Consider the following 41381-nt stretch of genomic DNA (forward strand, 5'->3'; position numbering starts at 1 on the left):
CCGGGCTTCGACTTGGCGCGGGCGGCTCAGGAGGCGGGGCATGCGGTGACCGCGGCGCCCGGCGCCTCGGCCGCGGTCACCGCGCTGACCCTCTCGGGCCTGCCGGCGGAGCGCTTCTTCTTCGCCGGTTTCCTGCCCAATGCCCGGGGCCAACGCGCCAGCGCGCTGTCCGAGCTGGCCGCGATCCCGGCGACGCTGATCTTCTACGAATCGCCCCGACGGCTGGCGGCGATGCTGGCCGCTGCGGCCGAGGCGCTGGGCCCCGAGCGCCCGGCGGCGGTCTGCCGCGAGCTCACCAAGCGTTTCGAGGAGGTGCGCCGCGGCAGCCTCGCCGAGCTCGCCGCGCAGTACGAGAGCGCCGCGCCCAAGGGCGAGATCGTGGTGCTGATCGGCCGCGGCCGTTCAGAGGATGTTAGCGAAGACGTGCTCGAATCGGCCCTGCGCGCGGCGCTAGCCGAAATGTCGGTGCGCGACGCCGCAGATCACGTGTCGCGCAGCTTCGGGGTGGCGCGGCGCCCGGTCTACCAGATGGCGATGCGGGTCAGGGACGATGCTGAGGGCTGAACGGGTCGAGGCCGGCGGCCGCGCCGAGCTTTCCGGCCGGGCCGCCGAGGCAGCGGTGGCGGCGGAATATGCCCGCCGCGGCCACCCGGTCGCGGCGCGGCGCTGGCGCGGCGCCGGCGGCGAGATCGACCTCGTGGTAAGCGACGGCGACGGGCTGATCTTCGTCGAGGTCAAGCGCGCCGCCAGTTTCGCCCGCGCCGCCGAGCGGCTGAGCGACCGGCAGATGCGCCGGCTCGGCGCCGCGGCGGCGGAATACCTCGCCGGAATGCCCCGCGGCGCGCTGACCCCGGCGCGCTTCGACGCCGCGCTGGTGGACGGGCAGGGCGCGGTCCGGCTGGTGGAGAACGCCTTCGGCCTCTGAGGCGTGCGGCTGCCGCGGCGGGAACCGACGCCGGCCGGCGGCGGTGCCGGCCGGCGCGCGCCGCGCGCCGTGCCGCGGCCCCGTGAGAGGCCGCCCGCGCGGGCGGAGACTGCGGCCCGTGACAGGCCGCCCGCACGAGCGGAGACCGGCGCCGATAGATAGCGGAGCCCTGGGCGCGGCGCGCCGGTGCAACCCCGTGCCCGAGCTGGTGCGCGAGGCGACCGACGAGCGGATCCCCGGGCGCGGCGCGCCGGTGCAACCGGGATCCCGAAGAACCGCCCCCGCGCGGGCGGAAACCCGTCGCGCCGGCCCGGCGGCCGGGGGCGCGTCGCCGCCCGCGCTGGGCCGCCCGGCGACGCCGTCCGCCGCCCGCCACTCGCCGCCCGGCCCGCAGGTTGCGGCGGTTGCCGCGGCGTGGCCCAGGGGTTGGGGACGGTCGCGCCGCCTCCGCCCGCGCCCCCGCCAGGCGCGCGGCCATTGCCTCGGCCGCCGGCATGCGCCATCTGTCCGGCAAGGACAGATGCGGAGACCGCCATGAAGATCGCCTTTCAGATGGACCCGATCGGGCCCATCGACATCGACGCCGACAGCACCTTCCGGATCGCCGAGGAGGCGCAGGCGCGCGGCCACGAGCTGTTCTACTACACCCCCGATCGCCTCGCCTTCGAGGAGGGCCGGATCACCGCGCGCGGCCAGGATCTGCGGGTCGCCCGCCAGCGCGGCGCCCATGCCGAGCTGGGCGAGATGCGCGCCGTCGACCTCGCCGAGTTCGACGTCGTCTGGCTGCGCCAGGACCCGCCCTTCGACATGCACTACATCACGACGACGCATCTGCTGGAGCGGCTGGGCCCGCACACGCTGGTGGTCAACGACCCGTTCTGGGTGCGCAACTCGCCCGAGAAGCTCCTGGTCCTGAACTTCCCCGAGCTCACCCCGCCGACCACCATCGCCCGCGACCTGGCGACGCTGAAGGCGTTCCGCGCGCGCCACGGCGACATCATCCTGAAGCCGCTCTACGGCAATGGCGGGGCGGGCATCTTCAAGCTGCATGCCGAGGACCGCAACCTGTCGTCCCTGCACGAGATGTTCACCGGCTTCTCGCGCGAGCCGCTGATCGCGCAGAAGTTCATCCCGGCGGTGACCAAGGGCGACAAGCGCATCATCCTGGTCGACGGCGAGCCGGTCGGCGCCATCAACCGGGTCCCGGCCGAGGGCGAGGTGCGCTCCAACATGCATGTCGGCGGCCGCCCGGAGAAGGTCGGCCTGACCGAGCGCGACCGCGAGATCTGCGCCACGATCGGCCCGATCCTCAAGGAGAAGGGCCAGATCTTCGTCGGCATCGACGTGATCGGCGACTGGCTGACCGAGATCAACGTGACCTCGCCCACCGGCATCCAGGAGCTCGAGCGCTTCGACGGCATCAACGTCGCGGCGCGGATCTGGGAGGCGATCGAGGCGCGGCGGCCGTGACCGGCGCGGCGCGGGCGCGGCGGTGAGCTGGCAGGCGCGGCTCCTGGCCTGGCCGATGCGGCTGCTGGTCAAGCCGCTGCTGGCGCGGATCACGCGGCCCGACGCCTTCGCCGCCGACGCCCACATGGCGACGCATCTGCTGCGCCGGCCGCCCTTCCTGCGCCGCAGCCGCGGCCGCGACGGGCTGTCCTGGATCGCCGCGGGAGAGACCCGGCCGCGCGCCGCGATCCTGTATTTCCACGGCGGCGGCTATGTCGCCGGCAGCGCCGCGGGCTACGAGGGGCCCTTGGGCCGGCTGTCGCTGCTCGCGGAGCTCGAGATCTGCGCGCCCGATTACCGGCTGGCCCCGGCGCATCCCTTTCCCGCCGCCTTCGATGACGCGGTGGCGGCCTGGCGGACGCTGCGCCGGCTCGGCTACCGCCCGCACGACATCATCCTGGGCGGGGATTCGGCCGGCGGCGGGTTGGCGCTGGCGCTCTTGGCGCATCTCTGCGGGCGCGGCACGCCGCCGCGCGCCGCCTTCGCCTTCTCGCCGTGGACCGATCTGGCGATGACCGGCGCCAGCCTGACCGAGAACCGCGCCCGCGACGCGCTGCTGCCGGCGGGGCGCATGGCCGAGGTGGTGGCGCTCTATCTCGGCGAGGCGGCGCGCGACGATCCCCGCGCCTCGCCGCTCTATGCCGAGTTTCCCGGCTGCCCGCCGGTGCTGCTGCAATACGGCGAGGCGGAGATCCTGCGCGACGATTCCCGCCGCATGGCCGAGCGCCTGCGCGGCTTCGGCGCCCGGGTGACCGAGGAGGCGCTGCCCGACGTGCCGCATGTCTGGCACCTGCTCGACGGCATGCTGCCCGAGGCCCGCGCCAGCCTCGAACGCGCCGCCGCCTTCTGTCAGGCCTCCTTCGCCGAGAACAGCCGGTAGCTCAGCGCCTCGGCCAGGTGCGGCCGGGTCACCGGGCCGCTGGCGTCGAGATCGGCGATGGTGCGGGCGACCCGCATGACCCGGTGATAGCCGCGCGCCGAGAGCCCGAACCGCTCCGCGGCGCGGCGCAGCAGCGTCCGCGCCTCGGCGTCGAGCGCCGCCACCGCGTCGAGCAGCGAGCCCTCGGCATCGGCATTGGTGCGCACGCCGTCGCGGTCGGCATAGCGCTCGCCCTGGCGCGCGCGCGCCGCCGCCACCCGCGCCGCCACCGCGGCGCTGGCATCGCCGGTGGCCGGCGCGTCGAGACCGGCATAGGCCACCGGCGGCACCTCGATGCGCAGGTCGAAGCGGTCCATCAGCGGCCCCGAGACCCGGCCGAGATATTCCTCGCCGCAGGCCGGGGCACGCGGGCAGGCACGGGCGGCGTCGGGCAGCTGGCCGCAGCGGCAGGGATTGGCCGCCGCCACCAGCTGGAAGCGGCAGGGATAGCGGCTGTGGGCATGGGCGCGGGCCACCATGACCGTGCCGGTCTCGACCGGCTGGCGCAGCGTGTCGAGCACGCCGCGCGGGAATTCCGGCAGCTCGTCGAGAAACAGCACGCCGTTATGGGCCAGGCTGATCTCGCCCGGGCGGGCATTGCGCCCGCCGCCGATGATCGCCGCCGGGCTGGCGGTGTGGTGCGGATCGCGGAACGGGCGCCGGCGCGAGATGCCGCCGGCATCGAGCAGCCCGGCCAGCGAATGGATCATCGAGGTCTCCAGCGCCTCGGCCGGCGAGAGCGGCGGCAGGATGCCCGGCATGCGCGCCGCCAGCATCGACTTGCCCGATCCCGGCGTGCCCACGAAAAGCAGGTGGTGGCGCCCGGCCGCGGCGATCTCGAGCGCCCGCTTGGCGCGTTCCTGGCCGCGCACATCGGCCAGGTCCGGTCCGAATTCCGGCGCCGTGACCTCGCCGGGGCGGCAGGGGGCGAGCACGCTCTGGCCGCTGAAATGGCGCACCACCTCGAGCAGCGAGGCGGCGCCGATCACCGCGCAGGCCTCGACCCAGGCGGCCTCGGCTCCGGAGGCGCGGGCGCACAGCAGGCTGCGCTCGGTCTCTGCCGCCGCGAGCGCTGCGGGCAGGGCGCCGGGCACCGGGCGCAGCGTGCCGTCGAGCGCCAACTCGCCCAGGGCCACCACGCCCTCGGCGGCGTCGGCGGGGAGGATCTCCAGCGCGGTCAGCAGGCCGAGCGCGATCGGCAGGTCGAAATGCGACCCCTCCTTGGGCAGGTCGGCGGGCGACAGGTTGATGGTGATGCGCTTCGAGGGCAGGGCGATCGACAGCCCGGCCAGCGCCGTGCGCACCCGGTCGCGCGCCTCCGACACCGCCTTGTCCGGCAAGCCAACTATGGAGAAGGCCGGCAGGCCCGGCAGGACCGCGCATTGCACCTCGACGAGCCGCGCCTCGACGCCCACGAATGCGACCGTGTAGGTCCGTGCGACCATCGCCCCGCTCCACTTCGACCGGGGATGGTGGGCGCCCGGGGTTACCGTCCGGTTAACGCTTCACCGACGGCCGCTAAGCCCGCCATGCGCGGCGGATTTCCATTGCCGAGCAGCGGTCCGCACTATGGCATATCGAAAGAAAGTCGAGGTTTCGCGCAACTTTTTTGCAACCAAGCGTCCGCTCGTCGCGTTTGCGCTTCATACGAGGTGCGACGGGCCGACCCTTCCGGGCACCCCGCGGACCTGACCCTGGGGAGCGACGATGGCATTGGATTCCTTTAACGATCAGACCCTTTCCCGCCGCGCCATGAAGGCCGAATTGCTGGATGCGGAAACCGAATTGCGGCTCGCCTATGCCTGGCGCGACGAACGCGACGAAGCCGCGCTGCACCGTCTCATCACCGCCTATATGCGCCTCGCCATCTCCATGGCCGCCAAGTTCAAGCGCTACGGCGCTCCCATGAACGATCTGATTCAGGAGGCCGGGCTGGGTCTGATGAAGGCCGCCGACAAGTTCGATCCGGACCGCGGTGTCCGCTTCTCGACCTATGCCGTGTGGTGGATCAAGGCGTCGATCCAGGATTACGTGATGCGCAACTGGTCGATGGTGCGCACCGGGTCAACGTCGTCCCAGAAGTCCCTGTTCTTCAACATGCGCCGCGTCCAAGCCCGGCTCGAGCGGGAGGCCGCGGCGAGCGGCGAGACGCTGGACCGGCACCAGCTGCGGCAGCTCATCTCGACCGAGATCGGCGTGCCGCTGCACGATGTCGAGATGATGGAGGGCCGGCTTTCGGGCTCTGACTATTCCCTCAACGCCACCCAGTCGGTAGACGAGGAAGGGCGCGAATGGATCGATGCGCTGGAGGACGACGCCGCGCAAGCCGCGGAGCTGGTCGAGAACAGCCACGACACCGAACGCCTGCGGGCCTGGCTGCTGAACGCGCTGAACAACCTCAACGACCGCGAGCGCTTCATCGTCCGGGAGCGCAAGCTCCGCGACGACGCCCGCACGCTGGAGAGCCTCGGCAACGAGCTGGGTCTGTCCAAGGAGCGGGTGCGCCAGCTCGAGGCCGCGGCCTTTGCCAAGATGCGCAAGGCGCTGGAGGCCCAGTCCCGCGAGGTGCACGCCTTCCTGTCGTGACGCTCCGCCCCCTCATCGCCGCCGGCCTGCTGATGGCCGGCGTTGCCGCGCAGGCCCCCGCCGCAGAATGGTCGGGGGCCGATATCGTGTTTTTGGGCGAGATCCACGACAATCCCGGCCATCACGCCCGCCAGGCCGAGATCGTGCGGGAGCTGAACCCGCGGGCCGTGATCTACGAAATGCTGACCCCGGAACAGGCCGAGCGGATCACCCAGGGTCTGGTCTACGACCCGGTGGCGATGGCCGAGGCGCTCGAATGGGAGGAGTCCGGATGGCCGGATTTCTCCATGTATCACGATATCTTCATCGCCGCTTCTCAGGCAGAGCATGAGGGCGCCGGGGTGCCGCGCGAGGCGGCGCGGGCAGCGCTCGAGCGCGGCGTCGCCGCGGCCTTCGGTACCGCGGAAGAGGCCGCGGCCTACGGGCTCGACGCGCCGCTGCCCGCAGCGGAGCAGGCCGCGCGCGAGGCCGAGCAGGACGCCGCGCATTGCGGCGCTCTGCCCGAAACTGCGCTGCCCGGCATGGTGGCGGTGCAGCGCCTGCGCGACGCGGTGATCGCGCGCGCCGCGCTCGAGGCCTTTCGCCGCCATGGCGGGCCGGTGGCGGTGATCACCGGCAGCGGCCATGCCCGGACGGATCGCGGCGCGCCGGCCTACATCGCGCGGGTCGCCCCCGAGGTCCGGGTCTTCGCGCTGGGCCAGGGCGAGGCCGGCGGCGGCGCCCCCGCGGGCGGCTTCGACCGGGTGGAAACCGCGGCGCCGGTGGCGCGCGGCGATCCCTGCGACGCCTTCCGCTGAGCGCAGCCGGCCCGCGCCGCCTTGTCCTCCCCGGGCGCTGCGCCTAGGCTCCGCGCGATTTGATGCGGGGGTGGGAACGTCATGCTGGCGGGCAAGCGGATCCTTCTGATCATCGGCGGCGGCATCGCCGCCTACAAGGTGCTGGACCTGATCCGGCGGCTGCGCGAGGCCGGCGCCGCGGTGAGCCCGGTGATGACCCGCGCGGCGGAGGAATTCGTGACCCCGCTCTCGGTCTCGGCGCTGGCCGGGGAGGCGGTGCATCGCGACCTCTTCGACCTGACCGCCGAGGCCGAGATGGGGCACATCCAGCTCAGCCGCGCCGCCGACCTCGTCGTGGTGGCGCCGGCCACCGCCGACCTGATGGCGCGGATGGCGCAGGGCCGGGCCGACGACCTTGCCTCGACGCTGCTGCTGGCGACCGACACGCCGGTGCTGCTGGCCCCGGCGATGAACGTGCGGATGTGGACCCACGCCGCGACCCGCCGCAACCGCGCGGTGCTGGAGGGCGACGGGATCGGCTTCGTCGGCCCCGAGGACGGCAGCATGGCCTGCGGCGAGTTCGGCCCCGGCCGGCTGGCCGAGCCGGAGACCATCCTGCGGGCGATCCGCGGGGCGCTGGGCGCTGGCACCCTGACGGGGCGCCGCATCGTCATAACCTCGGGGCCCACGCATGAGCCCATCGACCCGGTGCGCTACATCGCCAACCGCTCCTCGGGCGCGCAGGGCAGCGCCATCGGCGCGGCGCTGGCGGCGCGCGGCGCCGAGGTGGTCTTCGTCACCGGTCCGGCCAAGGTGCCGCCGCCGGCCGGCGTGCAGGTGGTGGCGGTGGAGACCGCCGAGGAGATGCGCGCCGCGGTGCTCGAGGCGCTGCCCGCCGATGCCGCGATCTTCGCCGCCGCGGTGGCCGATTGGCGCGTCGAGGGCCGCTCCGCCTCGAAGCTCAAGAAGACCGCCGGCGGCGCCCTGCCGGATCTGTCCTTCGCCGAGAATCCCGACATTCTCGCCGAGGTGTCGCGCCTTGCCGAGGGCCGTCCGCGCCTCGTCGTGGGCTTCGCGGCCGAGACCGATGACGTGATCCGCCACGCCACCGAGAAGCGCGCCCGCAAGGGCTGCGACTGGATCCTCGCCAACGACGTGCGCCCCGCCACCGGCATCATGGGCGGCAGCGAGAACGCCGTGACCCTGATCTCCCAGGATGGGGCCGAGGACTGGCCGCGCGCCGGCAAGGACGCGGTGGCGGCCCGGCTCGCCGACCGGGTGGCCGAGGCGCTGGCCGCTGCAGACCGGGAGGCGGGCGCATGAGCGGTGTCGAGGTGAGCTTCGTCTGGGAGGACGGTGCCGACCGCAGCTTCGGGCCGCCCAGCTACGAGACCGCGGGGGCGGCGGGCGCCGATCTGCGCGCCAACCTGCCCGATCGCGGCAGCCTGACGCTCGCGCCCGGCGGCCGCGCGCTGGTCCCGACCGGGCTGCGGCTGGCGCTGCCCGCGGGCTTCGAGGCGCAGATCCGCCCGCGCTCGGGCCTCGCGCTCAAGCACGGCCTGACCCTGCCCAACGCCCCCGGCACGATCGACGCCGATTACCGCGGCCCGCTCGGGGTGATCGTGCTGAATGCCGGCGCCGAGCCCTACACGATCGGCCATGGCGACCGCATCGCGCAGCTCGTCGTGGCACCGGTGGTGCAGGCCCGCTTCGCGAGCGTCGAGACGCTGGACGCGACGCCGCGCGGCGCCGGCGGGTTCGGCTCCACCGGGGCGGCCTAAGGTGGCGCTGGTTCTGGCCCTGGCTGCGCTCCTCTGGGGGCTTGGCGCCGTCCTGAAGGTGCCGCGCGCTGCCCGCGGCTACATGCTGGGCCTGCTCTTCCTGGCGGTGCTGGCGCTGCACCTGGTCCTGCCCGCCGGCCATCCCCTGCGCGCGGCCACCGGGGGCGCGGCGGCGCCCTGGCTGATCCTCGCGGGTGCGGTGGCGCTGGTGCTGGCCTACCGCGCCGGGCTGCGCCGGCTGCGCCGGCAGGCCGAGGCCCGCGAGGCCCGCGACGCGCCGGCGCCCGCGCGGCCCGGCGCCTTCGGCGCGGCCGAGCTTGACCGCTATGCCCGCCACATCGTGCTGCGCGAGATCGGAGGCCCCGGCCAGAAGGCGCTGCGCAAGGCCCGGGTGCTGGTGATCGGGGCCGGGGGGCTGGGGGCGCCGGCTTTGCAATACCTCGCCGCGGCGGGGATCGGCACCATCGGGGTGATCGACGACGATGCCGTCGAGAATGCCAACCTGCAGCGCCAGGTGATCCACCGCGACGCCGATATCGGCATGCCCAAGGTGTTCTCGGCCGAGCAGGCGATGCTGGCGCAGAACCCGCATGTTGCGGTGCGCCCCTATCACCGAAGGCTGACCGAGGAGATCGCCGATGCGCTCTTCGCCGAGTACGACCTGATCCTCGACGGCACCGACAATTTCGCCACGCGCTACCTCGCCAATGCCACCGCGGTGGCCCAGGGCAAGCCGCTGATCTCGGGCGCGCTCAGCCAGTGGGAGGGGCAGATCTCGGTCTTCGATCCGGCCCGCGGCGCGCCCTGCTACCGCTGCATCTTCCCCGAGGCGCCGGCCCCGGGCTTGGCGCCGTCCTGCGCCGAGGCCGGGGTGCTGGGACCGCTGCCCGGGGTGATCGGCGCGATGATGGCGGTGGAGGCGGTGAAACTCGTGACCGGCGCTGGCCAGCCGCTGCGCGGCGAGATGCTGATCTACGACGCGCTCTGGGGCGAGACCCGCAAGATCGCGCTGCGGCCGCGCGCCGATTGCCCGACCTGCGGCGGGGCGGCGCGCGTCGCCTCCGGCGGAACCTGAAAGATCAGGCCGCCGGCAGGCGCCCGGTCGCAACCTCGGTGAGGCGCCCGAGGATCCCCGTCCGGGCCGCCATGGCGCGCCGCGCAAAGGCCAGGATCTCGGCTGTCGCGTCGATGCCGCTGGCGCTCTCCCCGGCGCCGCCGAACCAGTGATGCGCGCCGGCCTCGGCGCGGACCAGCCGGCATCCGGCCCCGGCGCCGGGATCGCGGCCGATCTCCTCGGCGATGCGGGCGGCATTGTCGGCGTGCACCACGTCGTCGGCGCCGCCCTGCAGCACGAGGACCGGCGGCGGGACCGGGCGGATCGGCGGCAGGGCGGGCAGCGGCGCGTCGAACTGGCCGCGCATGGCGCGCCGGGCCGCGGGACCGTCGGCGGCGGTGCCGGTGGCGACGCCGGAATGCACCGCGATGCCGGCGAACAGCTCGGGATAGGTGCGGCGCAGCACCATCGCCATGGCGGCGCCGGCGGAGAAGCCGGCCAGCGCGATGCGGCCGTCGGGCAGGCCCAGTTCATACGCCGTGACGGCGATCATCTCGGCCAGGATGGCCGGCTCGCCGGTGCCGCGCATCTGGTGGCGCGGCCGGAACCAGTTCCAGCAGCGCAGCAGGTTGGCGCGGTCGTCCTGCTCGGGATAGAGCACGGCCAGGCCATGCGCCCCGGCGCGCTCGGACATCCCGGTCAGCGCGGCGAAGCCCTCGGCGGTCTGGGTGCAGCCGTGCAGCATCACCATCAGGCCGCGCACCGAGCGCCCCCGGGGCAGGTGCAGCCGGTAGGCCCGGGTTCCCGCCTCGCAGGCAAAGAGCGTGCCGGCGGCGGAGCGGGGGCCGCGCTGCGGCAGGCCGCGCAGCGCGATCACGGGGTCCCCCGCGGGGCCGGGGTCTGGACGGGCAACGGTGTCATGGGCGCGGAACTCCAGGGCCCGCCCGGGGCGGGACGTTTCTGCAAGCGCACAATCGGCGGCGCCGAATTGCTGCATTGCAGAAACGCGGTTTCCCGGCGGCTGTTCCCGCCGCCATGCCTTCCGCCGCGGCAGGCCCGAGGACCGGCCCGCAGGATCAGCAGGTGTAGTTCAGGCCGAGCCGGCCGCCATCGGCGTAGATCGTCTCTCCGGTGATGTAGCTGGCATCGTCGCCGGCCAGGAAGGCCACGATGCGGCCGATCTCCTCGGCCCGGCCGACGCGGCCCAGCGGGGTGCGGGACAGCACCCGCGCCATGGCCGCGGGATCGGCGTTCACCCCGGCCATCATCTCGGTGTCGATCGAACCGGGGCCCACGGCGTTGACGCGGATGCCGTGCGGCGCCAGCGCCAGCGCCGCCGCCTTGGTCAGCTGCCGCAGCCCGCCCTTGGAGGCGCAGTAGGAGGCGATGGCGGGGATCGCCACTTCGGCATTGATCGAGGACATGTTGACGATGGCGCCGGCGATGCCGTGGGCCACCATCGTGCGCGCGGCGCGCTGGGTGGCCACGAAGGGCCCGACGAGGTTGACGTCGAGCACCTGCCGGAACGCCTCCACCGGCATCTCGAGAAAGTCGGCCGGACGGGCGATCCCGGCATTGTTGACGAGGATGGAGACCGGTCCGACCTGCTCCTCCACCCGGTCGAAGAGCGCCGCGATGGCGGCCGGGTCGCCCATGTCGCAGACCTCCGCCACGGCATCGCCGCCCAGATCCCGCGCCGCTTGCCGCACCCCTTCGGCATCGATGTCGACCAGCACCAGGCGGGCGCCGCCCTGGGCCAGGGCGCGCGCGCAGGCCAGCCCGATTCCCCGTGCGGCCCCGGTGACGAGGGCGATCTTTCGGTCGGTCATGGGCGGTCTCCTTCGCTGCGTGGGGATGATCGGCCCGGCCGTGATGCCCGAACCGGGCCGGCGCGGCAATGTTTCGTCCGGGTCCGGTCCCGGGTTCGAATCTTTCAACCCTCAAGGGAATTTCGCAAGCCCGGCCCTGCGGAATTTACGCGGCGTCCGGTTTGCATCGGTTATGCTGGCAGGTGCAGACTCCGCGCCACCCGGCGCCGGCAGAAGACCAATGATCGGCGCCGCGAAAAGTCACATGGGAGGTCCAGTCACATGGCCAATCACCGTCTCGCGTTCGCCGTCTCGGCTGCCGCGATGCTTCTGGGCGGCGCCGTTTCGGCGCAGACGCTCGTCTATTGCTCGGAAGGCTCGCCCGAGGGCTTCGACCCGGCGCTCTACACCTCCGGCACGACCTTCGACGCCTCGTCGAAGAACGTCTACAACCGCCTCGTCGAGTTCGAGCGCGGCACCACCGAGACCGTTCCCGGCCTGGCCGAGAGCTGGGAGGTCAGCGAAGACGGCACGACCGTCACCTTCAAGCTGCGCGAGGGCGTGAAGTGGCAGGAGACCGACTTCTTCAGCCCGACCCGCGACTTCAACGCCGATGACGTGATCTTCACCTTCGAGCGCCAGCGCGATGCCGAGCATCCCTACCATTCCGTCTCGGGCGGGACCTGGGAATACTTCAACGCCATGTCGATGCCCGACCTGATCGAGAGCATCGAGAAGGTCGACGACTACACGGTGCGCTTCAACCTGACCCGGCCGGAAGCGCCGTTCATCGCCAACATGGCGATGGATTTCGCCTCCATCCTGTCGAAGGAATACGCCGACCAGATGATGGAAGCCGGCACGCCGGAGATGCTGAACCAGCAGCCGGTGGGCACCGGCCCGTTCGAGTTCGTGGGCTACCAGAAGGACGCGGTGATCCGCTTTGCCGCGCATGAGGACTACTTCCGCGGCGCCGCGCCGATCCAGAACCTGGTCTTCGCGATCACCCCGGATGCCAGCGTGCGCTACCAGAAGCTGCAGGCCGGCGAATGCCATGTCATGCCCTATCCCAACCCGGCCGATCTCGAAGCCATGCGCGGCGACGAGAATGTCGAGCTGATGGAGCAGGAGGGCCTGAACGTCGGTTATCTCGGCTACAACACCAAGATGGAGCCGTTCGACGATCCCAAGGTGCGCAAGGCGCTCAACATGGCGATCGACAAGCAGGCGATCATCGACGTGGTGTTCCAGGGCGCCGGCAAGGCGGCGACCAACCCGATCCCGCCGACCATGTGGTCCTACAACGACTCCGTCGAGGACGATCCCTACGATCCGGAAGCCGCCAAGCAGATGCTCGAGGAGGCCGGGGTCACCGACCTGTCGATGAAGATCTGGGCGATGCCGGTGCAGCGGCCCTACAACCCCAATGCCCGCCGCATGGCCGAGCTGATCCAGGAGGATTTCGCCCAGGTCGGCGTCGAGGCCGAGATCGTCTCCTACGAGTGGGGCGAGTATCTCGAGCGCTCGAAGGCCGAGGACCGCGACGGCGCGGTGCTGCTCGGCTGGACCGGCGACAACGGCGATCCGGACAACTTCCTCGCCGTGCTTCTGGGCTGCGACGCGGTCGGCGGCTCGAACCGGGCCCAGTGGTGCCACGAGCCCTTCGACGAACTGGTCCAGAAGGCCAAGGTGACCTCCGACCAGGAGGAGCGCACCAAGCTCTACGAAGAGGCGCAGGTCATCTTCAAGGAGCAGGCGCCCTGGGCCACGATCGCCCATTCGGTGGTCTTCAAGCCGGTCCGCCCGGAAGTGAAGAACTTCAAGATCGACCCGTTCGGCGGTCACATCTTCTACGGTGTCGAACTGGCCGAATGACCTGACGGGAGGCCGGCGCCTGCGGGGCGCCGGCCGCTGGGGGGGGGGGGGGGGGCGCCGCGTTCCCTGACCGCCCCCTCCCGCCCTTCCGATTACTTTCATGCAGACGCATCGCGGCTGACGGGGCAGAGTGTCCCGGCGATGCCATGCGTGCGCACCGCGATCCGAGGAGTTCCGGCCGATGCTACGCTTCGTGCTGTCACGCCTGGCGACCTTCGTGCCCACCTTTCTGGGCGTCACCATCGTGTCCTTCATGTTCATCCGCCTGCTGCCCGGCGACCCGATCGCGCTGCTTGCGGGCGAACGCGGCGTGAGCGCCGAACGCTACGACGAGCTGGCGGCGCAGTTCGGCTTCGACCAGCCGCTTTGGAAGCAGTATCTCGACTACCTCGCGGGCGTCTTCCAGGGCGATCTCGGCACCTCGTTCGTGACCAAGCGCCCGGTGCTCGACGAATTCATGGCGCTGTTCCCGGCGACGCTGGAACTGGCGGTCTGCGCCATCCTGCTGGCGGTGCTGCTGGGCATCCCGGCCGGCGTCATCGCCGCGGTGAACCGCGGCAAGTTCTTCGACCAGGCGCTGATGACCACGGCGCTGGTAGGCTATTCGATGCCGATCTTCTGGTGGGCGCTGCTGCTGATCATCGTGTTCTCCTCGGGGCTCGGCTGGACGCCGGTCTCGGGCCGCATCTCGCTGATGTACTTCTTCGACACGCCGACCGGCTTCATGCTGATCGACAGCCTGATCTCGGGCGAGAAGGGGGCCTTCCGCTCCGCCGTGTCGCACCTGATCCTGCCGACCATCGTGCTGGCGACGATCCCGCTCGCGGTGATCGCCCGGCAGACCCGCTCCGCCATGCTCGAGGTCCTGGGCGAGGATTACGTCCGCACCGCCCGCGCCAAGGGCCTGGCGCCGCTCCGGGTCAACGGGTTGCACGCGCTGAGGAACGCGATGATCCCGGTGGTCACGGTGATCGGCCTGTCGGTCGGCACGCTGCTGGCCGGCGCCATCCTGACCGAGACGATCTTTTCCTGGCCCGGCATCGGCAAGTGGATGGTCGATTCGATCTTCCGCCGCGACTACCAGGCGGTGCAGGGCGGTCTTCTCCTGATCGCCGTCATCGTGATGGTGGTGAACCTGACGGTCGATGTCCTCTACGGCCTGATCAACCCGAAAATCCGCAAGGGCTGACCGATGTCCGACGCAAGCTCCGCCTCCGCCCGCCGCCTCGTCCAGACGCCGCCCAGCCGGCTGCACGATTTCTGGCACTCCTTCGCCGAGAACCGCGGCGCGGTGTTCGGCCTGGTGATCTTTCTGGCCTTCCTGCTGGTCGCGATCTTCGCGCCGCTGCTGGCGCCCTACGCTCCCAACGCGCAGTTCCGCGACCACCTGCTGCAGCCCCCGGTCTGGGAGGCCGGCGGCTCCTGGGAATTTCCCCTCGGCACCGATCCGCTGGGCCGGGACATGCTGTCGCGGCTGATCCACGGCGCCCGCTTCTCGTTCTTCATCGGCGTCGTGGTGGTCGGCATCGCGTCGTTCTTCGGCGTCATCGTCGGGGTGATTTCGGGCTTCGCGCCGAAATGGGCCGACACGCTGATCATGCGGGTCATGGACATCGTGCTGTCCTTCCCGTCGCTGCTGCTCGCGCTGGTGCTGGTGGCGATCCTCGGGCCGTCGCTGATCAACGCGATGATCGCCATCGCCGTCGTTCTGCAGCCGCATTTCGTCCGCCTGACCCGTGCCGCGGTGCTCTCCGAGCGGACCCGCGACTACGTCACCGCGGCCCGCGTCGCCGGGGCCGGGCGGCTGCGGATCATGTTCAAGACGGTGCTGCCCAATTGCCTCGCGCCGATCATCGTGCAGGCCGCGCTGTCCTTCTCGACGGCGGTGCTCGACGCCGCGGCTTTGGGCTTCCTCGGCATGGGGGCGCAGCCGCCGACCCCCGAATGGGGCACCATGCTGGCCGAGGCGCGCGAATTCATCCTGCGCGCCTGGTGGGTGGTGACCTTCCCGGGCCTCTGCATCCTCGCCACGGTGCTGGCGATCAATCTCATGGGCGACGGTCTGCGCGACGCGCTCGATCCCAAGCTGAAGCGGAGCTGATCCATGGCGCTCCTCGAAATCCGCAACCTCTCGGTGGACTTCGCCACCTCCTCGGGGCCGTTCCGCGCCGTCGACGGCATCGACCTGAGCGTCGAGCCCGGCGACCTGATGGCGATCGTCGGCGAATCGGGCTCCGGCAAGTCGGTCTCGATGCTGGCGGTGATGGGGCTTCTGCCCTGGACCGCGACGGTGACCGCCGATGCCATGCGCTTCGACGGCCACGACCTGCGCAACATGAGCGCGCGGGCCCGGCGCAAGATCATCGGGCGCGACATCTCGATGATCTTCCAGGAGCCGATGTCGTCGCTCAACCCGTGCTTCACCGTGGGCTTCCAGATCCGCGAGAGCCTGAAGAAGCACACCGATCTCGACCGCAAGGGCCGCCAGGAGCGCGCCGTCGAGCTGATGCGGCTGGTGGGCATCCCGGCGCCGGAAAAGCGGCTCTCGGCCTTCCCGCACCAGCTGTCGGGCGGCATGAGCCAGCGCGCGATGATCGCCATGGCGCTGGCCTGCGAGCCCAAGCTCCTGATCGCCGACGAGCCCACCACGGCGCTCGACGTGACGATCCAGGCGCAGATCCTCGAGCTCTTGACCGGGCTGCAGGAAACCACCGGCATGGCGCTGATTCTGATCACCCACGACATGGGCGTGGTGGCCGAGACGGTGAAGCGGGTGCAGGTCCAGTATGCCGGCCAGAAGGTCGAGGAGCAGGAGGTCGGCGCGCTGTTCGACGACCCGCACCATCCCTACACCGCGGCGCTGCTCGCGGCGCTGCCCGAACGCGCCACCGAGCGCCGGCTGCCGACCATTCCGGGCGTCGTGCCGGGACAGTTCGACCGCCCCGAGGGCTGCCTGTTCTCGCCGCGCTGCCGCTTCGCCGATGCCCGCTGCAAGGCCGTCCAGCCGGTGCCGGCACCGCCCGAGATGGGCCGCGCGCTCTGCCATTATCCGCTGCTGAACGGCCAGCCCACCAACCGGGAGAATGCCTCGTGAGCGACGCCATCCTGCGCGCCGAGAACCTCCAGCGCCATTACGAGATCGGCGGCGGGGCGTTCCGCGCCGCCGCCACCGTCCGCGCCCTCGACGGCGCCAGCTTCGAGCTGCGGCCCGGCCGCACCCTCGCCGTGGTGGGCGAATCGGGCTGCGGCAAGTCCACGCTGGCCCGCGTGGTGACGATGATCGAGCCGCCCTCGGGCGGCAGCCTCGAGATCGAGGGCCGCGCCGTCGGCCCCAGGGGCGCCGCCCGGGACCGCGACCTGCGCGCCACGGTGCAGATCGTGTTCCAGGACCCCTACGGCTCGCTCAATCCGCGCCAGACCATCGGCGACACGCTGATGGAGCCGCTGCTGCTGAACCGGCCCGACGTGTCGAAATCCGAGCGCGAGGCCAAGGCGCGCGAGATGCTGCGTCTGGTCGGCCTCCGGGAGGAGCATTTCGAGCGCTACCCGCACATGTTCTCGGGCGGCCAGCGGCAGCGCGTGGCGGTGGCCCGGGCGCTGATGCTGGATCCGAAGATCCTCGTCCTCGACGAGCCGGTCTCGGCCCTCGACCTGTCGATCCAGAGCCAGATCCTGAACCTGCTGAACGACCTGCAGGAGCGCTTCGGGCTGGCCTACCTGTTCATCAGCCACGACCTGTCGGTGGTGCGCCACATCGCCGACGAGGTGATGGTGATGTATCTCGGACGCCCGGTGGAGACCGGCCCCAAGGACCAGGTCTTCGGCAATCCGCGCCACCCCTACACGCGGGCGCTGCTCTCGGCCACGCCGGTGGCCGATCCGCGGGCGCAGAAGAACCGCATCAAGCTCGAGGGCGAACTGCCCTCGCCGATGAACGTGCCGCCGGGCTGCCCGTTCAACCCGCGCTGCTGGAAGGCGACCGACCGCTGCCGCGAGGCCTTTCCGCCCTACGAGGGCGCCGAGCACCGCTTCGCCTGCTACCACCCCGAGGGCGACTGACGGCGCGGCAATCCGCGGCGATCTGCCCCCGGGGCCCGCTTTGGCCTTGAACCCCGGGGGCAAACCGAACACATCTTCGCCCCGTGCGAAAAAAGGGCGACAGGCGATGAGCGAGACCAGCCAGACCACAGCGATCCTGACGGGCATCAAGCCCACCGGGCACATCCATATCGGCAATTATTCCGGCATGATCCGCCCGACGCTGGACCTCTTCGCCGGCAATCCCGGCGGCCGCAACTATCTCTTCATCGCCAATTACCACGCCCTGAACTCGATCGGCGACCCGGCCGCGGTGCGCCAGTTCACGCACGAGATCGCCGCCTGCTTCCTGGCGCTGGGGCTCGACCTCGAGACCACCAGCTTCTACCGCCAATCCGACGTGCCCGAGGTCTTCGAGCTGACCCAGGTGCTGTCCTCGGTGACGCCCAAGGGCCTGATGAACCGCGCCCATGCCTACAAGGCGGCGGTCGACGCCAATGCTGAGAAGCCCAGCGCGCAGCCCGATGACGGCGTCAATATGGGGCTCTTCACCTATCCGATCCTGATGGCCGCCGACATCCTGCTCTTCGACGCCGACATCGTGCCGGTGGGCAAGGACCAGATCCAGCATGTCGAGTTCGCCCGCGACATCGCCGGCTACTTCAACCGCCGCTACGACACCGAGTTCTTCAAGCTGCCCGACCATTCGGTGCAGAAGGACGCCGAGGCGGTGATCGGGCTCGACGGGCGCAAGATGTCCAAGAGCTACGGCAACGTCATCCCGATCTTCGGGGAGCCCAAGAAGAACCGCAAGCTGATCAACAAGATCGTCACCGACAGCAAGCAGCCCGAGGAGCCCAAGGACCCCGACGCCTCGACCATCTTCCAGATGTACCGGGCGCTCGGCAATCCGGCCGAGGTGGCGCATCTGCGCGCCCGCTTCGAGGATGGCGGCATGGGCTACGGCGAGGCCAAGCGCATCCTCGCCGACAAGGTCGACGAACTCTTCGCAGAGGCCGGCGCGCGCTACCACGACTACCTCGCCGATCGCGGCGAGCTCGAGGCGATGATGGCGCGCGCCTCGGCCCGGGTGAAGGAGGAGGCGGCGGCCAAGATCGCCGCGATGCGCGACATCGTCGGCACCTGAACCCGCCGGGCCGCGCTTTCGCCTTACAGGTGCCGGAAAGCCGGGCTAGCCTCGGGGTCGCAACCACCCCGGGGAGAGACATGGCAGAGGATCCGCAGGGCAGGGCGCGCCGCGAGCCGGCAAAGGCGCAGGACGTGCGCCGCCGCCGGGTGTTCTACATCCCCGGCTACGATCCGATCCATCCCCGCCGCTACCGCGAACTCTACCGCAAGGAGGGCGCGGCGCAGGCGGCGATCTCGGGCTACGAGCTGAGCCTGACCGCGGCCGAGCCCGGCGCGCCCGGCGGCCGCTACGGCTGGTCGGTCGCGGCGGCGATGGAGGGCGCCGAGAGCACCGCCCGGATCGAGGTTCTGGTCTGGTCCGACATCGTGCGGCACAGCATGTCGCGCTCGATTCCCGCCACCTATGGCCAGCTCTTCCGCACCGCCTGGACCTATCTCGCGACCGGCACGCTGTGGCGGTTGATGCGGCTGCGCAAGGGCCCGGTGATCGCCGCGCTCTACCCGGTGGCGATGCTGCTGGCCCAGGCCGCGCTGGCGCTGGGGCTGGCCGCGGGCCTGCTGGCGCTGGCGCTGCGCCTCCTGGCCGACGGCCTCGGGACGGCGCCCGCGCTGGCCCTTGGCGCGCTCGCCGGCGCCGTTACTGCGGCCGCGCTGCTGCGCTGGTTCCGGCGCCGCGACAACCGCGTCTTCGCCTATTACCTGATGCACGATTACGCCTTCTCTGCGCGCTGGCGCGGCGCCAACCCGCCGGCGCTCGAGGCGCGGATGGCGGAGTTTGCCGACGCCGTGGCCGGAGCGCTGGCCGACGATGTCGACGAGGTGCTGGTGGTCGGGCATTCCTCCGGCGCCCATCTCGCGGTCTCGGTGCTCGCCGACCTGATCCGCGACGGCCGGGTGCCGGGCTGCGGCCCGAAGCTCGCCTTCCTGTCGCTGGGGCAGGTGGTGCCGATGCTGTCCTTCCTGCCCGAGGCGCACCGGCTGCGCGCCGACCTGCGGCTGCTCGCGGCCTCCGGCGCGCTGACCTGGGTCGACGTGACCGCCCCGGGCGACGGCTGCGCCTTCGCGCTCTGCGATCCGGTCGCGGTCTCGGGCGTGGCGCCCGAGGACAAGCGCTGGCCGCTGGTCTTCTCGGCGCAGTTCACCCGCAGCCTCAGCCGCGAGCGCTGGAAGGCGCTGCGCTGGCGCTTCTTCCGGCTGCATTTCCAGTATCTCTGCGCCTTCGACCGACCGCGCGACTACGATTACTTCCGCATCACCGCCGGGCCGCTCAGCCTCGCCAGCCGCTATGCCGGCCGGCCGGCCTCGGCCAGCCGCATCGACGCGGCGGTCTCGAAATACACCTCGATCGCCGCATGATCCCGCCGAAGCCGCCCGCCCGGGCCGCGCGGGTCTCGCTCTGGCGCCATGCAAGGCTGTTTCGCGCCGACATCCTCTCGGCCCAGCCGGCGCGGCTCTACCGCGCCTGGATGGCGGAGTTCCGCACGCCGTTCTTCCGCTCCTTCCTGCTCAACCAGCCCGAGCTGGTGCGCCTCGTGCTGCAGGAGCGGCCGGGCGATTTTCCGAAATCCGGCCGCATCGCCGAGGGCCTGCGGCCGCTCCTCGGCGACAGCATCTTCGTCACCAACGGCGCCGCCTGGGCGCGCCAGCGCCGGATCATCGACCCGGCCTTCGAGGGCGGCCGGCTGCGCGACACCTGGCCCGCCATGCAGGCCGCCGCGGAGGCCTTCGCGGCGCGGCTCGCGGCGCGCGCCGGGCAGGAGGTCGAGATCGAGGCCGAGGCGAGCCACGCCGCCGCCGACGTGATCTTCCGCACGCTGTTCTCGATCCCCATCGAGGACCGGCTGGCGCAGGCCGTGTTCGCCGAGTTCCGCGCCTACCAGCGCAGCCAGCCGCTGCTCAACCTCGCCGCCTTCGTGCCGCTGCCGCGCTGGCTGCCGCGGCCCTTCGCGCGCCAGACCCGGGCCAGCGCCCGGCGCCTGCGCGGCCTGATCGCCGAACTCTGCGTCCGGCGGCAAGACGAGATCGCCGCCGGCACCGCGCCCGACGACCTGGCCACCAAGATCATGACCAGCCGCGACCCCGAAACCGGGGCGACCTTCAGCACCGGGGAGATGGTCGACCAGGTGGCGATCTTCTTTCTCGCCGGCCACGAGACCTCGGCCTCGGCGCTGGCCTGGGCACTCTATCTCCTCGCCACCCATCCCGGCTGGCAGGACCGGGTCGCCGCCGAGGCCCGCGCCTGCGACGGCGGTTTCGCCGCCATGGCCCGGATGACGGCGGCCCGCGACGTCTTCCGCGAGACGCTGCGGCTCTACCCGCCGGTGCCGATGATGGTGCGCGAGGCCGCCCGGGCCGAGCGCTTCCGCGACCGCGCCGTGCCGCGCGGCGCGCAACTGGTGCTGAGCCCGTGGCATCTCGGGCGCCACGAACGGCTCTGGCGCGATCCCGACGCCTTCGATCCCGGGCGCTGGCAGGAGGCGGCGGGCCGCGCCTCCGCCCGCCAGGCCTACCTGCCGTTCTCCGCCGGGCCGCGGGTCTGCCCCGGCGCCGGCTTCGCGATGATCGAGGGGCCGCTGCTGCTCGCCGCGGCCCTGCGCGACCTCCGCGTCGCCCCGGTCCCGGGCAAGGTGCCCGAGCCGGTGGCCCATCTCACCGTGCGGGCCCGGCACGGCATCGCGCTGCGCCTCGCGCCCCGGGCGCAAGTGCCTGCTAGCGCTAACGATTAGCGCTAATTCGTGTCACGCCTCTAGGCCGGCCTGCCGGCATGGCGTAGACCGGGGGGCGAGGACAACACCAACACGAGGACGACCGCGAGCCATGGCCAAGGACATCGAGACCTTCCAGCAGATGAAGCAGCGTATGGCGACCGGGCAGGGCTTCATCGCCGCGCTCGACCAGTCGGGCGGCTCCACTCCCAAGGCGCTGCGACTCTACGGCGTCACCGAGGACCAGTATGACGGCGAGGAGGCGATGTTCGCCGAAATCCACGACATGCGGACCCGGATCATCACCGCCCCCTCGTTCACCTCCGAGAAGGTGCTGGGCGCGATTCTCTTCGAGCGCACCATGCGCGGCGAGGTCGAGGGCCGGCCCACCGCCCAGGCGCTCTGGGACCGCCGCGGCATCGTGCCCTTCCTGAAGATCGACAAGGGCCTGTCGGAGAAGCTGAACGGCGTGCAGCTGATGAAGCCGATGCCGGGGCTCGAGGAGCTTCTGGCCGAGGCCCGTGGCCACGGCATCTTCGGCACCAAGGAGCGCTCGGTGATCCACGAGGCCGACGCGAAGGGCATCCGCGACGTGGTGGCGCAGCAATTCGAGGTCGGCCGGGTGGTCACCGGGGCCGGGCTGGTGCCGATCCTCGAGCCCGAGGTCGACATCCATTCCGGGACCAAGGCCGAGGCCGAGGCGCTCCTGCGCGACGAGATCAAGGCCGGCCTCGACAAGCTGGCCGAGGGCTCGGAGGTGATGCTGAAGCTCACCATCCCCTCCGAGCCCGGGCTCTACGACGTGCTGGCCGACCATCCCCGGGTGGTGCGCGTGGTGGCGCTTTCGGGCGGCTATTCGACCGACGACGCCTGCCAACGCCTGTCGCAGAACCCGAAGATGATCGCGAGCTTCAGCCGCGCCCTGACCGAGGGCCTGTCGAAGCAGCAATCCGACGCCGAGTTCAACGACGCGCTCGGCGCCAACATCGACAAGATCTACCGCGCCTCGATCTGACCGCTCGCCTTCTTCTGAGCGAAAATATCCCGGGGTGAATTGAGGGGGACGCCGGGCCGAGTAAAAAGGGGGGGCACCCCCCCCCCCATGCTCCGGGCCGCACGCGTTCTGCGGCCTCTCGGAGCAAGGTCCCCTGCGCGGCGCAAAGCCCGCAGGCCGCCGCGCCTCGCCGGGCCGCCCCCCGGCCCGGCGATCTGGTCGGTTCTGCGCTCAGCTTCGATGTTCTTCGGGTCCGACACGATAAACCAAGAGGTTCCGCGGTCGGGATCGCCGCGCCGCGGCCCGTCGCCGCGCGGCTCCGCATGTCACTCGAAACAGCGCGACAGGGCTCCGGCGGCCTGTCCCGTCCGCGCCGCGACCGGTGAGGGGCCTCGGCCCCTCACGCGTCCTTGCAGAGATCTCAGCCGCCGGCCTTGGCCAGCGCCTGGTCGAGATCGCGGATCAGGTCGTCGGCATCCTCGATGCCGATCGAGAAGCGCACCACCTCGGGCGCCGCGCCCGCCGCGCGCTGCTGCTCCTCGCTGAGCTGGCGGTGGGTGGTCGAGGCGGAATGGATCACCAGGCTGCGGGTGTCGCCGAGATTGGCGACATGGCTGAACAGCTCAAGGCTGTCGACGAGCCGCATGCAGGCCGCGTAGCCGCCCTTCAGCGCCACCGTGAACAGCCCGCCGGCGCCCTTCGGGCAGATCCGGGACATGCGCTCGCGCGAGGGCGAGGAGGGCAGCCCGGCATAGGTCACCGCCGCCACCGCCGGGTGGCGCTCGAGCCAGGCGGCGATCTTCTCGGCATTCTCGCAATGGCGCTGCATCCGCAGGCTCAGCGTCTCGATCCCCATCAGGGTGTAATGCGCGGCCTGCGGGTTCAGCGTCATGCCGAGATCGCGCAGGCCGACCGCGATGCCGTGGAAGGTGAAGGCCAGCGGCCCAAAGGTCTCGTGAAACTTCAGGCCGTGATAGGCGGGTTCGGGCGCGGAGAGCGACGGGAACTTGTCCGAGGCCGACCAGTCGAAGGTTCCCGAATCGACCACGCAGCCGCCGGTGACGGTGCCGTTGCCGGTCAGGTACTTGGTCATGGAATGCACCACCAGCGTGGCGCCGTGCTCGATCGGGCGGCAGAGATAGGGCGTGGCCGAGGTGTTGTCGACGATCAGCGGCACCCCGGCTTCGGAAGCGATTTTCGCGGCGGCGTCGAGATCGGTGACGTAGCCGCCGGGATTGGCGATCGATTCGCAGAAGATCGCCCGCGTGTCGTCGTCGATCGCCGCGGCGACCGCTTCCATGTCGTCGAAATCAACGAACTTGGCCGACCAGCCGAAGCGCTGGATGGTCTGGCTGAACTGGGTGATCGAGCCGCCGTAGAGCCGGGTCGAGACCACGACGTTGCGTCCCGGCCCCATCAGCGGGAACAGCGCCATGATCTGCGCCGCGTGGCCCGAGGAGCAGCAGATCGCGCCGGCGCCGCCCTCCAGCGTCGCCATGCGCTCCTGCAGCACCGACACGGTCGGGTTGGTGAGGCGGGAATAGATGTAGCCCACCTCCTGCAGGTTGAAGAGCGCCGCGGCGTGGTCGGCATCCCGGAACACGTAGGCGGTGGATTGGTAGATCGGCGTCTGGCGCGCGCCGGTGGCCGGGTCGGGCCGGGCGCCGGCATGGATCTGCAGGGTCTCGAAGCCGTAGCTCGGGGTGTCGGTCATGTCCTCTCCTCCGCGGTTTTGCGCCACGCTAGCGGCGCCGGGGAGGCACGGCAACGCGGTCTCAGCGCATCCAGAGTCCTTCCCGCTTCAGGCGGTTGCGGACGGCCTGTTCGCGGCGGGGCAGGGCGTCGCGGTCGAACAGCGCCCGCGCCCTGGCGCCGCGGCCCTGGTAGACCATGCGGCGGATCGGCTCGTGGGATTTCAGCAGCGCCTTGACGCGGTTGGGCGCGGTGATGCGCTCCAGCAGCGCCACCACGGCCGCGTCCTCGCGGGCATAGAGCAGCGGCAGGGTGCGGTAATGGCACGAGGTCCGGCCGTCGATCCAGCCCGGCGGCAGGGCGTCGCGGCCGCCGCCCAGGGCGTGGATCACCAGCGGCAGCGCCACCTGGTCGAGCCAGGGGTCGAGGCTCTGGCAGACCAGTTCGGGGGGCGGGTCGTCGCGGATCGCCAGTGCGGTGTCGAGAAAGCACCGGCCGAAGATCCGCGGGCAGCGGTAATGGAAGTAGCCGGCATTGAAATAGAGGTAGCGCTGCCAGTACTCGTCCGGCCAGCTCGGGTCGAGCGAGCTTTCGAAGTCGAGCCCGAAGCGGTCGTAGAGCGCCTTCCAGGTGGCGGTGTAGCCCGGCCCGTAGAGCTCGATCACCGGCCAGGTGCCCTCGCGGCGGAGCGAGGCGGTCGGCCGGTCGAAATCCACCGGCAACTCGTCGAGCGAGCCGAGGATCAGCGTGTCGCTGTCGAAGAACAGGAAGGGCGCGCCCTCGGGCAGCGCCAACAGCGCCTCGATCTTGTTGCCGTAGGGATAGGCGGCGCCGAAATGGCGGCTCTCGAAGGGGAGGAGGGTGGCGCCGCATTCCTGCAGCAGGGCGCGGATCTCCGGCGCGATGCGCGGATCTTCGGGCCAGAGCGGCCCGGGCTGCGGCTCCGCCACCACCAGGCGGAAGCGTTCCGACGTGCCGCTCGCGGCCAGCGACAGCGCGAAGAGCGCGGCCTCGTATTGCAGCCGCCCGGCCTGCGCCACGATCAGCACGTCGACGCGCGGCGCGGTCACGCGCGGCGCGCCGCGGCAGGGTTGCGCGCCGGCAGTCCGGCGCGGGGCAGGGTGGTCGGGGGGATCAAATCTCGATCGCCGTCATCACCTCGGGCTCGATCACCTCGACCCCGGGCAGGCCGTCCTTCAGCACCTCGGCGGATTGCTCAAGGAACGGGAAGGAGCGGTAATGGTAGGGGATCACCGTCTTGAAGTCGAAAAAGGTCTTGGCCGCATAGGCGGCGCGCTTCATGTCCATGGTGAAATGCCCGCCGGCGCAAAGCAGGCCGATATCGGGCTGGTGCAGCGCCTGGAACACGCCCATGTCGGCCATCACGTCGGTGTCGCCCGAGACGTAGATCACGTGCCCCTCGGCGGCGATCATGTAGCCGCATTCGGTGCCGACGCCGACCGGGCCGTTGGGCCCCGCCATGGTCGAGGAATGGGTGGCGTTGACCATGGTGATCGCGATGCCGCCGAGATCCACGGTGCCGCCCTTGTTGAAGCCGGTGACCTCGATTTTTTCGGCGCTTTCCCAGTGCATCATCAGGTCGAACTGGCCGATCACCGGCACCGAGAGCTCCTTGGCCAGGCCCACCGCCTCGTCGGCATGGTCGAAATGGCCGTGCGTCAGCAGGATATGGGTGGCGCCGGCGATGGCCTCGGCGCGGCGCTCGTCGGGAAAGGTCGGGTTCCCGTTGAGCCAGGGGTCGAGCAGGATCACCTTGCCGCCGATCTCGAGGCGGAAGGAGGCATGGCCGAGCCAGATGATCTTCATGGAATGCGTCTCCTCGTCGCTGATGCCTTCATGGGTAGTGCGGCGCCCCGGCGCTGTCGAGCGCTCCGGCCCGCGCCCGCCCATGCGCTTGAAGGCCGCCCCGCGCGGCGCTAAACGCAGGCCCGAGACCGCGACACAGACGCGACAGAGCGCGAGAGGAAGGCCCATGTCCATCGACACCGAGACCGCCCGGCGCGTGGCGAAGCTCGCCCGCATCCGGGTCGAGGAGGAGGCGCTGCCGGCGCTGGCGCAGGAATTCAACACCATCCTGGGCTTCATCGAACAGCTCCAGGACGTCGATGTCGACGGAGTCGAGCCGATGGTGTCGGTGACGCCGATGCGGCTCAAGCGCCGCCGCGACGAGGTGACCGCGGGCGGCGATGCCGCGCGCGTGCTGTCGAATGCGCCGGATGCGCGCGAGGGGTTCTTTGCCGTGCCGAAGGTGGTGGAATGAGCGACGCGACCGAGATGAAGATCGCCGAGGCGCGCGACGCCCTGCGCCGCGGCGAGATCACCAGCACCGAGCTGACCGAGGCCTGCCTCGCCAAGATCGAGGGCGCTGACGCGCTGGGCGCCTTCGTCCACAAGACGCCCGAGAAGGCGCGCGAGATGGCAAAGGCGGCCGATGCCCGGCTGCAGGCCGGTGAGGCGCCCGATCTGTGCGGCATCCCGCTCGGCATCAAGGACCTGTTCTGCACCGAGGGCGTGGCCAGCCAGGCCGCCAGCCGCATCCTCGACGGCTTCCGCCCGGAATACGAATCCACCGTAACGTCGCAGCTTTTCGGCGACGGCGCGGTGATGCTGGGCAAGCTCAACATGGACGAGTTCGCCATGGGCTCGTCGAACGAGACCTCGACCTACGGCCCCGCGGTGAACCCGTGGAAGCGGCAGGGCGACGCGGCGCAGCTAACGCCGGGGGGCTCGTCGGGCGGCTCGGCCTCGGCGGTCGCGGCCGGGCTCTGCCTCGGCGCCACCGGCACCGATACCGGCGGCTCGATCCGCCAGCCCGCCGCCTTCACCGGCATCACCGGGGTCAAGCCGACCTACGGGCGCTGCTCGCGCTGGGGCATCATCGCGTTTGCGTCCTCGCTCGACCAGGCCGGGCCGATGACCCGCGACGTGCGCGACGCGGCGATCATGCTGAAGGCGATGTGCGGCCACGACGCCAAGGATTCGACCTCGGCCGACCTGCCGGTGCCGGATTTCGAGGCGGCGCTGTCGGGCGACATCCGCGGCAAGGTGATCGGCATCCCGCGCGAATACCACATGGACGGCATGCCCGAGGAGATCGACGCGCTCTGGGCCGAGGGCCGGGCGATGCTCGAGGCCGCGGGGGCGAAGATCGTCGACATCTCGCTGCCGCACACCAAGTACGCGCTGCCGGCCTATTACGTCATCGCCCCGGCCGAGGCGTCGTCCAACCTCGCGCGCTATGACGGCGTGCGCTACGGTCGCCGGGCCAAGCTCGCCCAGGGCGACGGCATCACCGAGATGTACGAGAAGACCCGCGCCGAAGGCTTCGGCCACGAGGTGCAGCGCCGCGTCATGGTCGGCACCTACGTGCTCTCGGCGGGCTATTACGACGCCTATTACAACCGCGCCCGCAAGGTCCGGACCCTGATCAAGAAGGATTTCGAAGACGCCTTCGCGCAGGGCGTCGACGCCATCCTGACGCCGGCCACGCCGTCCGCGGCCTTCGGCCTGGGCGAGATGCAGGACGCCGACCCGGTGAAGATGTATCTCAACGACGTCTTCACGGTGACGGTGAACCTCGCCGGCCTTCCCGGCATCTCGGTCCCGACCGGGCTCGACCGGCAGGGCCTGCCGCTGGGCCTGCAGCTGATCGGCCGGCCGTGGGAAGAGGCCGACCTGCTGAATGTCGCCTACGCGCTGGAACGTGAAGCCGGCTTCGTGGCCAAGCCCGAGAAATGGTGGTAAGGCGCAACGCCGCTACCGAAGCCCGTGCCTGAGAGGGGTGCCATGCGCTATCATCTGGTTTCCGCCGTCGTCGTCACCGCCGCGCTGGGCGCCTGCGCGCCCGCCGTCCCGGACAGCGGGGCCGGCTTCGACGCCTATGACGAGGGCCGCCGCGCCGCCGTCGATGCCGAACTCGAGGGCCGCACCGATCCCGCCACCGGACGCAGCGCCGCCGCGGCGCAGAGCCCGGCGCCGAGCGCCGCGAGCGGCGGCGCCGGCGCGTCCGGCGATGTCGATGTCGCCGAGATGGCCGCCGCGGCGCTGGCCCGCGAGCAGAATTCCGGGCAGAGCCCGGTCGATGCGTCGCCCGGCAACCCGGCGCCGGCCATCGCGGCCACGGTGGGCGGCATGTCCGCCGAGAACGATTTCGACGCGGTCTCGGGCGAGCGCTCGATCGAGGAAGACGCCCAGATGATCGCCCAGAACCGGGCGCAGTATCAGGTGGTGGAGCCCACCGCGGTGCCGTCGCGGCCCAACGGCGCGGTCAGCATCGTGGGCTTCGCGCTCTCGACCTCGCACGGGGTCGGCGAGGCGCAGTATTCGCGCTCGGCCTTCGCCACCAAGAAGCGCGAGGAGCGCAACTGCGCCGCCTACGGGTCCGCCGACCTGGCCCAGGAAGCCTTCCTGGCCGCCGGCGGCCCGGAGAAGGACAGCGAGGGGCTCGACGCCGATGGCGACGGCTTCGCCTGCGGCTGGAACCCGGCGCCGTTCCGGAAGGCCCGGGGCTGACGCCGCTTTCGCATCCGAGCCCCAATCACGGGCCGCGGCGCGGCGGCGCCCGGCCCGACCACGTGGTCCTGCACTACACCGCGATGCAAAGCGCCGAGGCGGCGCGCGACCTGCTCTCGAGCCCCGAGGCGCAGGTCTCGGCGCATTACCTGATCGCCCGCGACGGCCGCATATGGCAGCTGGTCGACGAAGGCGCGCGCGCCTGGCATGCCGGGGCCGGGCGCTGGGGCGGCATCGACGACATGAATTCCCGCTCCATCGGCATCGAGCTCGACAATGACGGCGTGTCGCCCTTCGCCGCGCCGCTGATGGACGCGCTGGAGGCGCTGCTTCCGGGCATCCTGGCGCGCTGGCGGATCGCGCCGGCGCGGGTGATCGGCCATTCCGACATGGCGCCGGGGCGCAAGATCGACCCGGGCCCGCGCTTCGACTGGGCGCGGCTGGCCCGCGCCGGGCTGGCGATCCGGCCCGAGCCGCGGGCGCCGGGGGAGTTCTGGCGCGACGCCGCGCGTTTCGGCTACGACCCGGCGCCGGAGCTGCGCGATGCGGTGCTCGCCGCCTTCCGGATGCGCTTCCGGCCGCGCGTCGCGGGGCCGCTCGACCGTACCGACGCCGCGCTGATGGCGGATCTGGCGGCGCGCTGGCCGGCGGCCGAAGCGGCCTATTCCACCTCGTAGGGCAGCACGCCGCGGCGGTCCGGCGGGATCGTCAGCTGGCGTTCCAGCGGCGGCACCGAGCGCTGGTGGCAGGCCTTGCGGTCGCAGATACGGCAGGAAATGCCGATCGGCTCGAAGGCGCCGTCGCGCCCGAGGTCGAGCCCGTCGGCATAGACCAGCGCCCCGGCATGTTTGACCTCGCAGCCCAGCGCGATGGCGTAGCGCCGCACCGGCGCGCCGAAATGGCCGCCCGGCTTCGAGACGTCGCGCGCTAGGTTGACGTAGCGCACGCCGTCCGGCGTCTCGGCCAGCTGGCGCAGGAAGCGGCCCGGCGTCTCGAAGGCGCGGTGCACGATCCAGAGCGGGCAGGCGCCGCCATAGCGGGCGAATTGCAGCCGCGTGGCGGAATGCCGCTTGGTGATCGTGCCGGCCTGATCGACGCGGACGAAGAAGAACGGGATGCCCTTGGCGCCGGGGCGCTGCAGGGTCGAGAGCCGGTGCGCCACCTGCTCGATCGAGGCGCCGAACCGCGAGGACAACAATTCCAGGTCGTGCCGGGTCTCCTGCGCCGCGGCGAGGAAGTCGGAATAGGGCATCAGCGCGGCCCCGGCGAAGTAGTTGGCGAGCCCGATCTTGGCGATGGCGCGCGCTGCGTCGGATTGGAAGCGGGCGAAGTCGAGCGTCGCCTCGAGCAGGTTCTCCTGGTCGAGCAGCGCCACCTGCAGCAGCATCTGGAAGGTGCGGGTCTCGGGCGGGGCCAGCGCCGACAGCGTCAGCGTGCCGCTTGCGGCGTCGAAGTGGCGCAGCGGTCCGCTGCGCTCGAGCCGCACCTCGATGCCGCGCCGCGCCAGCCGGCGCACCACCGCGCCGGCGAGATCGGCCTCACCCTCGGCCAGCCGGCCGTAGCGCTCGGCGGCGCGGTCCACGGCGTCGACGTAATTGTCGCAGTAATGGAAGAAGTCGCGCACCTCCTCCCACGGGCTGGGCTGCAGCTGCGCGCCCTCGCGGCCCAGCGCCTCGTCGAGCGAGGCCAGCCGTTCATGGGTCTGGCGGTAGGCGCGGTGCAGTTCGAGGAAAGCCCGGGCCAGCGCCGGCGCGTTGCCTGCGGTGAGCCGCAGATCCGCCAGCGCCGGGGCCTCGGCGAAGATCGGGTCGGTCAGCGCCTCGCGCATGTCGGTGACCAGCCGCTCGGCATCGCCCTGGCCCAGTTCGGTGACGTCGAAGCCGAACTCCTGCGCCAGCGCCAGCAGCACGGTGGTCGAGACCGGCCGGTTGTTGTTCTCCATCTGGTTCAGGTAGGGCAGGGAGATGCCCAGCTTGCCGGCGAACTCCTTCTGGGTCAGGGCGAGCCGGCCGCGCAGGTCGCGCAGCTTGGCGCCGGCATAGAGCTTCTGGACGGGCATGGCGGGTGACTTTGCGACTTCGCTGGGGGCTGGGCGCGAGTTTGCAGATTTCTGCCACGGCGTCCAGAGCCCCGGCGCTCGGGCCAAGCGCAGGCGGCTCAGGACTGCGCGCGGCGGTCGAGCTGCGCCTCGCGCAGGATCACCACGGCGATGGCGGCGACGCCGCAGATCCCGGTGGCGAATTGCAGCCAGAGCAGCGGCCAGGGCCCGGTGCCGGGATGCAGCAGCGCGCCGGCCAGCGCCGAGAGCGCGGCGCCGCCGCCGATCATGATCGCGCCGGCCAGCCCCGAGGCGGTGCCGGCGAGATGCGGCCGCACCGAGAGCGCGCCGGCGGTGGCGTTGGGGATGGTCATGCCGTTGCCGAGCCCGACGAAGCACATGAAGCCGAAGAAGCTCAGCGCCGATCCGGCGCCGGCGGCGAAGACGCTCATCGAGGCCAGCACCCCGATGGCGTTCACCAGGGCCCCGGTGAGCACCATGCGGTTGACGCCGAAGCGCATGGAATAGCGGCCCGACAGGAAATTGCCGGCCACGTAGCCGAGCGCCGGCGCGCCGAAATAGACGCCGAGCCGCGCCGGGGCGAGGCCGAACACCTCGGAGCCCACGAAGGGCGCGCCGCCGAGATAGGAGAAGAACGCCCCCGAGGAGAAGGCGGCGGCCAGTGCATAGCCCCAGAAGCGCGGGCTGCGCAGCAATTCGGGATATTCGCGGAACTGCGCGCCGAGGGTCAGCCCGGAGGGCCGCGCGGTCTCGCCCAGGTCGCGCCAGGTGAGCCAGATCAGCGCCAGGCCGAGGATCAGCAGCAGCCAGAAATTCGCCTCCCAGCCGAACAGCTGGTCGAGCCCGCCGCCGATCGCCGGGCCGATCATCGGCACCACCGCCATGCCCATGGTGACGTAGCCGATCATCGAGGCGGCGCGGTCCTGCGGGACCATGTCGCGGACCACCGCCCGGCCGAGCACCATGCCGGTCACCACCGCCGCCTGGACCATGCGGAAGGCCAGGAAGACGTAGACGTCGCGCGCCACGAGGCAGCCGAGCGTCGCCAGAACGAAGATCGCCAGACCGGCGAGGATCACTGGACGCCGCCCGAGCTTGTCCGAGACCGGGCCGATGAAGACCTGCAGAACCGCGTTGACGCCCAGATAGACCGCCACCGAGAGCTGCACGAGCCGGTATTCGGTGTCGAAATGCTCCGCCATGGCGGGCAGGCTGGGCAGGAAGATGTTCATCGCCAGCGCCGAAAGCCCCGACAGGAGGATCAGCGTGACGATGTGTGGCGGGGTGGCGCGGTCGAGAAACCGGACGGCGGGAACGCTCTGCATGGCAGAGGGATAGGCGCGGCCGCGGGATCTGTCCATGCCAGCGCCCCGCCGGACCGGGTTTGCGCGGCAGTCGGGCGCCGATTTGCGATTATGCAATCTTCATTCGGACGTGTTTCCCGAGTTTGCAAATTTGCCGGAAAATTCTTGAGGCCCGCCCCGCGCCCTGTAAGGTCCGCGCCAATTGACGAAGGGAGCGGGTCATGAAGGACATCCTCGAAGAGCTCGAGCACCGCCGCGCCGAGGCGCGGCTGGGCGGCGGACAGAAGCGCATCGACGCCCAGCACGCCAAGGGCAAGCTGACGGCGCGCGAGCGGATCGAGCTGCTGCTCGACGAGGGCTCGTTCGAGGAATTCGACATGTTCGTCGCCCATCGCTGTACCGATTTCGGCATGGAGGACAGCCGGCCCTACGGCGACGGCGTGATCACCGGATGGGGCACGATCAACGGCCGCATGGTCTATGTCTTCTCCCAGGACTTCACCGTCTTCGGCGGCTCGCTCAGCGAGACCCACGCCCAGAAGATCTGCAAGATCATGGACATGGCGATGCAGAACGGCGCGCCGGTGATCGGGCTGAACGATTCGGGCGGTGCCCGCATCCAGGAGGGCGTGGCGAGCCTCGCGGGCTATGCCGAGGTCTTCCAGCGCAACATCATGGCCTCGGGGGTGATCCCGCAGATCTCGGTGATCATGGGGCCCTGCGCCGGCGGCGCGGTCTATTCCCCGGCGATGACCGACTTCATCTTCATGGTGAAGGATTCGTCCTACATGTTCGTCACAGGCCCCGACGTGGTGAAGACGGTGACCAACGAGGTGGTGACCGCCGAAGAGCTCGGCGGCGCCTCGACCCACACCAAGAAGAGCTCGGTCGCCGACGGCGCCTTCGAGAACGACGTCGAGGCCCTGGCCGAGGTGCGCCGGCTGGTCGACTACCTGCCGCTGTCGAACCGCGAGAAGCCGCCGGTGCGGCCGTTCTTCGACGAGCCCGGCCGCATCGAGGCCTCGCTCGACACGCTGGTGCCGGAGAACGCCAACACCCCCTACGACATGAAGGAGCTGATCGAGAAGGTCGCCGACGAGGGCGACTTCTACGAGATCCAGGCGGAGTTCGCCAAGAACATCATCACCGGCTTCATCCGGCTCGAAGGCCAGACCGTGGGCGTGGTGGCCAACCAGCCGATGGTGCTCGCCGGCTGCCTCGACATCGATTCCAGCCGCAAGGCGGCGCGCTTCGTGCGCTTCTGCGACGCCTTCGAGATCCCGATCCTGACCTTCGTCGACGTGCCGGGCTTCCTGCCGGGCACCGGACAGGAATATGGCGGCGTCATCAAGCACGGCGCCAAGCTGCTGTTTGCCTATGGCGAGGCGACGGTGCCGAAGGTCACGGTGATCACCCGCAAGGCCTATGGCGGCGCCTATGACGTGATGGCCTCGAAGCACCTGCGCGGCGATTTCAACTATGCCTGGCCCACCGCCGAGATCGCGGTGATGGGCGCCAAGGGGGCGACCGAGATCCTCTACCGCTCGGAGCTCGGCGATGCCGAGAAGATCGCCGCGCGGACCAAGGAATACGAGACCCGCTTCGCCAATCCCTTCGTGGCGGCCGAGAAGGGCTTCATCGACGAGGTGATCCAGCCGCGCTCGACCCGCCGCCGGGTGAGTCGCGCCTTCGCCGCCCTGCGCGGCAAGAAGCTCTCCAACCCGTGGAAGAAGCACGACAACATTCCGCTCTGAGCGGATGGCGGGGGCGGGCCGCGGGGCCGGCCCCCGGGCCCGGAGCGCGCCTAAGACATAAGTCTTGATCGAATTCCGAATCGTGGTATCACAATTGAGACAAGTTCAGGAATCCAGCAGCTTCCCGCGCCGCGTGCCCGAAATCCGGGCAGGCCGCGAATCGGGTCGCGGAACACGGGTCCTGACCAAGGATCGGGCGATGGGTCGGCGCGAGGATTGCGCGGATCGTGACGCCCCATCGAACGCGGGGACGACCCGCATTCTCGCAGCCCTGACGGGAGGAGCCCTTTCGAGGGGTCGGGGCTGCACCCCCTCATCCGCATCGCATCAAAGGCCCGGCTCCGGCGCAGGGCGGTCGCGCGTCCAGGCACCGGCACGGCCCGGCAGGGCGCCCGCGACGGTCGCGCCGACCCCGTGTCAAGACCTTGTCCCCGGAGCCGTCCGCACGGCCGCTCGCGGCGCCGTGAACCCCCTTGAAAACACGCTGTCCGGAAAAGGATTCCGGATTCCGAAAAAACTTCGGAACACACCGGATGTAGAGGTGATGAACGCAGTTCGCCTACATGTTGTGTTTTTCACTACGAAAACCACCCGGTGTGAGGCTTTCGAGACACAGGGCGCGGGTCGCGCTGGGGCCGCATATCATTCCCTTAGGAATTCCGATAGCTTGGGGCTTGGTCGCAAATTCGTGACTGCTACTATGTTAGAGGGACGGTGCGTGCCGCGTGCGCGTTCGCGTGCCTTGAACACAGACAGGAGACAAAGATGTCCAAGAGCATCAAACTGCTTGCCATGTTCGGTTTCGTCGCAACGCTCGCTGCGTGCGGCCAGCAGGAAGAAGAAGAGTTCGTTGTGGTCGAGCCCGAGCCGATCACCGCGGAGCCGGTCTACACCGGTAAGTACAAGTAAGCGACCTACGGGGCGGGCCCTCGTAGGGTCCGTCCCGCTTCCGGGCCTGTCGCGGTCCCGTCCCCGGACGGAGGCCCCCCGATGATCAAGCACCGCGGCTTTCCCGGGCGTCTGCCCGGCAGCGATTTCCAGTTCACCATCCGGCGCGCCAATCCCAAGGGCGCCACCCCGATCGTCCGGCGCGAGCGCTATGCCGATCGCCGGGCTGCCGACCGCCGCGCCGACACCTATTTCGTCGCCGCGCTCTGGCACTTCTTCGGCTCCGACCCCTTCGAGCGCGGCAATCTCGATGCCGGCCGCCTGTCCTGGCTGTTCGGCCGCGAGGTGCTGCCGGTCGACGATCCCTTCGATCCGACCTCCTATGAGGCGCTGCTGGTTCTCGACGAGGGCGCGGCACGGGCCAGTTTCCCCGACGCCTTCGATCCGGACATTTGGGCATGAACTTGCCGAGCGCCCCCGATTCTGCGCGGGTTCGGGCCGATCATCGGGCCGACCGCGGCGCGGGCTTGGCCAGCGGGGCGCGCTCTGGTTCTGTCAGTGTGTCCCCAGATTGCGGGGCTCTTGCGATCGGAGCGCTCTTTTCGGCGCTCCTCTCACACCGTAACCCTTCCCCTACCGGGCGGCCCGGACCTTCCCCTGTCCGGCCGTCCGGGTCTTTCCGTGTGCGGCCTCGGCCGGGTGCGGGGGTCCGGACCGGCGGCGCTTCGGCGCTGTCTGACCGGGGCGGGAACATCACACCGGCACGATGCGTTTGTCGTGCATATTGTCGAGCGGAACGAAGGGAGCATCCCTCATGCGTAAGAATGTCAAACTCACCGCGGTGCTCGCGCTGGCAGGCTTCGGCCTGGCGGCCTGCGAGTCCAGCGATCTCCCGCGTGCCGGCATGGGTGCCGGCGCAGGCTACCTCGTCGACCGCGCAACCGGCGGCGACGGCACCATCGGTGCCGCAGTGGGCGCAACGGCCGGGGTCGTCTGCGACGACGTCACGCCGCGCTACTGCAACTAAGACGTTCGCGCCGCAGGCTTCCCCGCGAAGCCTCGGACGCCAAGGTTTTCGGCCATCGGAGCTCACGGCTCCGGTGGCCTTTTTCGTGTCCGCCGCGCCCCGGGGAGCGGCGCCCGCGGACCGGACTTCCGGAAAGGGACGGAGATGTTCAAGAAGATCCTGATTGCCAACCGGGGCGAGATTGCCTGCCGCGTCATCAAGACGGCGCGCAAGATGGGCATCGCCACGGTCGCGGTCTATTCCGACGCCGACAAGCTGGCGCTGCATGTCGAGATGGCCGACGAGGCGATCCATATCGGCCCGGCCCCGGCCAACCAGTCCTACATCGTAATCGACAAGGTGATGGCGGCGATCCGCGAGAGCGGCGCCGAGGCGGTGCATCCGGGCTACGGCTTCCTGTCGGAGAACCCGAAGTTTGCCCAGGCGCTGGACGCCGCGGGCGTCGCCTTCATCGGCCCCCCGGTCAAGGCGATCGAGGCGATGGGCGACAAGATCACCTCCAAGAAGATCGCCCAGGAGGCCGGGGTCTCCACCGTGCCCGGCTATATGGGCCTGATCGAGGATGCCGAGGAGGCGGTGAAGATCTCGGCCGAGATCGGCTACCCGGTGATGATCAAGGCCAGCGCGGGCGGCGGCGGCAAGGGCATGCGCATCGCCTGGAACGACCAGGAGGCGCGCGAGGGCTTCCAGTCCTCGAAGAACGAGGCGGCGAACTCCTTCGGCGACGACCGCATCTTCATCGAGAAGTTCGTCACCCAGCCGCGCCACATCGAGATCCAGGTGCTGGCCGATCAGCACGGCAATTGCATCTATCTGGGCGAGCGCGAATGCTCGATCCAGCGCCGCAACCAGAAGGTCATCGAGGAGGCGCCGAGCCCGTTTCTCGACGAGACGACGCGCCGCGCCATGGGCGAACAGGCCTGCGCGCTGGCCAAGGCGGTGGGCTATGCCTCGGCCGGCACGGTGGAATTCATCGTCGACGGCGAGAAGAACTTCTACTTTCTCGAGATGAACACCCGGCTGCAGGTCGAGCACCCGGTGACCGAGCTGATCACCGGCGTCGATCTCGTCGAGCAGATGATCCGCGTCGCCGGCGGCGAGAAACTGTCGATCACCCAGGACGACGTGACGCTGACCGGCTGGGCCATCGAGAGCCGGCTCTATGCCGAGGATCCCTATCGCGGCTTCCTGCCCTCGATCGGCCGGCTGACGCGCTACCGTCCGCCCGAGGAGGTGGCCGCCGGCCCGCTTCTCGAGACCGGCAAGTGGCAGGGCGACGCGCCGGCGGGCGAGGGCGCGGTGCGCAACGATACCGGCGTCTTCGAGGGCGGCGAGATCTCGATGTATTACGACCCGATGATCGCCAAGCTCTGTACCTGGGGCCGCGACCGCGCCACCGCCATCGAGGGCATGCGCAACGCGCTCGACGGCTTCGAGGTCGAGGGGATCGGCCACAACCTGCCGTTCCTCTCGGCGGTGATGGACCACCCGAAATTCGTCGCGGGCGAGATGACCACCGCCTTCATCGCCGAGGAATATCCCGAGGGCTTCAACGGCGTCGAGCTGGGCGAGGACGCGCTGCGCCGCATCGCGGCGGCGGCGGCAGCGATGAACCGGGTGGCCGAGATCCGGCGCGCGCGGATCTCCGGCACGCTCGACAACCACGAACGGCTGGTGGGCGATGCCTGGAACGTGGCCCTTCAGGGCAGCGATTTCGACGTCGCGGTGGCCGCCGACCGCGACGGCGCGACGATCCGCTTCGCCGACGGCGCCGAGATGCGGGTGCAGGGCGACTGGACGCCGGGCGACAAGCTGGCCCGCATGCGGGTCGACGGCGCCCCCCTGGTGCTCAAGGTCGGCAAGGTGCCGGGCGGCTTCCGGCTGCGCACCCGCGGGGCCGATCTCAAGGTGCATGTGCGCACCCCGCGGCAGGCCGAACTGGCGCGGCTGATGCCCGAGAAGGAGGCGGCCGACACGTCCAAGATGCTGCTCTGCCCGATGCCCGGGCTGGTGGTGAAGCTGCATGTCGGCGAGGGCGACGAGGTCCAGGAGGGCCAGGCCTTGGCCACCGTCGAGGCGATGAAGATGGAGAACATCCTGCGCGCCGAGAAGAAGGCCACGGTCTCCAAGCTCAACGCCGCCGAGGGCGACAGCCTCGCCGTCGACGACGTGATCATGGAGTTCGAGTGAGGCGATGCGGCGCGGCGACGCCCTCCCGCGCGGCGCTGGCCGGGACCCTGCGGTCCCGGCTCAGCCGCGCGGCGTGCCGCGCCGGTCGCGGATTTCCTGCTGCCGGAGCGGCAGCTTGTCGATCGAGCGCGACAGCTCGCGCACGTCCCAGGGCAGGGGCTTGCGGAGCACCCGGGTGCCGTCCTTGTCGATCAGCACCAGCATGAAGCCGCGCGGCCGCAGGGTGCGGCGGATCTCGGAGCGCGCCGCCGGGTCGGCGTCGGTCAGCACCACCACGTCGCGCTCGGCCAGCGCGTCCAGCCGCTGGGTGATGAACTGCATCTGCTGGACATATCGCGGATCGGCCGGGCTGTCGGCGAAGACCACGACCGGGCGTTTGAGCCACAGGAACTCGTCGAGGCTGCGCTCCGCGGCCGGCAGCACGATCTCGTCGGTCTGGGCGGCATCGGCGGCGGCGGCGGGCAGCGGCGCGGCGAGGGACAGGGCAATGGCAAACAGGAATGCACGGGTCATGCGGTCGAATATAGGCAGGCGCGGCCGGCTTGCCCAAGCCGCGAGCGCCCGCGGGCGGAAAAATCTTTGCGAGCGCACGGGCGCTTGGCCCGCCGCGACCGGGTCCTGACATGCGCATCGTGCTGCATTCCGGCGCCCATCGCTGCGCCACGACCAGCTTCCAGCGCTACCTCCGGGCCGCACGGCCGGGCCTCACGGAGGCCGTGATCTGGACGCCGCGGGAGCTGCGGGCGGGGCTAATGGGCGAGGTCGGACACGATCACGAGACCGAGACCGACCGCCGCCGCCTCGCCGCCGCGGTGGCAGAGGCGCGGGCCGGGGGGGCGCGGCTCCTGCTGGCGAGCGACGAGAACATGCTGGGCACGCCGCGGCACAACCTGCAGCGCCGCGCGCTCTATCCGCAGGCCGGACGGCGCATGGCGCGGATCGCCGCGGCCTTCGGCCCGGTGGCGCGGGTGGCGATCCAGATTCGCGCGCTCGACGCCTATTGGGCCTCGCTGCTGGCCTACCTGGTGGCGCGCGGCGCCGCGGTGCCCGACCGCGACACGCGGGCCGCCATTCTGGGCAGCGCCCGAAGCTGGCGCCAGGTGATCGAGGAGGTCGCCGCGGCGGTGCCCGGGGCCGAGATCGTGGTGACCTGCCACGAGGGCTTCGCGGCGCGGCCCGAGGCGCTGCTGGCGCTTTTGGGCGACGGGGCCGCCCCCCGCCCGGCGCGGCCTGGACAATATCGCGCCAACGGCTCGCCCGATCTCGCCGCGCTGCGCGCCCTGGTGGCCGAACGCGGCGGCGATCCCGGGCGCCTGCCCGCCGGCACCGGCCGCTGGCGGCCCTTCGATGCCGAGGCCGCGGCGCTGCTGCGCGAGGCCCACGACGCCGATCTGCAATGGTTGCGGGACGGGGCCTCGGGCCTTGCCCGGCTTGTCGAGACACCGGAGGCCGTCCGCGCGGAACCCGCGCCGGCCGCCGCGAACAAGGGAGTAGAGACATGAGCGATGCGAAGGCGGCCTGGCGCAAACAGGCCGAAAAGGAACTGCGCGGGCGCGGCCCTGACGACCTCGTCTGGAAAACCATCGAGGGGCTCGACATCCAGCCGCTCTACACCGCCGAGGACATCGCGGGTCTCGACCATCTCGGCACCCTGCCGGGGATCGAGCCCTTCACCCGCGGCGTCCGGGCGACGATGTATGCCGGCCGGCCCTGGACGATCCGGCAATATGCCGGCTTCTCGACCGCCGAGGAATCGAACCGCTTCTACCGCAAGGCGCTGGCCGCCGGGCAGCAGGGCGTGTCGGTCGCCTTCGACCTTGCCACCCATCGCGGCTATGACAGCGACCACCCGCGCGTCGTCGGCGATGTCGGCAAGGCCGGGGTGGCGATCGACTCGGTCGAGGACATGAAGGTGCTGTTCGACGGCATCCCGCTCGACCAGGTGTCGGTGTCGATGACCATGAACGGCGCGGTGATCCCGGTGCTGGCGAGCTTCATCGTCGCCGGCGAGGAGCAGGGCCATTCCCGCGCCGTGCTCTCGGGGACCATCCAGAACGACATCCTGAAGGAGTTCATGGTCCGCAACACCTACATCTACCCGCCCGAGCCCTCGATGCGGATCGTTGCCGACATCATCGAATACACCTCGAACGAGATGCCGCGCTTCAACTCGATCTCGATCTCCGGCTACCACATGCAGGAGGCCGGGGCGACGCTGGTGCAGGAGCTGGCCTACACGCTGGCCGACGGCAAGGAATACGTCGCCGCGGCGATGGACCGCGGCATGGACGTGGACAAGTTCGCCGGCCGGCTGTCCTTCTTCTTCGCCATCGGCAAGAACTTCTTCATGGAGGCCGCCAAGCTGCGCGCCGCGCGCATGCTCTGGCACCGCATCATGACTGAGATGGGCGCCAAGGATCCGCGCTCCAAGATGCTGCGCACCCATTGCCAGACCTCGGGCGTGTCGTTGGCCGAGCAGGACCCCTACAACAACGTCATCCGCACCGCCTACGAGGCGATGTCGGCGGTCCTGGGCGGCACCCAGTCGCTGCACACCAACGCGCTCGACGAGGCGATGGCGCTGCCCACCGACTTCTCCGCCCGGATCGCCCGCAACACCCAGCTGATCCTGCAGGAGGAGACCGGGGTCACCAAGGTCGTCGATCCGCTGGCCGGCTCCTACTACGTCGAGAAGCTGACCCACGACATGGCCGAGAAGGCCTGGGAGATGATCCGCGAGGTCGACGAGATGGGCGGCATGACCAAGGCGGTGGCCTCGGGCATGCCGAAGCTCCGCATCGAGGAGGCGGCGGCGATGCGCCAGGCCCGCATCGACCGCGGCGAGGACGTCATCGTCGGCGTCAACAAGTACCGGCTCGAGAAGGAGGACGACCTCGACATTCTCGACATCGACAATGCCAAGGTGCGCGAGGCCCAGGTCGCGGCGCTGGAGCGCATCCGCGCCGGCCGCGACCAGGCGGCCTGCGACGCGGCGCTGAAGGAACTGGAACGGCGGGCCGGGGAGGGCGGCAACCTTCTCGAGGCCGCGGTGGAAGCGGCGCGGGCGCGCGCCAGCGTGGGAGAGATTTCGATGGCGATGGAAAAGGTGTTCGGCCGTCACCGGGCCGAGGTGAAGACCCTCGCGGGGGTCTACGGCAAGGCCTACGAGGGCGACGAGGGCTTCGCCGCGATCCAGAAGGCGGTGGAGGATTTCGCCGAGGAGGAGGGCCGCCGGCCGCGCATGCTGGTGGTGAAGATGGGCCAGGACGGCCACGACCGCGGCGCCAAGGTGATCGCCACGGCCTTCGCCGATATCGGCTTCGACGTCGATGTCGGCCCGCTCTTCCAGACCCCGGAGGAGGCGGCGCAGGACGCGGTCGACAACGACGTGCACGTGATCGGCATCTCGTCCCAGGCGGCGGGGCACAAGACGCTGGCGCCGCAGCTCGTGCAGGCGCTCGAGGCCGCCGGCGCCGGCGACATCCTGGTGATCTGCGGCGGGGTGATCCCGCAGCAGGATTACGCCTTCCTCAAGGAGGCCGGGGTGAAGGCGATCTTCGGCCCGGGCACCAACATCCCCGAGGCGGCGCAGGACATCCTGCGGCTGATCCGCGAGGCCCGCGCGGCGTGATCGCTGCGGGGCGGCGCGCCGTCCCCGCCGCCGCACCGTGGATCAGGCCGGCGGCCGACCGGGCCCCGGGCGGCATCCCCTGCCGTGCCGGTCGCGCTCGCGGCGACGCCGACGCTCCGGCGGCGGCCCGGGCGCGATGTCCGGATGCCGGCGCGGGGAGGCGAGCCATCCCCACCTCAGCAAC

At 70.8% G+C, this 41381-nt stretch carries 38 protein-coding genes; 29 read left to right on the top strand and 9 right to left on the bottom strand.

What is annotated here, in order from left to right:
* The 4 genes from rsmI to ACXYMW_RS10095 form a co-directional block, all read left to right on the top strand.
* Positions 1–564: 16S rRNA (cytidine(1402)-2'-O)-methyltransferase (rsmI, locus tag ACXYMW_RS10080; RefSeq protein ID WP_459035189.1), on the top strand; the 564-nt coding region annotated here is incomplete at its 5' end.
* The gene (locus ACXYMW_RS10085) at positions 551–925 is read left to right on the top strand and encodes a YraN family protein (RefSeq protein ID WP_459035190.1); all 375 of its coding nucleotides are present in this window, start codon (positions 551–553) and stop codon (positions 923–925) included. The genes rsmI and ACXYMW_RS10085, both read left to right, overlap by 14 nt.
* A gap of 534 nt (positions 926–1459) precedes the next feature.
* On the top strand, positions 1460–2395 hold the full coding sequence (gshB, locus tag ACXYMW_RS10090; protein WP_459035191.1) for a glutathione synthase: 936 nt from the start codon (positions 1460–1462) through the stop codon (positions 2393–2395).
* Between the two features lie 22 nt (positions 2396–2417).
* Entirely contained in the window at positions 2418–3314 is an 897-nt protein-coding gene (locus ACXYMW_RS10095) for an alpha/beta hydrolase (protein WP_459035192.1), read from the top strand.
* Here ACXYMW_RS10095 and ACXYMW_RS10100 read toward each other — a convergent pair.
* A complete protein-coding gene (locus ACXYMW_RS10100) occupies positions 3284–4798 on the bottom strand; it encodes a YifB family Mg chelatase-like AAA ATPase (RefSeq protein WP_459035193.1) in 1515 nt (504 codons plus the stop codon). The two genes, ACXYMW_RS10095 and ACXYMW_RS10100, sit on opposite strands and share 31 nt — an antisense overlap.
* A gap of 262 nt (positions 4799–5060) precedes the next feature.
* Between ACXYMW_RS10100 and ACXYMW_RS10105 the strand changes: the two genes are divergently transcribed.
* The 5 genes from ACXYMW_RS10105 to ACXYMW_RS10125 all read left to right on the top strand — a co-directional run bounded on the left by ACXYMW_RS10105 (position 5061) and on the right by ACXYMW_RS10125 (position 9571).
* On the top strand, positions 5061–5939 hold the full coding sequence (locus tag ACXYMW_RS10105) for an RNA polymerase factor sigma-32 (protein ID WP_459035194.1): 879 nt from the start codon (positions 5061–5063) through the stop codon (positions 5937–5939).
* On the top strand, positions 5936–6736 hold the full coding sequence (locus tag ACXYMW_RS10110; RefSeq protein WP_459035195.1) for a ChaN family lipoprotein: 801 nt from the start codon (positions 5936–5938) through the stop codon (positions 6734–6736). The genes ACXYMW_RS10105 and ACXYMW_RS10110 overlap by 4 nt, the downstream gene beginning before the upstream one ends.
* 81 nt (positions 6737–6817) lie before the next feature.
* Positions 6818–8038 (top strand): bifunctional phosphopantothenoylcysteine decarboxylase/phosphopantothenate--cysteine ligase CoaBC, encoded by a 1221-nt coding sequence (gene coaBC / locus ACXYMW_RS10115; protein WP_459035196.1) that lies wholly within the window; start codon positions 6818–6820, stop codon positions 8036–8038.
* Positions 8035–8496 carry a dUTP diphosphatase gene (gene dut / locus ACXYMW_RS10120; protein ID WP_459035197.1) on the top strand — a complete coding sequence of 154 codons (462 nt, stop codon included), beginning with the start codon at positions 8035–8037 and terminating at the stop codon, positions 8494–8496. The genes coaBC and dut overlap by 4 nt, the downstream gene beginning before the upstream one ends.
* Before the next feature lies 1 nt (position 8497).
* Positions 8498–9571: a HesA/MoeB/ThiF family protein gene (locus ACXYMW_RS10125; protein ID WP_459035198.1), complete on the top strand. Its 1074-nt coding sequence runs from the start codon at positions 8498–8500 to the stop codon at positions 9569–9571.
* A 4-nt stretch (positions 9572–9575) separates the two neighbouring features.
* Here ACXYMW_RS10125 and ACXYMW_RS10130 read toward each other — a convergent pair whose 3' ends face one another.
* Positions 9576–10427, bottom strand: a complete 852-nt coding sequence (locus ACXYMW_RS10130) for an extracellular catalytic domain type 1 short-chain-length polyhydroxyalkanoate depolymerase (RefSeq protein ID WP_459035199.1) — start codon at positions 10425–10427, stop codon at positions 9576–9578.
* A gap of 199 nt (positions 10428–10626) precedes the next feature.
* Positions 10627–11379 carry an SDR family NAD(P)-dependent oxidoreductase gene (locus tag ACXYMW_RS10135; RefSeq protein ID WP_459035200.1) on the bottom strand — a complete coding sequence of 251 codons (753 nt, stop codon included), beginning with the start codon at positions 11377–11379 and terminating at the stop codon, positions 10627–10629.
* A 303-nt stretch (positions 11380–11682) separates the two neighbouring features.
* Here ACXYMW_RS10135 and ACXYMW_RS10140 point away from each other — a divergent pair, with 303 nt between their 5' ends.
* The 9 genes from ACXYMW_RS10140 to ACXYMW_RS10180 all read left to right on the top strand — a co-directional run bounded on the left by ACXYMW_RS10140 (position 11683) and on the right by ACXYMW_RS10180 (position 22140).
* Positions 11683–13233: an ABC transporter substrate-binding protein gene (locus tag ACXYMW_RS10140; RefSeq protein WP_459035226.1), complete on the top strand. Its 1551-nt coding sequence runs from the start codon at positions 11683–11685 to the stop codon at positions 13231–13233.
* 181 nt (positions 13234–13414) lie between these two features.
* Positions 13415–14422 (top strand): ABC transporter permease subunit, encoded by a 1008-nt coding sequence (locus ACXYMW_RS10145; protein WP_459035201.1) that lies wholly within the window; start codon positions 13415–13417, stop codon positions 14420–14422.
* 3 nt (positions 14423–14425) lie between these two features.
* Positions 14426–15334 (top strand): ABC transporter permease subunit, encoded by a 909-nt coding sequence (locus tag ACXYMW_RS10150; protein WP_459035202.1) that lies wholly within the window; start codon positions 14426–14428, stop codon positions 15332–15334.
* 3 nt (positions 15335–15337) lie between these two features.
* Positions 15338–16327, top strand: a complete 990-nt coding sequence (locus ACXYMW_RS10155; protein ID WP_459035203.1) for an ABC transporter ATP-binding protein — start codon at positions 15338–15340, stop codon at positions 16325–16327.
* The gene (locus ACXYMW_RS10160; protein ID WP_459035204.1) at positions 16324–17292 is read left to right on the top strand and encodes an ABC transporter ATP-binding protein; all 969 of its coding nucleotides are present in this window, start codon (positions 16324–16326) and stop codon (positions 17290–17292) included. The genes ACXYMW_RS10155 and ACXYMW_RS10160 overlap by 4 nt, the downstream gene beginning before the upstream one ends.
* Before the next feature lie 106 nt (positions 17293–17398).
* Positions 17399–18418: a tryptophan--tRNA ligase gene (trpS, locus tag ACXYMW_RS10165; protein WP_459035205.1), complete on the top strand. Its 1020-nt coding sequence runs from the start codon at positions 17399–17401 to the stop codon at positions 18416–18418.
* A gap of 80 nt (positions 18419–18498) precedes the next feature.
* The gene (locus ACXYMW_RS10170) at positions 18499–19776 is read left to right on the top strand and encodes a hypothetical protein (RefSeq protein WP_459035206.1); all 1278 of its coding nucleotides are present in this window, start codon (positions 18499–18501) and stop codon (positions 19774–19776) included.
* The gene (locus ACXYMW_RS10175; RefSeq protein WP_459035207.1) at positions 19773–21146 is read left to right on the top strand and encodes a cytochrome P450; all 1374 of its coding nucleotides are present in this window, start codon (positions 19773–19775) and stop codon (positions 21144–21146) included. The genes ACXYMW_RS10170 and ACXYMW_RS10175 overlap by 4 nt, the downstream gene beginning before the upstream one ends.
* Positions 21147–21237: 91 nt before the next feature.
* Entirely contained in the window at positions 21238–22140 is a 903-nt protein-coding gene (locus tag ACXYMW_RS10180) for a fructose bisphosphate aldolase (protein WP_459035208.1), read from the top strand.
* A gap of 400 nt (positions 22141–22540) precedes the next feature.
* On the opposite strand, the gene ACXYMW_RS10185 is transcribed toward ACXYMW_RS10180, so the two are convergent.
* From ACXYMW_RS10185 to ACXYMW_RS10195, 3 genes are all read right to left on the bottom strand, one after another.
* On the bottom strand, positions 22541–23833 hold the full coding sequence (locus tag ACXYMW_RS10185; RefSeq protein WP_459035209.1) for an O-acetylhomoserine aminocarboxypropyltransferase/cysteine synthase family protein: 1293 nt from the start codon (positions 23831–23833) through the stop codon (positions 22541–22543).
* Between the two features lie 61 nt (positions 23834–23894).
* The gene (locus ACXYMW_RS10190; protein ID WP_459035210.1) at positions 23895–24881 is read right to left on the bottom strand and encodes a hypothetical protein; all 987 of its coding nucleotides are present in this window, start codon (positions 24879–24881) and stop codon (positions 23895–23897) included.
* A 64-nt stretch (positions 24882–24945) separates the two neighbouring features.
* Positions 24946–25638, bottom strand: a complete 693-nt coding sequence (locus ACXYMW_RS10195) for a metal-dependent hydrolase (protein WP_459035211.1) — start codon at positions 25636–25638, stop codon at positions 24946–24948.
* 166 nt (positions 25639–25804) lie between these two features.
* On the opposite strand from ACXYMW_RS10195, the gene gatC reads away from it, so the two are divergent.
* From gatC to ACXYMW_RS10215, 4 genes are all read left to right on the top strand, one after another.
* Positions 25805–26092, top strand: coding sequence for an Asp-tRNA(Asn)/Glu-tRNA(Gln) amidotransferase subunit GatC (gatC, locus tag ACXYMW_RS10200; protein ID WP_459035212.1), 288 nt, complete (start codon positions 25805–25807; stop codon positions 26090–26092).
* Complete coding sequence (gene gatA, locus ACXYMW_RS10205) at positions 26089–27576, top strand: Asp-tRNA(Asn)/Glu-tRNA(Gln) amidotransferase subunit GatA (protein ID WP_459035213.1); 1488 nt, start codon at positions 26089–26091, stop codon at positions 27574–27576. Before gatC ends, gatA begins: the two co-directional genes overlap by 4 nt.
* A 42-nt stretch (positions 27577–27618) precedes the next feature.
* Positions 27619–28344 (top strand): hypothetical protein, encoded by a 726-nt coding sequence (locus ACXYMW_RS10210; RefSeq protein WP_459035214.1) that lies wholly within the window; start codon positions 27619–27621, stop codon positions 28342–28344.
* A 68-nt stretch (positions 28345–28412) separates the two neighbouring features.
* Positions 28413–29021: an N-acetylmuramoyl-L-alanine amidase gene (locus ACXYMW_RS10215; protein WP_459035227.1), complete on the top strand. Its 609-nt coding sequence runs from the start codon at positions 28413–28415 to the stop codon at positions 29019–29021.
* Here the strand turns inward: ACXYMW_RS10215 and ACXYMW_RS10220 are convergent.
* The gene (locus ACXYMW_RS10220; protein WP_459035215.1) at positions 29006–30403 is read right to left on the bottom strand and encodes a helix-turn-helix domain-containing protein; all 1398 of its coding nucleotides are present in this window, start codon (positions 30401–30403) and stop codon (positions 29006–29008) included. The genes ACXYMW_RS10215 and ACXYMW_RS10220 overlap by 16 nt on opposite strands.
* Positions 30404–30501: 98 nt before the next feature.
* Positions 30502–31728, bottom strand: coding sequence for a multidrug effflux MFS transporter (locus ACXYMW_RS10225; protein WP_459035216.1), 1227 nt, complete (start codon positions 31726–31728; stop codon positions 30502–30504).
* Positions 31729–31928: 200 nt separating this feature from the next.
* Between ACXYMW_RS10225 and ACXYMW_RS10230 the strand changes: the two genes are divergently transcribed.
* From ACXYMW_RS10230 to ACXYMW_RS10250, 5 genes are all read left to right on the top strand, one after another.
* Positions 31929–33461: an acyl-CoA carboxylase subunit beta gene (locus ACXYMW_RS10230; RefSeq protein ID WP_459035217.1), complete on the top strand. Its 1533-nt coding sequence runs from the start codon at positions 31929–31931 to the stop codon at positions 33459–33461.
* Between the two features lie 765 nt (positions 33462–34226).
* Complete coding sequence (locus ACXYMW_RS10235) at positions 34227–34370, top strand: hypothetical protein (protein WP_459035218.1); 144 nt, start codon at positions 34227–34229, stop codon at positions 34368–34370.
* An 81-nt stretch (positions 34371–34451) separates the two neighbouring features.
* Entirely contained in the window at positions 34452–34811 is a 360-nt protein-coding gene (locus tag ACXYMW_RS10240) for a hypothetical protein (protein WP_459035219.1), read from the top strand.
* Between the two features lie 352 nt (positions 34812–35163).
* Positions 35164–35376 (top strand): hypothetical protein, encoded by a 213-nt coding sequence (locus tag ACXYMW_RS10245; protein WP_459035220.1) that lies wholly within the window; start codon positions 35164–35166, stop codon positions 35374–35376.
* A 144-nt stretch (positions 35377–35520) separates the two neighbouring features.
* The gene (locus ACXYMW_RS10250; RefSeq protein WP_459035221.1) at positions 35521–37566 is read left to right on the top strand and encodes an acetyl-CoA carboxylase biotin carboxylase subunit; all 2046 of its coding nucleotides are present in this window, start codon (positions 35521–35523) and stop codon (positions 37564–37566) included.
* A 60-nt stretch (positions 37567–37626) separates the two neighbouring features.
* On the opposite strand, the gene ACXYMW_RS10255 is transcribed toward ACXYMW_RS10250, so the two are convergent.
* On the bottom strand, positions 37627–38079 hold the full coding sequence (locus ACXYMW_RS10255) for a DUF4174 domain-containing protein (protein WP_459035222.1): 453 nt from the start codon (positions 38077–38079) through the stop codon (positions 37627–37629).
* Between the two features lie 110 nt (positions 38080–38189).
* Here ACXYMW_RS10255 and ACXYMW_RS10260 point away from each other — a divergent pair, with 110 nt between their 5' ends.
* Positions 38190–39068, top strand: a complete 879-nt coding sequence (locus ACXYMW_RS10260) for a hypothetical protein (protein ID WP_459035223.1) — start codon at positions 38190–38192, stop codon at positions 39066–39068.
* Positions 39065–41197, top strand: coding sequence for a methylmalonyl-CoA mutase (gene scpA, locus ACXYMW_RS10265; RefSeq protein WP_459035224.1), 2133 nt, complete (start codon positions 39065–39067; stop codon positions 41195–41197). The genes ACXYMW_RS10260 and scpA overlap by 4 nt, the downstream gene beginning before the upstream one ends.
* The last annotated feature ends 184 nt before the right edge of the window (positions 41198–41381 follow it).

The sequence above is a fragment of the Roseivivax sp. CAU 1761 genome, assembly GCF_054482755.1.

Coding starts and splice junctions, on each gene's coding strand:
- ACXYMW_RS10145 (WP_459035201.1), top strand. CDS start 13,415: ATGCTACGCTTCGTGCTGTCACGCCTGGCGACCTTCGTGCCCACCTTT.
- ACXYMW_RS10245 (WP_459035220.1), top strand. CDS start 35,164: ATGCGTAAGAATGTCAAACTCACCGCGGTGCTCGCGCTGGCAGGCTTC.
- ACXYMW_RS10135 (WP_459035200.1), bottom strand. CDS start 11,379: ATGACCGACCGAAAGATCGCCCTCGTCACCGGGGCCGCACGGGGAATC.
- ACXYMW_RS10170 (WP_459035206.1), top strand. CDS start 18,499: ATGGCAGAGGATCCGCAGGGCAGGGCGCGCCGCGAGCCGGCAAAGGCG.
- ACXYMW_RS10185 (WP_459035209.1), bottom strand. CDS start 23,833: ATGACCGACACCCCGAGCTACGGCTTCGAGACCCTGCAGATCCATGCC.
- gatC (WP_459035212.1), top strand. CDS start 25,805: ATGTCCATCGACACCGAGACCGCCCGGCGCGTGGCGAAGCTCGCCCGC.
- ACXYMW_RS10150 (WP_459035202.1), top strand. CDS start 14,426: ATGTCCGACGCAAGCTCCGCCTCCGCCCGCCGCCTCGTCCAGACGCCG.
- dut (WP_459035197.1), top strand. CDS start 8,035: ATGAGCGGTGTCGAGGTGAGCTTCGTCTGGGAGGACGGTGCCGACCGC.
- ACXYMW_RS10240 (WP_459035219.1), top strand. CDS start 34,452: ATGATCAAGCACCGCGGCTTTCCCGGGCGTCTGCCCGGCAGCGATTTC.
- ACXYMW_RS10230 (WP_459035217.1), top strand. CDS start 31,929: ATGAAGGACATCCTCGAAGAGCTCGAGCACCGCCGCGCCGAGGCGCGG.
- ACXYMW_RS10210 (WP_459035214.1), top strand. CDS start 27,619: ATGCGCTATCATCTGGTTTCCGCCGTCGTCGTCACCGCCGCGCTGGGC.
- ACXYMW_RS10180 (WP_459035208.1), top strand. CDS start 21,238: ATGGCCAAGGACATCGAGACCTTCCAGCAGATGAAGCAGCGTATGGCG.
- gatA (WP_459035213.1), top strand. CDS start 26,089: ATGAGCGACGCGACCGAGATGAAGATCGCCGAGGCGCGCGACGCCCTG.
- coaBC (WP_459035196.1), top strand. CDS start 6,818: ATGCTGGCGGGCAAGCGGATCCTTCTGATCATCGGCGGCGGCATCGCC.
- trpS (WP_459035205.1), top strand. CDS start 17,399: ATGAGCGAGACCAGCCAGACCACAGCGATCCTGACGGGCATCAAGCCC.
- ACXYMW_RS10255 (WP_459035222.1), bottom strand. CDS start 38,079: ATGACCCGTGCATTCCTGTTTGCCATTGCCCTGTCCCTCGCCGCGCCG.
- ACXYMW_RS10085 (WP_459035190.1), top strand. CDS start 551: ATGCTGAGGGCTGAACGGGTCGAGGCCGGCGGCCGCGCCGAGCTTTCC.
- ACXYMW_RS10250 (WP_459035221.1), top strand. CDS start 35,521: ATGTTCAAGAAGATCCTGATTGCCAACCGGGGCGAGATTGCCTGCCGC.
- scpA (WP_459035224.1), top strand. CDS start 39,065: ATGAGCGATGCGAAGGCGGCCTGGCGCAAACAGGCCGAAAAGGAACTG.
- ACXYMW_RS10235 (WP_459035218.1), top strand. CDS start 34,227: ATGTCCAAGAGCATCAAACTGCTTGCCATGTTCGGTTTCGTCGCAACG.
- ACXYMW_RS10260 (WP_459035223.1), top strand. CDS start 38,190: ATGCGCATCGTGCTGCATTCCGGCGCCCATCGCTGCGCCACGACCAGC.
- ACXYMW_RS10105 (WP_459035194.1), top strand. CDS start 5,061: ATGGCATTGGATTCCTTTAACGATCAGACCCTTTCCCGCCGCGCCATG.
- ACXYMW_RS10155 (WP_459035203.1), top strand. CDS start 15,338: ATGGCGCTCCTCGAAATCCGCAACCTCTCGGTGGACTTCGCCACCTCC.
- ACXYMW_RS10175 (WP_459035207.1), top strand. CDS start 19,773: ATGATCCCGCCGAAGCCGCCCGCCCGGGCCGCGCGGGTCTCGCTCTGG.
- ACXYMW_RS10220 (WP_459035215.1), bottom strand. CDS start 30,403: ATGCCCGTCCAGAAGCTCTATGCCGGCGCCAAGCTGCGCGACCTGCGC.
- ACXYMW_RS10225 (WP_459035216.1), bottom strand. CDS start 31,728: ATGCAGAGCGTTCCCGCCGTCCGGTTTCTCGACCGCGCCACCCCGCCA.
- ACXYMW_RS10195 (WP_459035211.1), bottom strand. CDS start 25,638: ATGAAGATCATCTGGCTCGGCCATGCCTCCTTCCGCCTCGAGATCGGC.
- ACXYMW_RS10100 (WP_459035193.1), bottom strand. CDS start 4,798: ATGGTCGCACGGACCTACACGGTCGCATTCGTGGGCGTCGAGGCGCGG.
- gshB (WP_459035191.1), top strand. CDS start 1,460: ATGAAGATCGCCTTTCAGATGGACCCGATCGGGCCCATCGACATCGAC.
- ACXYMW_RS10140 (WP_459035226.1), top strand. CDS start 11,683: ATGCTTCTGGGCGGCGCCGTTTCGGCGCAGACGCTCGTCTATTGCTCG.